The organism is Rhodobacter sp. P1_C2, assembly GCF_056406375.1.
This window is the reverse complement of sequence record NZ_JBFUAG010000006.1, coordinates 224634-281566: the sequence shown is the minus strand read 5'-3', so window position 1 is coordinate 281566 and position 56933 is coordinate 224634. Positions and strand designations below refer to the sequence as shown.

The following is a 56933-nucleotide window of genomic DNA, read 5'->3' as shown; positions in this document are numbered from 1 at the left end:
CACATAAAGCGCATCGGTGAAAAGCCGGGCATAGCCGGTCAGGTTCAGGATCGGGTTCTCACCGCCAAAGCCGAAGGGCGGGGCGGTGGGGGTGCGGGTGGCAAAGCTCATCCCGATCACGATCAGGAAGGGGATCAGGAAGAAGATCAAAAGCCAGGCATAGGGCAGCGAAATCACGATGTCCGACCAGCCGCGACGGTTGAACCAGCGGGAAAGCATCGCCTACTCCGTCAACAGGATGGCGGAAGAGGGCGCGAAGCTCAGCCAGACCTCGTCGTACCAGTCGGCGAGACGCTCGTCCTCGGCCCCGCGATTGGCGTTGACGGCATGGACCGAGATCAGCGCACCCGAGGGCAGGGTGATGCGGTAGAGGCTGTCCTTGCCGAAATAGGCCAGGTCCTTGACCTCGCCCGCGATCACATTGGCGCCTTGCAGGGGTTGGCGGCTGATGCTGATCTTTTCCGGCCGGAGCGCAAGCGAGACCGTCTGACCGACCTGCAGCCCCGGCACCGCGCGGGCCTGGACCTGCTGGCCCAGGGTCGGCACATCGACCGTGATCAGATCGCCAACCGAGACCACCTTTGCCTCCCAAGCATTGATCGAGCCAAGGAAATTCGCCACGAAACGCGAGTTCGGGAATTCGTAAACCGACCCCGGTGCGCCGACCTGCTTGACCTCGCCCTTGTCCATCACGGCGATGCGGTCCGAGAGGGTCATAGCCTCTTCCTGATCATGGGTGACCACGATGAAGGTGACGCCGGTGCGTTCCTGGATCGACATCAGCTCGAACTGGGTATGTTCGCGCAGTTTCTTGTCGAGCGCTGCGAGGGGTTCATCCAGCAACAGCAGCTTCGGCTGCCGGGCCAGCGCGCGGGCCAGGGCCACGCGCTGCCTTTGCCCGCCGGAAATCTGGTGCGGCTTGCGGGTGGCGAACGGGGTCAGCTGCACCAGATCCAGCATCGCGCGGACCCGGTCCTGCCGTTCCCGGGCGCTCATCGCCTCGTGCTTCAGCCCATAGCCCACGTTTTTCTCCACCGACATATGCGGAAACAGGGCGTAGCTCTGGAACATCATATGCACCGGGCGGTCCCAGGGCGGGACCGCGGCCATATCCACCCCGTCGATGAAGATACGGCCCGCCGTCGGGGCCTCGAACCCCGCAAGCATCCGCAACAGCGTGGTTTTCCCGCAGCCGGAACCGCCGAGCAACGAAAAGATCTCACCCTTGGCAACCTCAAGGCTGACATCCTTCACCGCCTGGAACGTGCCGAAAGACTTCGACACGCCCTCGATGCGGACGAGGGTCTCGCTCACCTCAGCCTGCCTTGATCTCTGCCCAGGCGCGGGTCAGGTCGCGGTCCTGCTCTTCGGTTTGCGGCTTGGGCGTGTACATCCGCTTCAGGGTTTCGGCATCGGGATAGATCGCGGGGTCCGCGGAAATCTTGGGGTCAACCAGCGCGGTGGCGGCCTTGTTGGCATTGGCATAGCCGGTGTAGTCGGTGCATTTCGCAATGACCTCGGGCCGCAGCATGTAGTCGAGGAAGGTATAGGCGTTGTCGACGCTCTTGGCGTCCACCGGGATGCACCAGAGGTCGATCCAGGCCGGAACCCCGGTTTTCGGCACGAAATATTCCAGGTCGATCTTCACCCCGGCCTCGGCGGCGCGCGACTTGGCCACGCCGTAATCGCCCGACCAGGTGTTGGCCACGCACAGCTCCTTGTTGGGCAGCGCAGTCAGGTAGTTGGAATTGTCGAAGGTGGTGATGTATTTGCGGATCGGCTTGAAGGCCTCGACCATCTTCTTGTAATCGTCCGGACCCGCGGTGGAAGGGTCGATGCCCAGCGAGGAGAGGACCATGAAGCCGATATCCGTCGGGCTGTCGAGGATCGAGATGCCGCAATCGGCCAGCTTGGCCGCGTTCTCGGGCTTGAAGATCACATCCATCGAGGACAGATCGACCCCCGGCAGCCGTTCCTTCACCATGTCCATGTTGTAGGTGAATCCGACCGATCCCCACATATAGGGGACGCCATAGGCATTGCCGGGGTCGAAACCTTCCAGGATCTTCAGGATGGCGGGGTCGAGGTTGGACCAGTTCTTCAGGCGGCCGTGGTCCATCTTCTGATAGATCCCGGCCTTGATCTCTTGCGGCAGGGCCAGGCCGGACTGGATCACCAGATCGTAGCCGGTGGAACCCGCCAGCATCTTGGCCTGCATCTCCTCGGCGCTGGCATAAAGGTCGTAGACCACGTTGATGCCGGTCTCGGTCTGAAAATCCTCGATCGTGGTTTCGCCGATGTAATCGGACCAGTTGTAGACATTGAGCGTGCCGCCGGCGGCAAAGGAGGGGCGGACCCAGGGGCTGGCAAGGCTGACGCCCAGACCTGCCCCGGCACCCGTCAAGAGATTGCGACGCGAAATTTTCATTCTGGTCTCCCCGTTGATGGCCTTTGGCCTGTTTGTTTGATCAAATCTGCGCCAATGTTGCGGATGTGCCAAGCATTTCCGCATTGATCACAGCGATTTCATCTTCTTTCGGCGCGGCTGGCAGCCGCATCACCGGCATGAGGCGGCGCAAGGCGTCGTGATGGCGGCGCACGCCATATTCCAGATCGGACAGATGGAAACCCTCGAAAGCAGAGGATTTCATCGACTCGTTCGACCAGATCGACAGCTGCTGATCCTCGGCCGAGGTTTCGCGGTCGATCCGGTAGGCGAGGTACCGCGCGAGCCTTTGTTCACGCGTCTCGTTCGGGCGGCGGTAAAGCCGCCCCGTCACCCGCGTCTCGGTGGGCGAGATCGGGATTTCCTGATAGAACTGGATCGCCTCCGGCGTGAAGGCAAAGACGGCATTCGGCCAGAGCCCATAGTAGCTCCACGCCTTTTGCAGATGCGGCGGCAGGTGCGGGGCCTCGGGCGAAATCCTGACGTAGTTCTTGACCGACCAGAGCCGCCCAGGCGCATCGCCGTAATAGCCGAGCGAGACGGCAAGCCCGTCTTCCAGCGTGTGATCGCGGTAGGTGCGGCCATAGAGATCCTGCAAGCCGGGATGCGCCATGGCGACATGGTACCCCTCGTTGTCCACATCGCGCACCGATTTCCAGTTGACCGGCAGGGTGGTGCCCCAATCGGGCAGGTTCACCGGCAGGATGTTCTCCAGATCATAGGCCGCGAAATCGGCGGCATAGGGCTTCAGCATCTCCTTGACCGCAGGCTGCGGCCCGGGGTGAAAGCGGAGGAACAGGAAGCCGTGGAAAATCTCCAGCTCCACCGGTTTCAGGCCGAACTGGCTGCGGTCCATCGCGCCAAAGCTGGTGGGCACGGCGGCGCCGCGCAGGGTGCCGTCGGTGTTATAGACCCAGCCGTGAAAGGGGCAGACCATCGCCCCCTTGCAATGGCCCTCTGTCCCATCGACCACCCGCGCGCCGCGATGGCGGCAGAGGTTGTGAAAGGCGCGCACCACGCCGTCCTGACCGCGCATGACAAGGCCGCGTTCGCCCAGCATGTCGAAGCTCAACCAGTCGCCGGGGGCGGGAAGGTCCGAGACATGGCCCGCAACCTGCCAGTGCGTCAGGAACAGCTCCTGTCGCTCCAGGGCGAACATCGCGTCGGAATGATAGGTCCAGGCGGGCAGGCCACCCCGGTCCCAGTCATTGGGAACCGGCACGATATCGAAGGGCAGGTCGCTCATGAGGCCTCCATCTCTTGTCTGATCCAGCGGTGAAACCGGTGGATGTCATATTCCTGCGGCATCAGCCGCCCCGCCGTGAAGGCGGGCGAGGCGAGGCCGCGCTGGTTCATCTCTGTCGCATCACCGTCCTGATCCAGCACCAGCTGGGCAAAGGCTGCGATCTTGGCGGGTTCAAACTCGGGCTGGGCGAGGGTTTCGGGGCTGAAATACCATTCCGCCACCAGCCGGGTCCGGGTCGCGCTGACCGGCTCCAGCCGCACGGCGCGGACATGGTCGACATGCGCCACGATATAGGCCGTGGGCCAAAGCGTGACGAAATTCGCCCCCGCGAGCCGCTGACTTTCGCTGAGGTCGGGGAAGACCGGGCCACAGGGCGCACCGCTTGGCGTCCAGCTTTGCGCGCCCGCTTTCAGCCGCGTGCCGGAAAAGGTCGGGTTCGCGACCTCTTCCCGCGCCATGATGCCTTGGGCATAGACCGGCACCCTGTCGCAAAGCTCGGGGTGAATGCCGGGGCAGTGCAGGCATTCGTTGTAATTCTCCCAGAAGACTTTCCAGTTGCAATCGAGCAGGCGCTCGCTGCGGTGGCCGGTGACAAGGCCTGCCATCGGCCAGGCCTCCAGCGCGCCCAGCCCCAGATCGGGCTGAAGCGGCCCGGTGCCCGAAAGGTTCAGGAAAAGGAACCCGTTCCACTCCTGGTGGCGCACCGGCAGCAGGCCGTGGTTTTCCCTTTGGAAATCCTGCGTTGGCGTCGCAGGGCCGACCGAGACCAGCCGCCCGTCCGCCGCCGCATAGGCCCAGGCGTGATAGGGACAGGTTACAAGCTTGCCCATCTCGCGCTCGCCCCTGCACAATTCGGCCCCGCGGTGGCGGCAGGTGTTGTGGAAGGCGGAGATCTGGCCCGCCGCGTCACGGCAGACCAGCACCGGCGCGCCTGCAACGGTCACGGCCCGCATCCGCCCGAACGGCAGATCGGCAAGCCGCCCGACCATCACCCAATTCCTGCCCCAGAGCGTTGCCTGTTCCTGCGCAAACCAGTCTGCAGCGACATAGGCCGCACGCGGCAGCCCCTCGGGGCAGTGGTTCAACAAGGGCGAGACGGGGCGCGGATCGGACATCAGAACCTCCCAGGCGGTGTCGCGCGGCGGCGGGGCGGGTTGTAGAAGGGCCGCTCGACCACGGTGACGGGCAGCATCAGCTTGGCATATTTCAGTTCGCGTTCGGCGTAGATTTCAACCCAGACATCGGCGCCCTTGGCGTGGCGCGCCTCGACCTCGGCCAGGGCGATCGAGCGTTTGGTGATCGGCGACCAGGCGGCAGAGGTGATCTGGCCGATCTCGCGCTTCTTGCCGTGGTAGAGGATGGACCCTTCGGCGGCGACATTGCCCGGAATGTCCAGACCCACCCGCGCCCATTTCGAGCCCGCCTCTGCCTCGGCCCGCAGCGCCCGGCGGCCGGTGAAGGGGCCCTTGTCGAAATCCACCATCCAGCCCAGGCCGAGTTCAAAGGGCGACCGGGTGCGATCTTCGCGCAAGGCGTGGTGGGCGGGGATGAAATCCACCGTGGCGATCAGAAACCCTGCCTCGATCCGGGCAAGGTTCAGCGCATCGCTGCCCGCCGGACGCAAGCCATAGGCCGCACCCACCTCCATCAGCCGGTCCCACAGCTTCAGGGCCAGATCCGGCGTCACCCAAAGCTCATAGCCCAGATCGCCGGTAAATCCGGTGCGGGAGATCATCACCTTGCCAGCCGCAAAGGCCAGATCGGTCAGCCGAAAGGGTTTGAGGCCGCTGACATCAAACCCCGCCGCCGCCAGAATGGTCGCGGAAATCGGCCCCTGCAGCGACAGGCCAGCAAGATCCGCCGTCTGATCGCCGACCGTGACGTCAAAGCCCTGGCCTGAGTCCAGAAGCCAGGGCAGGTGGCGTTCCTGACAGCACAGCATGAACTCCTGCGGCCCAAGGCGGAACAGCGTGCCATCATCCAGCACCTTGCCCGCATCATCGCACCAGGCGGTGTAGTGGACGGCGCCGACGGACAGTTTGCTGACATCGCGCAGGGTCAGGCGTTGCAGATAATCCACCGCCTCGGCGCCAATGATGCGATATTTCGTCATCGGGCAAAGGTCATAGAGCATCGCGGTGTTGCGGATGGCGGCATATTCCATCTCCGCATCGCCGTAGCACAGGGCCGTCCGATAGCCCGCCCAGGCCCCGAACCGCTTGAGAAGGTTGAGGTCTTCGCTGCGCGGTGCAAAGGCGGTCGGCAACAGCGGGGTGAGGTCGAAGCGCAGGGTCACGGTGCGGCCTCCATCGCAAGGGCGGCGTTCCAGCCCGCGGCGCCGGTGATGCCGCCGCCGGGATGGGTGCCGGCCCCGGCGAGCCAAAGCCCCTCCACCGGGGTGCGGTACTGCGCCAGATCATGCAGCGGGCGCAGGAACAGCATCTGTTCGACGGCAAGCTCGGCATGATGCCAGTTGCCGCCCGGATTGCCGTAAAGGGCCGCCACATCCTGCGGCATCAAAAGTTCGGCATGAAGGATCTGGCCGCGCAGGCCGGGCAGATGCGCCTCCAGCACGGTCAGGGTGTTTTCCAGCATCTCGGCCCGGGCAGCGTCAAGCCCTGCCACCGGGTCATGCGGGGCGAACTGGACATTGGCGGTCAGGATATGCTGGCCGTCGGGGCGCGGGTCATGGGCGGTGGGGAACAACAGGTCCATCACCGGGGCCTTGGGCACCTCGCCATATTTCACCGGGTTGAAGGCCTGCTCCACCGCATGGACCGAAGGCGCGATGATCATCCGGTTGGAAGGATTGTCCATCTGCGGCAAGGATTTGAGCGCGAGGGTCAGCCGCGCCGTGCCGCCCCGGCTGTGGATATGCCCGGCCCGGGTGTAAAGCCCCGCGTCCAGCGCCCTTGGCCCCACCAGACCGCGCAGGGTCAGGCCGGGATGCAGGGTGGAGACGATGGTGCCAGCTTTCAACTCCTCCTCCGAGGCGAGGCGCAGGCCGGTGACACGCGCCCCTTCCGTCAGGATGCGGGTCACTTTGGCGGCAGAGCGGATCTTCACGCCCGCCGCCTCGGCGGATCTGGTCATGGCGGACGCAACCGCCGCCATGCCGCCTTTGGGCAGCAGCGGGTCTGGCCCGATGGCAAGGTGATCAAGAAGCAGGATCAAGGTATTGGGTGAACGCGGTCCGGCCCAGACGCCCAAGGTCGCCTCGAAGGCGAGCCAGGCCTGCAGGCGGGGATCGGTCAGCTCATCCTCGGCCACATCGGCGGCGTTGATCAGGATCATCCGCAGAAACGCGCGGAACTCGGCCCGGCCAAGGGCGCGGATGACAAGGCCAAGCCGGGCGAGGGTCAGCCAGTTGTTACCCTTGCCCAGCCGCGGTGCTTGCAGCTGGCGGAAGGGGGCGAGGACGCGGGCGAAATGGGTGAGCCGGTCGTAAAGCTTAGCGAAGTCAGGATGCTGCCCGCTGGTCTTGCCGCGCTGCAGGGTGATCGGATCGGGGCCGAGCAGCGTGGTGGACAGGGCAGGGTGAAAGCGCAGGCCATGGCGGGCGAGGTCCATGCCCTGCGCCACGCGGGCGTCGATGCCGCGGGTCATATGGGCCAGGCTGGTCTGGAAGCCGGGCGCAAAGTCCCGCGGGGCAGCACCGCCGCCCGGCATTGGCAAAGCCTCCAGCACCGTGACAGACGCGCCTTTTTGGGCCAGCCTCGTGGCACAGGCGAGGCCGTTCGGACCCGCGCCGATGACGATGACCTCAGAGGACGGCATAGGCATCGCTCATCCCCCCTTTCAGCTTGGCATCCAGAAGGATTTCCGCCGCCGCATTGCGCCCCGGGGCACCCATGACACCGCCGCCGGGATGGGTGGAGGAACCGCACATCCAAAGCCCCGGGATCGGGCTTTTGTACTGGGCATAGCCGGGAACCGGACGATTGAAGAGCAGCTGGTCAAAGGTCAGCTCGCCCTGAAAGATATTGCCCTCGGTCAGGCCAACTTCGGATTCCAGCTCGCGCGGGGTGCGCACCTCGACATGCAGGACTTTGGATTTGAAACCGGGGGAATAGGCCTCGATCTGGTTCAGACAGGTGTCGCGCAGGGCGTCGCGGTCGGCATCGGTCCAGTCGCGGCCGGCGATCTTCGGCGGGGCGTATTGGACGAAACAGGACATGAAATGCTTGCCCAGGGGCACCATGGTCGGGTCGATCATGGTCGGGATCATCACATCCTGAAACGGATCGCGCGAAAACTGGCCGGATTTCCAGTCGTCATAGCCGCGCTCCATCCTTGCGATGCTGTCGGTGAAGTGCAGATCGCCCTTCAGGTTCGGCGCGCCTTCTGGCAGGGCGGGAAACATCGGGGCGGCATCCAGCGCGATGTTCAGCTTGGCCGAAGAGCCGCGGGTCTTGAATTTCTTCACCGAGGCCACGAAGGCGTCCGGCAGGTCGGTCTCTTTCACCGTCTTCAGAAAGGTCCGCTTGGCATCCATGTTGGAGATGACGCGGGCGGCCCGGATTTCCTCGCCGCCTTCCAGAACGACGCCGATGGCCTTGCCATTCTTGACGAGGATTTCGCTGACCGGCGCCTCGGTCCGCACCTCGCCCCCGGAAGCGCGCAAGGAGGCGGTCAGCGCCTTGGTGATCGACCCCATCCCGCCGCGCGCAAAGCCCCAGGCGCCGATGTTGCCGTCCACATCGCCCATGTAGTGATGCAACAGGACATAGGCCGAACCGGGGCTCATCGGGCCAAGTGCCGTGCCGATGATGGCGGAGACGGCGAGATAGCCCTTGATCACCGGGCTTTCGAAATACTCGTCGAGAAAGTCAGAGATCGACATGGTCCAGAAGCGCACCATCTCGGCCCGCTGCCGCTCGGACAGGGCGCCGATCTGACGGCCGAGCCACAGCAGTTCCATCATGTCACGCGGCCTGAAAGACGAGGGGTCGGGCGGGGTGCGCAGCAGCATCGGCCGGATGAAGCGGCAATAGCGCTGGATGTCGCGGGAATAGAGGTCATAGGCCTCGGCATCCCGCGCCGAATGGCGGGCGAATTCGCGGCGGTTGGCGTCGTGATCGCGGAACATGCCAAGATAGCCGCCGTTCTGGGTGAAAACCGCGCCGCCCTCATAGGGCAGGATCTGCAGGCCGTGACGCGGCAGGTCCAGATCGCGCATGATTTCAGGGCGAAACAGGCTGCTGACATAGGAACAGTTGGAATAGGTGAAGCCCGGGTAAAGCTCGCGGCTGACGGCAGCGCCACCGATCCAGTCGTTCTTTTCGACCACCAGCACCTTCATTCCCGCCTTGGCGAGGTAGCAGGCGGTGACAAGGCCATTGTGCCCGGCCCCGATGATCAGGGCGTCGAGACCTTGGGATTGGTTCGGGCTTTGGCTCGGCATGGCGGTCTCCTCATCTCAAATCGTCGCAGGATTCTGACTGGGTTGTCAATCAGAATGATTTCTGGCAGTCTGATGCCCGAAATTCCGCTGTCTGAACGCCGCCGGATTGAGTAGCCTTGCGCATTGAGCGGAGCACACATGACCGACATCCCGATGTTTGAAGCCAATGACCCCGCGGCCCCGACCGGGGCTGCGAAACCGGAAGCCCCGCCGCGCAAGATGAGCCGTGAGACGCGGCGCGGGCAGCTGATCGAATCGACGATCGAGACCTTGGCGACGCGCGGCTATGCCCGCACCACCCTGACCGAGGTGGCGCGGACGGCGGGGCTGAGCCATGGGCTGGTGAATTTTCACTTCGAGACCAAGGAAAAGCTCCTCTCGGAAACCCTGGCCTATCTGGCCGAGGAATACCGGCTGAACTGGCTGTCCTATCTGGACAAGGCCGGCCCCGACCCCGCCGCACAGCTCGCCGCCCTGCTTGTGGCCGATTTCAACCCTGCGATCTGCACGCCGGCCCGCCTGTCGGCCTGGTGCAGCTTTTGGGGCGAGGCGCAGAGCCGACCGCTTTATCAAGTGCAATGCGGTTCGAACGACGATGCCTATAACGACCGGATGGAGGCGATCTGTGCCCGGCTCCTCGCGGAGGGCGGCTATCCCGGCACGCCGGCCCGCGTGGCGCGCGTGTTGCGCGTGGCGGTGGAGGGGGTCTGGCTGGACATGATGACGATGAGTGCGCCCTATCCGGTGGAAGAGGCGCAAGCGACGGTACACACCTGCGCTGCCGCCTTTTTCCCACGCCATTTCACCGACAAGGGGCTGATTGGCTGAGCCGACGCTGCGACCCTGTCGTCAAAGGCGCGGCTTTCACGACCTAGCCTGCTCACCCCAGCGCGGGAAGGGGTCGGGCAGAATGGTCCAAGCCTGCGGGGTGAAGTCCGCCGCCGTCACCAGCGCCATATCCGAGAGGCTTTTGCCCTTTTCATAGCGGAAATCGGCCCCCTCGCGGATCAGATCGGCGTCGATGTTCACCCCGGACATGTCACTGGCGATGACCGCGACACGGCGGCCGTCGCGGTTGTTAAACCCATGGTTCAGCAGCGTGGTCTTTCCGGCGCCCAGAAAGCCGGAGAGGACGGTGAGGCAGGCGGGGGGCTTGTGGGTGGGAGGTCATAGCCTTCCACGTTATGTTATATTATCACTGTTGGCGTAAATCGAATCGCGCAGGTCTGAAATGTCGTTCTTTCTCCTCCGGCGGGTTGGGCGGGGGCAACCGGTCCGCTGCCGCTCCGATGCGCGGATGTCGGTGAAAGCCTTGCTCATTGCCGCCTGCCTGGCGCCCACGATGGCGGCGGCGCATCCGCATGTGTTTCTCGACACGATGCTGGTCCTGAGCTTCGATGCGCAGCAGAGGCTGGCGTCGATCCGTGTGGCCTGGCTTTACGACGAATATTTCTCGATGTCGGTCTTTGCCGACATGGGGGTTGATACCGATCTGGACGGCAAGCTGACCGAGGACGAGTTGGCCAAGCTGCAGGGGTTCAACCTGAACTGGCCGCCGGGGTTTGTGGGCGATCTTTATGTCGAAAGCGACGGCGTGGATCAGCCCCTTGCAGGTCCGACCGATACCTCGGTCCGGGTCGAGGACGGGCGCATCCTTTCCTTCATGTCGCGAGACCTGGTGACACCCGTGCAGATAGGCACGAAGGGGCTGACGATCCGCAACTACGATCCCTATTATTACGACGAATTCACCATCACCGCCCCGCCGATACTCAAAAACGCCCCGCCCGGATGTGCGGCCCGTATCGTGGAGCCCGACCTTTCTGCAGCCGATCAGGCGCTGAAGACCGCGTTGCTGAAGATCCCGCCCGGGCAGAGCATCGAGGGCGATTATCCGCAGGTGGGCAAGCTTTACGCGCAGGCTGTGCAACTCACCTGCGCGGGGGGATGACCGATGCGCCTGGCCCTCGCCCTCATCTGGTTTTTGCCTGCGATGGCAAGCGCCCATCCCCATATGTTCATCCAGACCGCCGTTGCGGTCCTGTTCAACGATGCCGGCCTTGCGACGGGCATCCGCGTCACCTGGACCTATGACAGTTTCACCAGCCTTCAGGTCCTGACCGACCACGGCATCTCGGAAGACGCCAACGGGCAGATCTCGGCGGCGGATCTGGCGACGCTGAACGGCTTCGACATGACGTGGCAGCCGGGCTATCAGGGGGACAGCTATGCGCGGCTGGATCAGCAGGCGCTGACCCTGTCGGGGCCGCAGGACTGGACGCTGTCCTATTCCGATGGCGTGATCTCCACGACGCACCGGCGCGATTTTGCCCAAGCGTTGGACCTGCGCGACCATGTCCTTGGCGTGGCGACCTATGACCCGAGCTATTATGTGCTTTACGATCTTTCGCCGAGCATCGCGCTGGTGAACCCGCCGCCCGCGGGGCGATGCCGGGCGATCTACAAGCCCGCCGATACGGCCAAGGCAAAACTGGACCTGGAGGCGAAGCTGCGCGCCCTGCAGGGCGATCCGGAACTGGCATTTCCCGCAGTGGGCAAGCAATTCGCAGCAGAGGCATGGATCTTATGCGCGTCAGGATCGTAAGTCTGGGCTTGGGGATCGCGGCGCTTGTGCTGGCGGTCTGGCTTCTGGGAGGGGTGGCGCTGCTGGAAGCCTGGGCGATCGAGGCGCAGCGCCAGATGCAATCCGCGCTGGCCGATGCGATCCGCCACATCAAGCGGCAAGACCCCGGTGCCATGGCGGGGCTGATGGGCCTGTGCTTCACCTATGGCGTGCTGCATGCGGTGGGGCCGGGCCATGGCAAGGTGCTGATCGGGGGCTATGCGCTTGGCCACCGCGTGCCTTGGCTCAAGCTTTCGGTGCTGGCGCTCTTGGCGAGCCTGGCGCAGGCGGCGACGGCGGTGGTGCTCGTCTTCGTGCTGGTGGGGATATTGGGCTGGAAGCGCGACCCGTCGCAGGCCATCGGCAACCAGATCCTTTCGCCCGTGGGGGCGGTGGTGATCGGCGCGCTGGGGCTGTGGCTGGTCTGGCGCGGGGGGAGGCGGGCGCTGGGGCCCTTGGCCGGGGCTCATCACGGGCATGACCATCATCACCACGATCACGAACATGACCACGACCATCACCACCACGCCCATGCCCCCAGCCTGCAGGATATGGAGCAGCTGCATGGCCTGCGCGACGCGGTGTTTCTGATCCTCGGGATCGCGCTGCGTCCCTGCACCGGGGCGCTTCTGCTCTTGATCCTGACCTGGCAACTGGGGATCGCCGCGGCAGGCATCGCGGGGGCCTTCACCATGGGCCTTGGGACGGCCGTCATCACCGTGACCGTGGCCTTCCTCGCCATCTGGGCGCGCGAGGGGGCGCTGGCGAGCCTGCCCGGACAAGTCGCCGCCCGGACCCTGCCGTGGATCGAGATGCTGGCCGGGGTTCTCGTCGTGCTGATCGCCTTCGGCCTTTACGCCGCCCCGCCGTGACCTCAAATCGCCACGGTCTGGATGGCCGCCACAGTCAAGGGCAGGGCGCGGGAGGGGTCATTCCCGTCATTGCCCGCCACAAATCGGAAGCGGACGCGCCGGGCCGGGAGGGTGGTCCTTGGCATAGCGGGCGATGACCGGGCCGAGGCTTTCATCCGGCCAATAGCGCGGGGTGCCGATGGATTTGAGGCAGGGGGCGTTCCAATAGGTGCCCGCCTGCGCCTGGCCTTTCGCGACCGCCTTGGCGACGGCGGCGATGTCGGCGGCCTCGGGATAGATGTAGAGCGTGGTCGGATTGGACCGGACCATCGCGAAGATCTCATCGGCATCCGAGGGCGCCCAGCTGGTGCAGCCATTGCTGCGCCCGCCCGCGTAATCGACCAGATCCCCCAGCGGGACATAGCCCTGATCATCGGCATAGGGGCTTTCGGGGTCCTTCATCAGGCAGGCATTGCGCACCAGGGCGGCGGGATGGCCGCCGATGGCGCGTTGCCTGGCGTTGCCCGTCTCTCCCACACCCTCGAACTGCACGAAAGACCGCAAGAGCGGCGCCATCGCCTTGCCCGCCGTCCGATAATAGCCCTTGAACGAGGTCACCGTCTCGCCCGTCACATAGCTGCCCCCCGTCGTCAGGCTGGACCCCAGCGCATTGCCGAAATTCTGCGCGCATTGCCGGTCGTTCGAGAAATCCACGACCCCCTTCAGGTTCCGCCCGCCGCCATGGCCAGAGGAGATCGCGCGGAAGGTCCGGCTGTCCTCGCAGATCATGTAGAAACGCCGCCCCGGCGTGCCGTCGTCCAGAACATTGGGCCGCGTCGCATCCATGGCGAAGTAGCACGGGTTGCTGACCCGCCCCTGCGCCATGTCCTGCGCATGAAAGGCGCGGGCCCGTTGCAGCACCACGGGGGCGATCTGGCCCTCCTTCGTTCCCAGATGCGGGCGAAGCCAGGCCGGGATATCCGAAGACGCCCCCTCGGCAAAGGCTGCAGAGGCCAGTACCCAGGCGACGGCCGGAAGGATTGCCCAGAGCCAGCATATCCTGCGCGCCCGGCTGTTCAGGTCGTGGAAATGTCTCAGGTGTTTCATGATCACGGACAGGGTGGCGGTTGAATTTGGACCCTCTCGCCGCAGTTTGCCGCGATTGAGGGCGTGGTCAATGGCCAAGGGGGTAGGGCGCCCGGCAGGACATGCCCGCGCAGGGGTCTTGGGCGGGCTTCTGCCAGAACGATAGCGGTCACGTGATCCCTTGGGCAACGGCATGAAGCGTCGAACGGGCTTGCGACTGAATCATGAGCCCGCACTCTGGTGCCATCCAAAGTCGCGCCAAAGTTCAGACCCTTGGCCACGGCAAGGACAGCCAGATCGATAGGTGGCTCCACCAGCACCACGGTCATGTAGGCAAGGCCGAAGGAAGCCACCTTGGCAAGGTTCTCCGCCCTGATAGGCCAGGGACAATTTGGCGATATGCGAACGGTGCATGCAAACCGCCATCTAATCCGTTGAAGTTACTCGTTTGTCGCAGGTGAAGATAGAATGCGCAAAGGATCACCGAGGCCCTCAGCCACAACGCCATGATGCTGGGCGTGGTCCATCGTCAGCGCTATTCCTGCCGCCAACTGCTTGCCCTTCTCGAGGCGCCAAGCAGCCGTGTGGACAGCGTGATCGAAAAGACGCTCGACGTCTTGCGGAGCGAAGATGACATCTATCTGCGACTCGTCCCTGAGGCTGAGCGGCGCTTCCCGGAATTCGAGCAGAAGCTTGAAAACGAATTCCTCGAAAAACTTGAAGCCGCAAACCGCGCCAAGCATGCCGAAAAGGTCCGAGCACCCGGCAAGGAAGACGAAAGGGCCCTGTGATGAGCCAACCCATCCTGAGAAGGATCCGGGCCAGACTGGCCAAAACGCTAGGCCAGTCTGGCCCATGGCCCGGGCCACGCTGGCCGGCAATTTGCCAAGCTATTGATTTTGCTTTATATATCCATCCTCCAGTTGCGGATGCTCGAAATCGGCGTTTTGCGAGTCTTTTCAATGCTTTGCGCCCTGCCAGCAGCCCGCTGCGTCAGGTGTGTGGGACTTCGGAGCCAAACGGCGACAAACAGGGAAAACGGGACTTCATCCAAGGGTTTGAACGAGCGACATAATTTGTAAGGGTGCCAGCCAAAGCGGCGCCTGAGCGACGACATCGAGCCGCAACCCCACGCATCCTGGGGATTGCCCCGGGCACTGCATGGGAAACCTGCAAAGCGAGATGTCGCTCAGGCGTCACGCTGATGCCCGTCGAGGCGCGCTCCGTGGCCTTCGGGGACCTGGCGCGGGCCTGCACCACGGCCCGGCGGCTGATCTGCAAGCCTTCGACCTTGGCCTCCTTCGAGACGAGCCTGAACACTCAGCTCCTCCCGGCCTTTGGGGACAAGCGCGTCGATCAGATCAGCCGGGCCACGGTCGCCCGCTGGTTCCATGACTATTCCAAGACGAGCCCCGGCGGCGCCAACATGGCGTTGGCGGCCTTCACCACAGTGCTGATCTGGGCCAAGGCCAATGGCAGGCTGCCCAAGACCCAGCCCAACCCGGCTGCGCCAATCCGCAAGAATCGACGCCCTCCGCGCGGTCGCATGCTGTCCAGTGCCCAGGTGCTTGAACTCCGTCGCCTCCTCATGGCGAAGCAGGGGGAAAGCCAAGCCATCGATGTGACCCATCTCCTTCTTCTGACCGGCTGACGCTTCGGCGAGATCGCGGGCCTGACCTGGGACGAAGTCCTGCCGGATCGGCTCCGCCTTAAGGATGGCAAGACCGGCCCGCGCGATGTCTTCTTGTCCAGGCCTGCCCGCGACATACTCCAACGGCTCAAAGAGGGGGCAGGGCAGACCCCCCATGTCTTCCCTTCACGGGTTTCCGCCACGGGCCACATCGGCCCCTTTCCGGGAACGTGGGCTCAACTCCGCAAACGTGCGCGGCAGGGCAGTTCATCCCATTGGGTCAAGCCCTCGTCACTGGCCGCCGTCACTGGCCCCAGTCATTGGCCCGGCCCTGTGCGGGTCGGCGTCTTCAACCTATGGCGCGCGGTCTTCCGCGCCGGCCGGGCGGCAGGGCCAGGCGCCGCTGCTGACCTGCCCCTGCAACACTTCGAGCACGATGTCACGAACAGCGCTGATCGCGCGGCTGGATGGCGCATCCTTGCGCTCGCAAAGATAGAGCGTGCGCGAAATCTGCGGGTCGACCAGCCGCCGGCCCATCAACCCGCGACCGGCCAGCAGTCGGCGTGAATAGAGCGTCGTTGCGATCATGCAGCCGTGCCCCGCAACGGCAAATTGCACCGCCGTGTCGACATTGTCTGTATACATGCGGGCATGCGCCTCCAGCAGACGCTGATTTTCCGGATTGTCGGTGATCGCCCGGCCATGCGCGCCCTTGCGCTGCAGGATATAGCGCATCGCAAGAAAGTCGTGCAGCGGCAGGTCCGTCTCCGACTCGCCCAGAATTTCAGGCCTGCCGATCGCAACGGAATCCTCTTCAAGCAGCGCGGTCAACCGCAGCTTGGCGTCCTGGCTCGGGTTGTAGGCCACGGCAAGGTCGATGCCGCCGCCGGCGATCTGATCAAAGGTCGCGCCCGAGACACTCGACACGATATCGAGTGCTATGCGGGGATGGCGGTTGATCACGGCCTGCAGCAGGCCCGGGCCGATCGCGTGTTGCGCCGAATAGGCGAGGCTGAGAACAACCTTGCCGGATATTTCCGTGCGGGCGTCACGAAGGTCGTGCTCGGCAAGGTTCACCGCGCGCAGGATGTCGCGGGCGTGACTGTAGAGGCGGCGTCCCAATTCGGTCGGCTCTACCCCGCGTGAACGGCGCTCGAACAGCGGATTGCCGGCGCGGGCCTCGAGATTTCCCAGATGATGCGCCAGAACCGATGGCGCCGAGCGCAGCACTTCCGCCGCGCCGACAATGCTGCCGGCATCGAAGATCGCCACGAAGACCTGTAACTGGCGGAAATCCATATGATATCCAATTTATAGAGATCAAGGTGACAAACAATATAATATATTGATAGATCGAACAAGCCTATGCAGGGGTCCGAGGAGGACCACCATGCAAGATCAATTTGCGCCGCTCGCCGGCATCCGCGTCGTCGAAATGAGTCATATGATCATGGGACCGTCTTGCGGGATGTTCCTGAGTTACCTTGGGGCAGAGGTGATCAAGGTCGAGCCGCCACAGGGTGACAAGACCCGCCGTCTGACCGGAATGGGCAAGCCGATGTTCCCGCTGTTCAACCGGGGAAAGAAGTCGATAACGCTGGACGTGACGGTGGAGGAGGGGCGCGCCGCTCTGCGCAAATTGCTCGCCACGGCCGATGTCTTTCTCGAGAACTTTCGGGATTCGGCGCTGGACAAGGCCGGCATCAGCTCCGAGGTGCTGCGCCGCGATTTTCCACGGCTGATCATCACCCATTGCAAGGGCTTTCTGTCGGGGCCCTATGAGAACCGCACCGCGCTGGATGAGGTGGTTCAGATGATGACAGGTCTGGCCTACATGACGGGCCCGACCGGTCAGCCGCTGCGGGTGGGTGCCTCGGCCAATGACATCATGGGCGGCCTTTTCGGGGCCTATTCGGTGCTTGCGGCGCTGATGGAGCGGGACCGCAGCGGCACCGGCCACGAGCTGCGCGTCGGGCTGTTCGAAAACTGTCTGTTGCTGGTCGCACAGCACATGGTCCAGTTTGAACTGGAAGGCAAGAACCCGCCGCCGATGCCGGAACGGGAATTCTCCTGGCCCGTCTATGATATTTTCCTCGATGCGGAGGGCCGGCAGTTCTTTGTGGGCGCGGTGACCGAGGGGCAATGGGCCACGATCTGCCGGCTGCTGGGGCTGGAGGAGCTGCTGGAGGATGCGCGGCTTCAGACCCGCATGGACCAGATCGAGGCGCGCAGCTGGACGATTCCGCTTATCGCCCGGAAAATCGCACAATGGCGTATCGAAGATCTTGCGGTAAAGCTGGAAGCGGCGGGGCTGCCCTTCTCTCCCATCGCCAAACCTTCCGACATGTATAACGATCCGCATGTCATGCGGCCCGGCGGTCTGGCCGCGTCGCGCTATGGCGACCGGAGCTTCCGTGCCCCGAGTCTGCCCTTTGAGGTGGACGGCGAGATGCTGCCGGGCGGCGGGGATGTGCCGGAGGCGGGGCGTGACTCCGCTGCGGTGCTGGCCGCGCTGGGGCTTTCGCCGGAACAGATCCTCCGCGCGGGCGGCGCAGGAAAGGGCGCCACATGACGGGGGTGGAGCGTCTTTATCCGAGGGGCCAGGTGGTCCTGCGCGAAGTGGGCCTGCGCGACGGGCTACAGCAGGTGAAGAGCTGGCCCGCGACGGCGCAGAAGCGCGAATGGCTGGCGTGCGAGCATCGCGCCGGAGTGCGGCATTTCGAGGTCGGTTCCTTTCTGCCCGCCAGCCGCTTTCCGCAATTCGCCGACCTGGGCGAAGTCATCGCGGCGGTTGCCGGGCTGGGCGGCGCCTTTTCCGCCGCGCTGACCCTGAACGAGCGTGGCGTGGTCGATGCCCTTGCGACGCCGGTTGACGAGATCATGTTCGTCGTATCGGCAACCGAGGCGCACAGCCAGGCCAACACGCGGCGCAGCCGGGACGAAGCCCTGGCGATGGCGCGCCGGATCGACGCGCAGCGCCGCGAAGGGCGCGATGATCCGCCGGTTCTGGCCGTGGGCATTTCGATGGCCTTCGGCTGCACCCTTGCCGGAGAGGTCGATCCAAAGGAGGTGCTGCGCATGGTCGAGGGCGCGGCGGAAGCCGGTGCCGATGTGATCGCGCTGGCCGATACGGTCGGCTGGGCCGGCCCGGCACAGGTTACGCATCTGGTGCGCGAAGCCCGCAGGGTCGTCGGGGACCTGCCGTTGTCGGTGCATTTTCACGACACTCGTGGTCTTGCCCTGGCTAATGCTGCAGCGGCGCTGAACGAGGGGGTCACGATCCTTGACGCCTCGCTCGCGGGGCTGGGCGGTTGCCCCTTTGCCCCCGGCGCCACCGGCAACGCGGTTTTCGAGGATCTGGCGTTTTTGTGCCGGACCATGGGGTTCAACACGGGTGTCGATGTTGCCGCGCTGGGAGAAGCACGTGCCGTGCTTGCGGCGGCGATGCCCGATGAAGCGCGCCACGGCATGATCGCGCGCGCCGGATTGCCGAAGGTGCTGGCAGCCCGCTGATACGAAATTACAGAAGTCAACAGATGGAGGAGACTGAAATGACCATTCTGAAAAGCCTTATCGGGTCGGCGGTGATCGCGCTCATGGGTACGTCATGCATGGCGGAGACCTATATCATGCGCCTCAGCCACCAATTCCCGCCATCGCATCCCTCGGCAATCCGCCTCGAGCAATTTGCCAAGGATGTCGCCGCAGACACCAACGGCCAGGTGGAGGTCCAGCTGTTCGGCGGCGGCCAGCTCTACGATCCCAAACAGCATCTGGCCGCCGTCGCCTCGGGCGAGATTGAAAGTGCGGTGATCCTGAACCTTCAATGGGGCGGCACCTTGCCCGAGATGTCGGTGGCACTGATCCCCTATCTGATCTCGTCGCCGAAAGATCAGAAGGCCTTCATCGCCTCGGACGCGGCCAAGTTCCTTGACGAGAAGATGCTGCAGAAGGGCATCAAGAACATCGGCTGGATGGTCGACACCAATGACGTGATCTTTACCTCGAACGGTCATCCGCTTGAAAAACCAGATGATTTCAAGGGAGTGAAGATCCGCGGCCTGACGCCGATCTTCGATGCCGGGCTGACGGCGATGGGCGCGACCACGGTGGTCATGCCGGGGTCGGAGACCTACCAGAGCTTGCAGACCGGGGTGATCGACGCGGGCGTGACTGGCGTCGCCGCCGCCTATACGCGCAAATTCTACGAAGTGCAGAAATACGGTCGCGCCACGCCGATGTTCGTGGCCTTTGACAACATCGTGGTGAACCCGGCCTGGTTCAACGGACTGCCGGCGGATGTGCAGCAGGGAATTGAAAAGGCCGCCGCCGCCGCCGTTGCGGATTCCATCACCCCCACCGACACGATCGACCCGCAGAAGATCAAGGACCTGACCGGGGTCGGCATGGATACCCGTGTGCTGACGCCGGAGGAAATGGCCGCGTTCAAGACGGCCATGCAGCCGGCGGTGGAAAAGGCCTTTCTGAAGGAGACCGGCGAGGAGGGCAGCAAGCTGCTCGACCTGATCGGCAAGATGTGATCGCGATGATGCAGGAGCTGACTGGTTCGCCCGCCGGGCGTTCACGTGGATTGCGCGCTTTCGAGCGCGTAGTCCGGACCATCGCGGATCTGTGCCTCGCGGGGGCGATCCTGATGATCCTCATGGATTTCTGTTTGGTCGGAATCGGGGTCGTGATGCGCTATGTCTTTGCCCACTCGCTCGACTGGACGGATGAACTTGTGTCGCTGTCGCTCTCGGCCATGGCGATGCTGGCGGCCCCCCGTGTCTTGCTGAACAATGGCCACGTCGAGGTGGACATCCTGACGGGCAAACTGAAGGGCAAGGCGCAACTCGCAGCACGGATCTGGTCCGGCGTTGCCGTGCTTGCCGTGGCGGCCTTGCTGATCGTCAACGGCTGGAACACGGCGATGCTGTCGAGGATGATTGGCCAGGTCACGGACGGCGCACTGGAACTGCCGCTCTGGCTGTTGCAACTGCTGCTGCCCTTCGGCGGGGCAATTCTGGCCCTTTGCGCCATCGCCCAGACATGGGCCGCCATTGAAGACTGGGCCGTGACTGAAAATGGGGGCAATTCAAAATGATTGTCGTCTTCCTTCTGATCGCGCTCATGCTGGTACTTACCACCGGCGTTCCGATCTTCGCCGGTCTCACGATCTTCGGCTCTGCGCTGCTCTACTACTTTCAGGGCAGCGTCGGGGCGATCTCGGGGGTGATCTTCAACGAGGTGAACCGCTATCTTCTCGTCTCGATCCCGCTTTTCGCCTTCATGGCCCATATCATGATCAAGGGAAAGATCGTCGACGACATCTATGACACAGCCTATACCTTTACCCGGCATCTGCCCGGTGGCCTTGCCATAGCGACGATCATTGCCTGTACCATTTTCGCCGCGATTTCCGGTTCGAGCGTCGCAACCGCCCTGACCATCGGCGCGGTGGCCATCCCGCAGATGATCCGCTTCGGCTATGATGAAAAGCTGGCTTATGGTGTCGTGGCCGCTGGCGGTACGCTGGGCATCCTGATTCCGCCGTCGGGTCCCATGATCCTCTATGGTGTCTCGACCGATACGTCGATCGGCAAGCTTTTCCTCGCCGGCATGATTCCGGGGCTCTTCATGGCCCTGATCTTCATGTTGTGGGCGGCGCTGCACGCCTCCCTGTCGGGCAACATGCGGCGTGAAAAAATGGCGAGCCTCGCCGAGATGGCCCAGGCCGCCCGCAAGTCGCTCTGGGCCGGGGTGCTGCCGGTCTTCGTGCTTGGCGGGATGTATCTTGGCGTCTTCACGGCCACCGAAGCGGCCGCAGCCGGAGCTTGGCTCGCGTTGGTCATCACGGTGTTCGTCTACCGGACGGTGGGCTGGCGCGATATCTGGGACTCCGCCGCCGAAGCCGCGCGGATGTCGGGCCTCTTGCTGATGATCCTAGCCGGGGCCACCGTCTTCTCGCATGTGCTGACCAAGTTGCGGATCCCGCAGCAGATTGTCGAGCAACTGGTTGCGGCGAACGTCGGGCCCACAGCCTTTGTGCTGCTGATGATGGCGATGATTGTGGTGTTGGGCATGTTCCTTGAAAGCATCGCCATCATCCTGGTCACCGCACCGATCGCCATGCCTGCCCTGCACCAGCTGGGGATCGACCCGGTCTGGTATGGCGTGTTGCTGGTGGTCAATCTGGAGGTCGCCCTGATCACGCCACCCGTCGGGATGAATCTGTTCACGATCAAGGCGATCACCAAGGCCCCGATGGGAACGATCATCCGCGGCGCCGGGCCCTATGTCGCCCTCATGCTGCTGGTGCTCTTGCTGTTCATCATGGTGCCGTCGATCATCACCTGGCTGCCAAACAAGGTCATGTAGCTTCAGATCGGCAGCTCGGTCGTGTCCTTGATCACCTCGAGAATGACCGAGCTGTGCATTTCCCTGACCCCGGGCAAGAAGACCAGCTTGCCCTGCAAAAGGCGATGATAATGCTGGATGTCTTCCACGACGATGCGCAGGTAGAAATCGAAATCGCCCAGCACGAGCAGGGCAATCTGGATTTCGGGGATCGTCCTGACGGCCTTCTTGAAGGCCTCCAGCGTTCCGGCCTCATGGCCCTGCAACTTGATGCGGACGATCACGAACGAGCTGAAGCCGAGTTTCTTGGGGTCCAGCATCGTCCGTTTGCCGCAGATGATGCCGTCGCCTTGCAACTGCGCAATCCTGCGCGAGCATGGTGATTGCGAAATGCCCACACGGTCAGCGATCTCAGAGACCGTCAGGCTTCCATCGCTTTGCATCGCCCGCAGAATCCGCAGATCCGTTTCGTCCAAGGTGCGCATGGCTCATCCATAAATTGCTGAATGCTTGGCTGAAATATGCGAACTTTTGGATAGAAGCAAGAGTAATGGCGATAAAACTTGTCAAGAGTAGTCTAATATAACCTGACTGAAGATTTGGGGAGAAGATCATGAGAGACGTTGCGATTCTGGCGGCGCGGCGCACGGCGATCGGCGGGTTTCAGGGGGCCCTTTCGGCCCTCGGTGCCCCTGAGCTTGCAGCAAGGGCGATCAGCGCGGCCGTAGAAGATGCCGGGATTTCCGGCGCGCGGATGGACGAGGCGGCCATCGGCTTGGTGCTGAGCGCGGGCGTCGGTCAGGCCCCGGCGCGGCAGGCGGCCCTGGGGGCGGGGTTGCCGCAATCGGTGCCCTGCACGGCGGTCAGCAAGGTCTGCGGCTCGGGCATGAAAGCCATCATCGACGAGGCGGCCCGCATCCGGGCCGGTGAGGTGCAACTTGCCATCGCGGGCGGCATGGAGAGCATGTCCAACGCCCCGCATTTCATTCCCAGCTCGCGCCGGGGACAGCGGCTCGGGCATGGGCAGCTCGTGGATCACATGTTTTTCGATGGTCTGGAAGACGCCTATGACAAGGGAACTTCCATGGGTCAGTTCGCGGAAAACTGCGCGGACAAATATGCCTTCAGCCGCGAGGCGCAGGATGCCTATGCCATCCGCTCGCTCACCCGCGCACTGGAGGCGCAGAAACGGGGGGCATTCGGCCGGGAAATCACCCCGGTGACCGTTCAGACGCGCAACGCGGCCGTGATCGTCGCAGAGGACGAACAGCCCTCTGCTGCGCGTCCTGACAAGATCCCGACCCTCCGGCCGGCCTTTCGGGCGGGTGGAACGATCACTGCGGCCAGCTCTTCCTCGATTTCCGACGGGGCGGCTGCGCTAGTGCTGGCCTCGGGCGCCGTGGTCGCGGCGGAGGGGCTGTCGCCCCGCGCCTGGATCGTCGGGTCTGCCAGTCACGCGCAGGAACCTGGCTGGTTCACCACGGCTCCTGTCGCCGCTACTCGCAAGCTTCTGGACAAGCTCGGCTGGCAGGCGTCTGAGGTCGACCTTTGGGAGGTGAACGAAGCCTTCGCCGTGGTCGCGATGGCCTTCATCCAGGATCTGGGCCTGTCCGACGACCGCGTGAACGTCAACGGCGGCGCCTGTGCACTGGGCCATCCGATCGGCGCCTCTGGCGCGCGGATCGTGGTTACCCTCTTGCACGCCATGGAAGAGCGCGGCCTGAAACGCGGCATCGCCTCGATCTGTATCGGGGGCGGCGAGGCGCTTTCCATAGCAATCGAGAGGGAATGACATGGGGCTGATTCTGACTGATGAACAGGCGATGATCCGGCAAACGGCCCGCGATTTTGCCCAGGCTCGTCTTGCCCCGGGCGCCGCAGCGCGCGAGGCAGCGGGCCGGATCGAGGCTCCAGTCATCACGGAAATGGGGGCCTTGGGTTTTCTCGGCATGACCGTGCCCGAGGCGCAGGATGGCATCGGCGCGGATTACGTTTCCTATGCGCTGGCCCTGATGGAAATCGCGGCTGGCGATGGCGCTGTATCCACGATGATGTCAGTTCACAATGCGCCGTTCTGCGCCATTCTCAGCCGTTTTGCCTCGACCGAGCAGCAAAAGCGTTGGCTGACCCCGGCTGCGGCCGGGACCTTTATCGGCGCCTTCGCGCTGACTGAACCTCATGCCGGCAGCGACGCAGGCGCCATCAGCACGACGGCCGTCCGCGTGCCGGGGGGCTATGTCCTGAACGGCACCAAGCAGTTCATCACTTCGGCGCGTATTGCCGGCGGCGTGGTGGCCTTCGCCGTCACCGACCCTGCGGCGGGCAAGAAGGGCATCAGCGCCTTCTACCTTGAACCGGACATGCCGGGGTTCTCGGTTTCTGAACCGGAGCGGAAGATGGGCCAGAAGGCCTCGGACACCTGCTCGATTCACCTGGAAGGGCTGACGGTGGCGGAAAGTCACAGGATCGGCGAAGAGGGGCAGGGCCTGTCGATTGCGCTGTCCGCGCTGGAGGTGGGTCGTATCGGCATTGCCGCGCAATCGGTCGGCATGGCGCAGGCGGCACTGGCGGTCGCTGTGGCATATGCGCAGGAGCGCGTGACCTTCGGAAAACCGATTGCGCAGCATCAGGCGGTTGCGTTCCGCTTGGCCGATATGGATGTCGGAATCGAGGCGGGGCGGCAATTGGTGTTGAACGCGGCGCGGCTGAAGGATGCCGGGCGCCCCTGCCTGCGCGAGGCCTCGATCGCCAAACTCTTCGCCACCCAGATGGCTGAGCGGGTTGTTTCAGACGCGATCCAGACCCTCGGCGGATATGGCTATCTGGCGGACTTCCCGCTGGAGCGGATCTATCGCGACGTTCGGGTGTGCCAGATTTACGAAGGCACCTCCGACGTGCAGCGCATCAATATTTCCCGTGAACTCTTGAAGGGGCACAGCGCATGAAACTTTCCTCTGACATTGCCGCCGTCGTGACGGGCGGGGCCTCCGGCCTCGGCCTGGCCGTGACTGAGGCGCTGGCCGCAAGGGGCGTCCGCGTCGGCATACTCGACATGAATGAAGCGCAAGGCACCTCGGCCGCGGCAGCATTTGGCGGCACTTTCGCGCGTTGCGATGTCTCTGATCCAACCTCGGTCGCGGCGGCATTGGCGGTGCTGCGCGCGGCGCAGGGCCAGGAGCGGATTTGTGTGAATTGCGCGGGCATCGCGCCCGTCGAACGCACGGTCTCCAAGGCCGGCGCGCATGACCCGGCGCTGTTTGCGAAGGTCTGCGCGATCAACCTGATGGGCACCTTCAATGTGGCGACGCAATCTGCGGCGGGCATGGTCGCCGCCGACGCCCTCGGTGAAGATCAAGAGCGTGGCGTCATCGTCAACACCGCATCCATCGCGGCCTATGACGGGCAGATCGGCCAATTGGCCTATGCCACGTCGAAGGCCGGCGTCGCAGGCATGACCTTGCCGATGGCCCGCGACCTCGCCCGTTCGGGCATTCGGGTGCTGGCCGTTGCGCCGGGTGTTTTTGCAACCGCCATGGTCAGCGCCTTTCCGCAGGAGGTGCAGAACGCATTGGCGCAGCACGCGCAATTTCCGCCCCGTCTTGGCAAGCCCGAGGAATTTGCCGCTCTGGTGCTTCATATGGCCGAAAACACCATGCTGAACGGCGAGGTGATCCGGTTGGACGCCGCAACGCGGATGCCCGCGAAATGACCGGCGTGAAACTCAGCTATCCGCACCCGCCTGCCCGCCCGGATCAGTCGCCGGATTTTTCCGCCATTGTGGTGCCGCCCGCAGGCAGCCTGCCGGTGCCGCCCGCCGATCTCACCGCAGCGCAGTCCCGTGATTTTGCGGTTGGCATGATCCGGGTGCTGGACGAACAGAACCGGGCTGTCGGACCCTGGGCCGATTATCTGGGGTCCGTTCCCGCCGAGACCCTGCGGCAGGGTCTGCGCGACATGCTGAAGATGCGCGCCGTGGACCGCCGGATGCAGAACGCGCAGCGCCAGGGCAAGACCTCGTTCTACCTGCAATGCACCGGGGAAGAGGCGATCGGCTGCGGCTTCCAGCGCCAGTTGGACGCAGGCGACATGAACTTTCCGACCTACCGGCAGCAATCCCTCCTGATCGCGGCGGATTATCCGCTGGAGATGCTGATGGGGCAGCTTTATTCGAACGATCTTGATCCGCTGCAGGGACGCCAGCTGCCCATCATGCATTCGGCGCGCGACCATGGATTTTTCTCGATCTCGGGCAACCTTGGCACGCAATTCGTGCAGGCCGTCGGTTGGGCGATGGCCTGCGCCCTGAGCCGCAACGACAAGATCGCCGCGGGCTGGATCGGCGACGGCGCGACCGCGTCAAACGATTTCCACAGCGCGCTCTTGTCGGCTTCGGTCTATCAGCCGCCGGTCGTTCTGAACGTCGTCAACAACCAATGGGCGATCTCGACCTACACCGGCGTTGCTGCCGGCAAGAGCGAGACCTATGCCGCCCGGGCGCTTGGCTATGGCATTCCGGCGCTGCGGGTCGATGGCAACGACTATCTGGCCGTCATCGCCGTGTCGCGTTGGGCTGTTGAGCGGGCGCGCAAGGGCTTCGGCCCGGTGCTGATCGAATGGTTCACCTATCGCGCGGCGGCCCATTCAACCTCGGACGACCCGAGTGCCTATCGCCCGAAGGACGAGGCCAGGGCCTGGCCTCTGGGCGACCCGGTGGCGCGGCTGAAGGCGCATCTGATCGAACGGCAGGAATGGTCCGAGGAACGCCATGTGCAGGCCGAGGCCGAAATCCTGGACGAGGTGACCGAGGTGCAGAAACGGGTTGAGGCGCATGGCACTTTCGTGAACCCGCAACCGACCTCGCCCGCGGAAATCTTCCGCGGCGTTTATGCGGAGATGCCGGAGCATCTCCGGCGGCAGCGGCAGGAAATGGGGTATTGAAATGGCGCGGATGACAATGATCGAAGCGCTGCGCAGCGCGATGGATGTCAAGCTGGCGCAGGACCCCGCCGTCGTCGTCTTCGGCGAGGACATCGGCTATTTTGGCGGCGTCTTCCGCTGCACGGCAGGCCTTCAGGCCAAATTCGGCGAAGAGCGGGTCTTTGATACGCCGATCAACGAAAGCGCGATCGTGGGGCTGGCGGTTGGCATGGCGGCGCAGGGGATGCGCCCCTGTGTGGAGATCCAGTTCGCCGACTACGTCTATCCCGCCTATGACCAGATCACCCAGGAGGCGGCACGCCTGCGCCACCGCTCCAACGGGCAGTTCAGTTGCCCGATGGTGGTGCGGATGCCCACCGGCGGCGGAATCTTCGGCGGACAGACCCACAGCCAAAGTCCCGAAGCCCTGTTCACCCATGTTGCGGGCCTGAAAGTGGTGATCCCTTCGACGCCTTACGACGCCAAGGGCCTGTTGATCGCCGCGATCGAAGACCCGGATCCGGTGATTTTTCTCGAACCCAAACGCCTCTACAACGGCCCGTTCTACGGGGACCATGCCGGCAAATCCGTGCCCTGGTCGTCGCATCCGGCGGGCGAGGTGCCCGAGGGGCATTACACGCTGCCACTCGGCAAGGCCGAGATACGCCGCGCCGGGGCTGCGGTGACCGTGGTGGCCTATGGCACGATGGTCTATGTCGCCGAAGCCGCCGTGCAGGCTTCGGGTATCGATGCCGAGATTGTGGATCTGCGCACGCTGTTGCCGCTGGATCTGGAGACGATCCGCACATCGGTTGCAAAGACCGGGCGCTGTGTCGTCGTGCATGAAGCGACGCGGACCAGCGGTTTTGGCGCCGAACTGGTCGCGGAAGTGCAGGAGGCTTGTTTCTGGCACCTGCGCGCACCGCTTCTGCGTGTTGCGGGCTGGGACGCGCCCTATCCCCATGCCCAGGAATGGGATTACTTCCCCGGCCCCGACCGGATCGCGCGGGCGCTTCACAAGGTCATGGAGGACTGACATGGGTATCAGCACGATCAAGGTTCCGGATGTCGGCGAAGGTGTGGCCGAGGTTGAACTGGTGGAATGGCATGTGAAGCCGGGCGATCAGGTGCGCGAGGATGACGTTCTGGCCGCCGTGATGACCGACAAGGCGACGGTGGAGATCCCGAGCCTTTACACCGGCACCGTGGTTTCTCTGGGGGCAGAGATCGGCGGCACGATCCTCGTTGGCGCGGTCCTGGTCAGCATCGAACATGAAGGTGCGGGCAAAGACGAGGCCGCCGATCCGCCCCGGACCGGGGCCGCTCCGCTGGAAGCCCGGCCCGAACCCGATGTGGCGCAATCCCCTGCCGAGACAGGCAAGGCCGAACCTCGGGCGGCGGCGCCACAACGCGCCGCCGTCTCTGGCCAGCCCGCACGCGCCCCCCGCCCGGAGGGGGAGGCGCCGCTTGCCTCTCCCGCGGTGCGGGACCGGGCGCGCAAGGCCGGCATTGACCTGCGTCAGGTGGCCGGCAGTGGTCCGGCCGGGCGGATCACCGATGCCGATCTCGATGCGGTCTTTGCCGCCGGGACCGGCGCGCCCGCGCCGCGCAGCGCCAGTATCCGCCGCGAGGGCAGCGAAGAGATCCGCGTCATCGGCCTGCGCCGCAAGATCGCCGATCGGATGTCGCTGGCCAATACGCGGATACCGCATATCACCGTGGTCGAGGAAATCGACGTCACCGCGCTGGAGGATCTGCGCGCCGCGATGAACGCCGACCGGGGGACGAAACCGAAACTGACCATGTTGCCCTTCATCACCGCGGCGCTGTGCCGTGCCCTGGTCGATCACCCCGAGATGAACGCCCATTTCGACGATGACGCCGGCATCATCCGGCGGCACGCGCCAGTGCATATCGGCATTGCCACCATGACCGACAACGGGCTGGTGGTTCCGGTGCTGCGTCATGCCGAAGCGCTCGGCCCCTTCGCGACGGCCGCCGAGATCGCCCGCCTTGCCGAGGCCGCGCGCGTCAACAAGGCTACTCGTGAAGAGCTGACCGGGTCCACCATCACCATCACCTCACTCGGCCCGCTTGGCGCCATCGCAACCACCCCGATCATCAACCACCCCGAGGTGGCGATCCTTGGCGTCAACAAGATGGCGATACGCCCGATGTGGGATGGCGGCCAGTTTGTCCCGCGCAAGATGATGAACATCTCGGCCAGCTTCGACCACCGGGTGATCGATGGCTGGGATGCGGCGACCTTTGTCGCGCTGATCAAGAAACTGCTGGAAAACCCGGCACTGATTTTCATGGAGGCCGGAGCGTGAAACGGGAAAGCTGCAAAGTCCTGATCCTCGGGGCGGGTCCGGGCGGTTATGTCGCCGCCATAAGGGCGGGTCAGATGGGGCTGGATACCATCGTGGTGGAGGCCGGGGCCCCCGGCGGCACCTGTCTCAACGTCGGCTGCATTCCCTCCAAGGCGCTGATCCATGCCGCAGAGGAATTCGCCATCGCACGCCATCTGGCCGGCGGGAATGCCCTTGGGATCCGCACCGCGGCGCCGCAGATCGATCTGGCACAGACGATTGCCTGGAAAGACGGCATCGTCAAACGCCTGACCGGCGGGGTTGCGGGGCTGATGAAGAAGGCCCGGGTCCGGGTGATCCATGGTCATGGGCGCATTCTCGACGGCAAGACGGTCGAGGTGGAGACCGCCGAAGGGCCGGTGCAGGTTCGCACCGAAGCCCTGGTGATCGCCACCGGGTCGCGGCCCCAGAATATCGGCGCGCTTCCCTTTGGCGGCGCCATCCTGTCGTCGACCGAGATCCTGTCGCTGACGGAAGTGCCCCGGCGCCTCGCCGTGGTCGGCGGCGGCTATATCGGGCTGGAGATCGGCACCGCCATGGCCAAGCTGGGGGCAGAGGTCACCGTGGTCGAGGCCGCACCGCAGATCCTGCCGCAATATGATGCCGATCTGACGAAGCCCGTGGCGCGGCGGCTCGCGGCCCTGGGGGTGACGGTTCTGACCCATGCGAAGGCCAGCGGCTTTGCCGATGGCTTGGTGACGGTCGAGACCGCCGAGGGCAGCCGCACGCTTCCGGCGGACAAGGTTCTGGTCACCGTCGGGCGGGCGCCCGTCACCGATGACTTCGGGCTTGAAGGGCTGGGGCTGACCATGCAGGGTCGTTTCATCGCGGTCGACGACCGTTGCCAGACCTCGATGCGGGGGGTTTACGCCATCGGCGATGTGACCGGCGATCCGATGCTGGCGCATCGCGCCATGGCGCAGGGCACGCTCGTGGCAGAAGTCATCGCCGGTCATGCCCTGTCATGGGACAAGCGGGCTATTCCCGCCGTGTGCTTCACCGATCCGGAGATCGTGACCGTCGGGAGCTTGCCCAAGGTCCGGCCGGAGGCTGCTGTGGCGGTGTTTCCCTTCGTGGGCAACGGCCGGTCGATGACGCTTGAGCGCGACGACGGCTTCGTGCGGATCGTGCATGACCGCGACTCTGGCCTGATCCATGGCATACAGGCCGTTGGAGCGGGCGTGGCTGAAATGGCGGGGCAGTTCTCGCTGGCGCTGGAGATGGCGGCGACGCTGACAGATATTGCCGACACCATCCACGCGCATCCCACGCTCGGCGAGACCATTCAGGAGGCCGCCATGAAGGGGCTGGGGCGCGCCCTGCATCTTTGACATCAGCCCGGGGTGAGGCGCTCTTTGCCAGTTGCTGAGGCCCGATTCCGGGCCATGGGGCGATGACGGGCGGACCCCTCGCCACTCCGGTTGAGACCGGCACTCGGTCAGACCGACTTCGCCCCGATGGGGGCCCGGTTCGCGATGGCACGGGGCGGGGCCGTCGCCCCGTGCAGAAGGGCGGCCTGGAGCGAGACCGTAAAGCAAAACTTGGCAATTCCCGGCTTTTCTTGGCATCTCGCGGACAAGTCTGCCGGTATTGTCATGCCAAGAGCAATCAATCGGGGGGCGGATCCCATGAAGGTCCTGGTGCCTGTCAAACGGGTGATCGACTACAACGTGAAGGTCCGTGTCAGGGCGGATGGCTCGGGTGTCGATCTGGCTAACGTGAAGATGTCGATGAACCCCTTCGACGAGATTGCCGTCGAAGCGGCCATTCGGCTGAAAGAGAATGGCACTGCGACGGAGATCGTCGTGGTTTCCATCGGCGTCAGGCAGTGCCAGGAGACGTTGCGGACAGCCCTGGCCATGGGTGCGGACCGGGCCATCCTGATCGAAGCCGCCACAGATGTTCATGCCGATCTCGAGCCGCTCGCCGTCGCCAAGTTGCTGGCGGCCCTGGTTCGCGAAGAAGCGCCCGGGTTGGTTCTGTGCGGCAAGCAGGCGATCGACAATGACATGAATGCGACCGGCCAGATGCTGGCCGCATTGCTGGGCTGGGCGCAGGGCACCTTCATTTCGCAGCTGTCGATTTCCGACGGGAAGGCCGTCGTGACGCGCGAAGTGGACGGCGGGTTGCAGACGATCGCGCTGGCGCTCCCGGCGGTCCTCACCGTCGATTTGCGGCTGAACGAGCCGCGCTATGCCTCCCTGCCCAATATCATGAAGGCCAAGGCGAAACCCCTGACCACCAGGACCCCTGCAGAGCTTGGCGTGGAGGTTTCGCCCCGGTTGACCGTCCTCAAGACGGTCGAGCCTGCGGGCCGCAAGGCCGGGATCAAGGTCGGCTCCGTCGATGAGCTGATCGCCAAACTCAAAGAAGAAGCCGGGGTGATCTGATGTCCGTTCTGTTGATTGCGGATCTGAATGACGGCGCGCTTGCCGCCGATCAGGTGGCAAAGGCTTTGACGGCCGTGGCCGCGCTGGGTGACGTGCATGTTCTGGTCGCCGGGCACGGGGTCGCGACTGCGGCAACAGAAGCGGCAGGCCTGTTTGGGGTCACCAGGGTGCTTCTGGCCGACAATCCGGCCTATGCGCACGCAATGGCGGAGCCCGTGGCCGCCCTGGTCGCCGCTCTGGCCTCTGGTTACAGCCATATCTGCGGGGCCTCGACGGCCGCCAACAAGAACATCCTGCCGCGGGTGGCGGCGCTTCTGGATGTCATGGTCCTGTCGGATGTCACGGCGGTGATCGCCGCCGATATCTTTGAACGCCCCATCTATGCGGGCAATGCCATCCAGACCGTTCAAACCTGCGACGTCACAAAGGTCTTCACGGTCCGCACCGCGAGTTTTGCCGCTGCGGGCCGCGGCTCGCCCAGCCCGGTGGACCCGGTGCAGGGTCCGGTCGATGCCGGTTTGTCTGCCTGGGTCGAAGACCGGGTCGCGGCCAGCGACCGGCCGGATCTGACCAGCGCTAAAGTGGTGGTTTCCGGTGGGCGCGGCCTCGGATCCCGGGAGAATTTCGCCCTGATCGAGCACCTGGCCGACAAGCTTGGGGCCGCCGTTGGGGCGTCGCGCGCCGCGGTAGACAGCGGCTTTGCCCCGAATGACTGGCAGGTCGGTCAGACGGGCAAAGTGGTGGCGCCGGAGCTTTACATCGCCATCGGCATCTCGGGCGCCATCCAACATCTGGCGGGGATGAAGGACAGCAAGGTCATCGTGGCGATCAACAAGGACGAAGAGGCGCCGATCTTTCAGATCGCCGACTACGGTCTGGTCGCAGATCTTTTCACCGCCGTCCCCGAGCTTGCAGCAAAGACCTGATCCGCGCCGATCAGGCCCCCGAGCGAAACCGGCGCGTGCCGCCCCGAGACGAAAGTTGCGACATGTCAGAGATGCTGAAGAACTTTATCGGTGGTCAGTGGGTCCCCGCGACGGGCACGGCCGAGAACCGCAATCCGGCCAACCCTGACGATCTGATCGGTGTCTATGCCCGCGGCGGAGACGGCGATGTTCAGGCGGCGGTTGCTGCGGCCACGGCGGCGGCTCCGGCCTGGGCGTCAGGCTCGCCGCAGTTGCGCGCGGATGTGCTGCGCCGGGCCGGCGACCTTCTTCTGGCCAGCAATGACGAACTTGGGCGCGTTCTGGCGCGCGAGGAGGGCAAGACCCTCGTCGAGGCGAAGGGAGAGGCGCTGCGGGCGGCGCAATTGTTTCACTTCTACGCCGGCGAGGCCCTGCGCGCGCCGGGCGAAAAGCTGAACTCGATCCGCGACGGGGTCGAGGTGGACGTGATGCGCGAACCCCTCGGTGTCGTGGGTCTGATCACGCCGTGGAATTTCCCGATCGCAATACCGGCGTGGAAGGCGGCGCCTGCGCTGGCAGCCGGCAATGCCGTGGTGATGAAACCTGCCGATCTGACGCCGGCCTGCGCCCATATCCTGGCCCAGGTTCTGGAGGCAGCGGGCTGTCCGGCGGGGGTGTTCAACCTGGTGATGGGGCGCGGATCGGAAATCGGGGCTGCGCTGGTGAACCACCCGGATGTCGCGGCAATTTCCTTTACAGGGTCAGAGCGTGTCGGGCGCGGCATCGCGGCGGGTTGTGCCGCCGGGATGAAGAAGGTCCAGCTGGAAATGGGCGGCAAGAACCCGATGGTGGTCATGGCGGATGCCGATCTCGACCTGGCGGTGAACGCCTGTCTGAATGGCGCGTTCTATTCGACCGGGCAGCGCTGCACCGCATCATCGCGGCTGATCGTCGAAGCGGCGATCCATGATGAATTCGTGGACCGGCTGAGCGTTGCGATGGGCGCGCTGCGCCTCGGCGACCCGCTGGATGCAGGCACCCAGATCGGCCCGGTCGTTTCCGAAGGCCAGCTTGCGGGCAACCTCGACTATGTCCGCCTTGCCGCGAGCGAAGGATGCGAGGTGATCGGCGGCCAGCGACTGAACCGGCCCGGCAGTTTTCAGGCGCCCGCGCTGTTTCTTGGCGCAACCAACCAGATGCGGGTCAGCCGGGAGGAGATTTTCGGCCCCTGTGCCAGCGTCATTAAGGTCGCGAGCTTCGATGAGGCGTTGGCGGTTGCCAATGACACGCCCTTCGGCCTGTCTTCGGGTATCTGCACCCGGTCCTTGAAACACGCGACGGCGTTCCGCCGGGGGTCCAAGGCGGGCATGGTGATGGTGAACCTGCCCACGGCCGGGGTGGATTATCATGTGCCCTTCGGCGGGCGGGGCGCGTCCAGTCTGGGCGGGCGCGAACAGGGACGGATGGCGATGGATTTCTATACCTCTGTCAAGACCGCCTATGTCTTTGCGGGATGACCCAGATGCTGGATGCAACGCTGCGCCGGATCCTTGGCACGAAAGGCTGGATAACTTCGGCTGACGCCCGGCCCTGGTCGCGCGACTGGCTCGACCGCTATGGCGAACCGCCGCTGGGCGTGGCCAGGCCAGCCTCGACGGAAGAAGTGTCGCGCGTGATCGCGGCCTGCCTTGCGGCAAAGGTGGCCGTTGTGCCGCAGGGTGGCAATACCGGTCTTTGCGGCGCGGCGGTGGCCGGGCAGGCGGGTGCGGTGATCTTGTCGCTGTCGCGGATGGCGGCGATGGAGCCCCCCGACGTGACCGGCGGGACGATCACGGTTCAGGCCGGGGCGGTGCTGTCATCGCTTCATGCCGCACTTGACGGCTCCGGACTGATGTTCCCGCTGCATCTGGGGGCCGAAGGCAGCGCGCAGATCGGCGGTTTGATCGGCACCAATGCCGGCGGCAGCCACGCCTTCCGCTTCGGCATGATGGCGGATCTTGTGCTGGGGCTGGAGGTGGTGCTGCCTGACGGCACCATCTGGAACGGTTTGCGTTCGGTGCAGAAGGACAATGCCGGATATGCCCTTCGCAAGCTCTTTTGCGGGGCGGAAGGCACGCTTGGCGTCGTCACGCGTGCCGTCCTGCGCCTGTCGCCGCAGCCGGACCATCGGCAAACCGCGCTTCTGGCGCTGCCCGATGCCGGGGCGCTGGTGGCTTTTGGCAGCCGCCTGCGGGCCGATGCGGGCGAGTTTCTGACCGGTCTGGAGTTCTTTCCCGACCTCGGCCTGTCGCTGGCCCTGCACCATGTGCCCGGGCTGGTCTATCCGCTGGAAAGCCGGGCGGCCTGGTACCTTCTGGTCGAAGTGGCCAGTACCTCGGCCCGCGTGCCGCTTGATGACATTCTGCAGGACGTTCTGGAATGGGGCATGGCGGAGGGCCTGGTCACCGACGGCGCCCTTGCCGCCTCCGAGGCGCAGCGCGCCGCCTTCTGGCGTCTGCGCGAAGAGCAGCCCGAAGGGCAGCGGCTGGAAGGCCCGCAATTGAAGCACGACATTTCGGTCCCGCCCGGGCACATTGCCACATTCCTGGCCGAGGGGGCGAGGATCTGCGAGGCGCTGTTGCCGGGAACGCGGATCAACCCTTTCGGCCATCTGGCGGACGGAAACATCCACTACAACCTGTCTCCGCCAAGCGGGCAGGCCGATTTTGCCGGACTCTCCCCTGATTTCGCCATGGCGCTTTCCCGGCTGGCCGATGGCATGGGCGGCAGCTTTGCGGCGGAACACGGGCTTGGGCGCGCCAAGATCGCACTGGCGGATGCCCTGCGCGATCCAGTGGAACGGGGTCTGATGGCGCGGATCAAACGGGCCGTCGATGGCGATGGCATCATGAACCCCGGCGTGATCATTGCCGGTGATTGACAAGAATTACTTGTCTATTTCCCGCAATTCTTGATTTCGGCACGGGTCGAAAGTGGTCAGGATGACCTGAAATTGGCATTGGGAAGAACGTAATGCGTAACGGCGGTCAACTCTTGGTCGAAAGCCTTGTGGCACTTGGGGCAAGCAAGGGGTTCGGGGTTCCGGGCGAAAGCTATCTGGCGGTGCTCGACGCGCTGCACGACACGCAGGGCAAGCTTGATTTCGTGCTGTGCCGCAACGAAGGGGGCGCGGCCTTCATGGCCGCCGCCTATGGCAAGCTGACGGGTCAGCCCGGCCTGTGCTTTGTCACACGCGGGCCGGGGGTGACCAACGCCTCGATCGGCATCCATACCGCGATGCAGGACAGTGCCCCGATGATCATCTTCGTTGGCCAGGTCGGCACCGACATGAAGGGCCGCGAGGCGTTTCAGGAAATCGACTACCGCGCCGTCTTTGGCACCATGGCGAAATGGGCGGTCGAGATCGACGATGTGGACCGCATTCCGGAAATCCTCGCGCGGGCCTGGACGACCGCCTCCACCGGGCGGCCGGGGCCGGTGGTCATAGCCCTCCCCGAGGACATGCTGACCAGCCTGACCGCGGTGGCCCCGCTGACCGGGGCCGCCCGCATTGCCGAGGCGGCGCCCGAACCCGCGGCATTGGATGCAGCGCTCGCCCTGATGGGCAAGGCCGCCCGTCCGCTGATCCTGATGGGCGGGTGCAACTGGACCGAGGCCGGGACCAAGGCCCTGCAAGGCTTCGCCGAAGCCTCCGACATTCCGGTGATCGCCGCCTTCCGCTATCAGGACCAGTTCGACAACCACTCGCCGGTCTATGCCGGCGAGGCCGGGGTCGGCATGCCTGCCCATGTGAAACGCCTGATCCGTGAAGCCGATGTGATCCTGGCCATCAATGTCCGCTTTGGCGAGATGACGACCGATGGCTATACGCTCCTGTCGGTGCCGGTTCCGGCGCAAAAGCTGATCCATGTGCATGGGTCCGACCGCGAAATCGGAAAGATCTATCAGCCGGCGATCGGGATCCACGCCGGGCCGAATGCCTTTGCCGGCGCTTTGCCTCCGCTGTCTGGCCCTTGGGCGGCGTGGCGTTTGCAGGCGCGGGCCGAGTGGGAGTCGGGCTTCGATCTGCCGCCGCAGCCCTCGCCGGTCGACATGGGCCTGGCCACGGCCCATCTGCGCGACGTTCTGCCAGAAGATGTGATCCTGACCAATGGGGCGGGAAACTTCACCGTCTGGCCGAACAAGTTCTTCAAATTCGGGCCAAAAGCGCGACTCCTGGCCCCTCAGTCGGGAGCCATGGGTTACGGTGTGCCCGCCGCGGTGGCGGCGAAAGTCGCCTACCCGGACCGGACGGTCGTCTGCTTTGCCGGCGATGGCGATTTCCAGATGAATTGCCAGGAGCTGGGCACCGCCATGCAGGTGGAGGCGCAGCCGATCATCCTGATCCTCAACAACGGTATCTACGGCACCATCCGGGCGCATCAGGAACGCCATTACCCGGCCCGGGTGTCCGGCACCACGTTGAAAAACCCCGATTTCGTGATGCTGGCCAAATCCTACGGCTACCACGCCGAACGGGTGGAGCGGACCGAGGATTTCCCCGCCGCCTTTGCCCGGGCCTTGGCGTCGCGCACCGGCGCGGTTCTGGACCTGAACATCAGCCCCGAGGCACTGACCCCGCGCCAGACGCTCTCCCAGATGCGCGAAGCAGCGCTTGCGGCAAAGGACAAGAAATGACTGCTCAGATCCGTCGGCAGATCCGTTTGGGCGCCGATATCGGTGGCACCTTCACCGACATCGCGCTTGAAACACCGCATGCCATGCATTCCACCAAGGTGTTGACGAATTACACCGCCCCCGAGCAGGCCATCCTGGATGGCATTGACATCGTGCTGGCCGAAGCGGGGCTGGGTTATGGCGATCTTGAGATCGTGATCCACGGCACGACGCTGGCCACCAATGCCCTGATCGAAAGGCGCGGCGCGCGGACGGCCCTTGTGACGACCGAGGGTTTTCGCGACGTGATCGAGATGCGGACCGAAAGTCGGTTTGACCAGTATGACCTGAACATGCGCCTGCCTGCGCCGCTGGTTCCGCGTGAGGACCGCTTCACCGTCGCCGGCCGGATCGGCGCGCAGGGGCAGGAACTGGCGCCCTTGGACGAGGGTGCATTGCAGGCGCTGGCCGACCGGATCGCCACAGGCGGCTTTGGGGCTGTCGCCATCGGCTTCATCCACTCCTACATGAACCCCGCGCATGAAGAGCGTGCGCGGGCCATCATCGCGGCCCGCGTGGACTTGCCGATCTCGATTTCCTCCGAAGTCTCGCCGCAGATGCGCGAGTTCGAACGCTTCAACACGGTATGCGCCAACGCCTATGTGCGCCCGCAGATGGCCGCCTATCTGGGCCGGTTGCAGGTGCGGCTCAAAGAGAAGGGCGCAAACTGCCCGGTGTTCATGATCCACTCGGGGGGCGGGCTGATCAGCGTTGAAACTGCCGCCGAATTCCCGGTGCGGCTGGTGGAAAGCGGCCCGGCGGGCGGCGCGATCTTCGCCGCCGACGTGGCAGAGCGGTTCGGGCTAAGCAAGGTCGTCAGCTTTGACATGGGCGGCACCACGGCCAAGATCTGCCTGATCGAGGATTTTGCCCCCAAGACCGCCCGCACCTTCGAGGTGGCGCGCAGCACCCGCTTTGCCAAGGGATCGGGCATGCCGATCTCGATTCCGGTGATCGAGATGATCGAGATCGGGGCAGGGGGCGGCTCGATCGCCTGGGTCGATGCGATGGGACGCATCCAGACGGGGCCGGAATCCGCGGCCTCGGAACCCGGTCCTGCCTGCTACCAGCGCGGGGGGCTGCGCCCGGCCATTACAGATGCCGATCTGGTGCTGGGCAAGATCGACCCGGCCAATTTCGCCGGCGGCGCGATCCAGCTGTCTACCGCAGCTGCCGAGGCCGCGATCCTGCGCGATGTGGGCGACAGGCTCAACCTTTCCGCCACCCCCGCCGCTTTCGGCATCTGCGAGGTGGTGGATGAAAACATGGCCAACGCCGCCCGCGTGCATGCGGTCGAAAACGGCAAGAACATCTCCGACAACATCATGGTGGCCTTCGGCGGTGCCGCCCCGCTTCATGCCGCCCGGCTTTGCGAAAAGCTGGGCATCGACCAGTGCCTGATCCCGGCGGGCGCCGGCGTGGGCTCGGCCATCGGTTTTCTCAAGGCCCCCTTCGGCTATGAGGCGCTCGCCTCGAAGATCACGCGGCTGTCGGGCTTTGTGCCATCCGACGTCAATGTCTTGCTGGAGGGTCTGAAAGCCACCGCCGAGCGTTTCGTGCGCGCCGGCACCGATGGGGCGATCAGGCGGGAAATCACCGCCTTTATGCGCTATGTCGGGCAGGGCTGGGAAATTCCGGTGGCGCTGCCTGACAGGCCCTTTACAGCGGCCGATATCGAGATACTGCGCCAGAGTTTCCAGACCAGCTACGCCCGCTTCTTCGGCCGTGCCATCGACGGTCTGGATGGGCTGGAGATCGAGATCGTGACCTTCTCGGTCAAGGCGCAGGACAGCCGCCCGGCGCCGGTCCGCCACGCGCTGACCCTGGGCCGGACGGTGGCCACCGCGTCTGTCCTTCGCCCGGTGTTTGACCCGGCTGGGGGTAAAGCCCATCCGACCGCCATTGTGGAACGCTCCAGCCTGGCCCCGGGCGCGCGGCTCTCCGGCCCGGCGGTGGTGGTGGAACGCGAAACCTCGACGGTCGTCACCTCACCCTTCGATGTGGTGATGCAAGACGACGGAAGTCTTCTTCTGGTCCGCAAAGGAGTAAAGGCATGACGGATGCAACTTTCGAAATCCGCATGCAGGTCATGTGGAACCGGCTGATCTCGGTCGTCGAAGAACAGGCGATGACGCTGCTGCGCACCGCCTTCTCGACCAGCGTGCGCGAGGCGGGTGACCTTTCGGCGGGTGTCTTCGATCCCCAGGGCCGGATGCTGGCGCAGGCGGTGACCGGCACACCCGGTCATGTCAACACCATGGCCGAGGCCGTCCTGCATTTCATCGCGGAAATCGGCCGTGAGAACATGTTCCCCGGTGATACCTATGTGACCAATGACCCGTGGAAGGGCACGGGCCACCTGCATGACATCACCATGGTGTCGCCCAGCTTCAAGGGCGACGAACTGGTCGGCTTTTTCGCCTGCACCGCGCATGTGGTGGATGTCGGCGGGCGCGGCTTCGGGGCGGACGGCAAGTCGGTCTACGAGGAAGGCATCCAGATCCCGATCATGAAATTTGCAGAACGCGGCCGCGTGAATGCGGACCTGATCCGCATCCTGCGCGCCAATGTGCGGGAGGCGAACCAGGTGGTGGGCGATTTCTATTCGCTGGCCGCCTGCAACGATGTCGGCCACCAGCGGCTGATCGCCATGATGGATGAAATCGGGCTGGCCAATCTGGACACGCTTGGCGATTTCATTTTCTCGCGCACGCGTGCCGCCACGCTGGACCGGATCGATGCCTTGCCAAAAGGGGTCTGGACCAATGATCTGTCGACCGATGGCTATGACCGCACGGTCAAGCTGGCCTGCGCGGTCGAGATTGGCACAGGGTCGGTGAATGTCGATTTCGCCGGCACCGACGGGATGAGCCGGCACGGCATCAACGTGCCGATCATCTACACCAAAGCCTATGCCTGCTATGCGCTGAAATGTGTGATCGCCCCGGATATCCCGAACAACTGGGCATCGCTTGAAGCCTTCACCATTTCTTCGCCCACCAACATCCTGAACGCAGAACGCCCGGCGCCAGTATCGGTGCGCCATGTCATCGGCCATCTGGTCCCCGATCTGGTTCTGGGCGCGCTTGCAAAAGCGCTGCCGGGGCAGGTCCTGGCCGAGGGCGCCGCAGCCCTTTGGAATATCCACATGTCGGTGCGTCCCGTGGCCGGCGGGTCGGGGCGCAGGGCAGAGATTCTGATGTTCAATTCGGGTGGCATGGGCGCGCGCCCCGGGCTCGACGGGCTTTCGGCCACCGCGTTCCCCTCGGGCGTGATGACCATGCCGATCGAGGCAACCGAACAGACTGGCCCCGTGGTTGTCTGGCGCAAGGAACTGCGGCCCGACTCCGGCGGCGACGGGCAATATCGCGGAGGACTTGGGCAGGTGATCGAGATCGAGCCGCTGCCGGGGCACGAGTTTGATTTCTCGGCCATGTTCGACCGGATCCATCACGCCGCAAAGGGCCGCGACGGTGGCGAAGCCGGCGCCGCCGGCAAGGCCGCGCTGGACGACGGCACGGTGCTGAAGCCGAAAGGCTGGCAGCATGTGCCCGCCGGGCGGCGGCTGGTGCTGCATCTGCCGGGCGGCGGCGGGTTGGGTGACCCGGGCCTGCGCGATCCGGCGGAACGTGCGAATGATCTGGCCAAGGGATATGTCACGGAGACGGCGAAATGAGCTATGTCGCAACCCGCCTGGCGGCGGTCAAACCCTCGGCCTCGATGGCAGCCTCGATGGCGGCCAAGGCGCTGCGCGCAACCGGCGTCGATGTGATCGACCTCGGCTTGGGCGAGCCGGATTTCCCGACCCCCGCCCATGTGGCCGAGGCGGCGCACAGGGCGGCCCTTGCAGGCGAGACGCTTTATACCCCGGCGGCGGGGACGCTGGCCCTGCGCAAGGCGGTGGCAGAAAAGTTCCGCCGCGAGAACGGCCTCGACTTTGGCCCGGATGAGGTCGTCGTGGCCAACGGTGCCAAGCAGATCATTTTCAACGCGCTGATGGCAACGCTGAATGACGGGGATGAAGCGATCCTTCCCGCGCCCTATTTCGTCAGCTATCCGGAAATGGTGAAGCTTTTGGGCGGTGTGCCGGTCACGCCGGTCTGCGGCGCAGACAGAGGCTTTCGCCTCACGCCCGCAGTTCTGGAAGCGGCGATCACGGCCCGCACCAAATGGTTGTTCCTGAACATGCCCGGCAACCCCTCGGGCGCTGTCTATTCGGATTCCGAATTGCGGGCCTTGGGCGCGGTGCTGATGCGGCACCCTCAGGTCCTGATCCTGTCGGACGAGATCTATGAGCACATCCTGTTTGACGGCCGCGCATTCGTCAGTTTCGGTTCGGCCTGCCCGGAGTTGCGCGACCGGACGCTGATCGTGAACGGGGTCGCCAAGGCCTATGCGATGACGGGATGGCGGGTTGGCTATGCGGCGGGGCCCGCGCCCCTGCTGAAGGCGATGAACACGGTACAAAGCCAGTCGGTGACCTCGGTTGCCGCCCCGATGCAGGCCGCGGCACTGGCAGCACTCACCGGACCGCAGGATTGCATCGGCACATTCCGCGACGCCTTCGAACGCCGCCGGAATCTTGTGGTGGCCGCTGTCGCGACGATTCCCGGCCTGACTCTGTCGCCACCTGAAGGGGCCTTTTACGCCTATATCGGCTGCGCGGACCTGATCGGGCGCTCCACCCCGAAGGGCGAGGTACTGACCGATGACTCGGCAGTGGTCGCCTATCTTCTGAACGAGGGGCATGTGGGCGCTGTTCCCGGTGCCGCTTACGGTCTGTCGCCCTTCTTCCGCATCTCGACCGCCACCTCCGATGCCACCCTGACCGAGGCGATGGCCCGCATTGGCCGCGCCGTGGCGGCCCTCTCACCCGCAAAGGCCGCATGATGTCTCAACCGCGCTTCAACCGTATCCTGCTGACGGGCGCTGCCGGGCGGCTTGGCACGCATCTGCGCCGTGGCCTCGCGCCGCTCTGCACGCATCTGCGTGTGGCAGACATGGCGGAGATCAAGGACGTTCGGCCCAACGAGGAGGCCTTGCAATTTGACCTGGCCGATATGGATGCCACGCTGCGCGCCACCGAAGGGGTCGATGCCATCGTTCATTTCGGCGGGGTGCCGCTGGAGCGGTCCTGGGACAGCATCCTGAACGGCAATATCCGCGGCAGCTATCACATCTACGAAGGCGCGCGGAAGAACGGGGTTGGCCGCGTGGTCTATTCCAGTTCGGTGCACGCGATCGGCTACCACCAGGTCGAAGACCAGATCGACGCGAGTGCCCCGCACCGGCCCGACGGGCTTTACGGCCTGTCGAAATGTTTTGTCGAGGACCTTGGCCGCCTTTACTGGGACAAGTTCGGGATCGAGACGGTTGCCTTGCGCATCTTCTCCAGTTTCCCCGAATTCACCGACCGCCGGATGTTGTGGTCGATGCTGACCTTCGACGATTGCATCCGTCTGGTCGAGGCCAGCCTGACCGCCCCCCGCGCGGCCTTCTCCATCGTGTTTGGCACCTCTGCCAACCGACACCGCATGGTGGACAACCGTCTGGCCGCGCATATCGGCTACGTTCCGCAAGACAGTACCGAAGAGTTCCGCGCCGCGGTTGAGGCACGGCTGGCGCCCTCCGATCCGCATGCCGCTGCGGTGCGGCATCTGGGCGGATGGTTCGTCGATCTTGGCCACCCCGATGATGAGACCCCGAAATGAAGCAAAGCTATGATGTCGTGATCGTGGGCGGAGCCGTTATCGGCTCGGCCGTGGCGTATTTCCTGACGGCGAACCCGGATTTCAAAGGCTCGGTCCTGGTCGTGGAACGGGACCCGACCTATGCCAAGGCCGCCACCTCGCTGTCGTCTTCGTCGATCCGGACGCAGTTTTCGAACCCGATCAATGTGAAGATCAGCCAGTATGGCAGCGCCTTCATCAAGGGCTTCGGCGACGCCATGCAGGTGGCTGGCGAAGCGAGGCCCGACCTCAACTTCCATCAGGGCGGCTATCTGTTTCTGGCGAACACCCCGGAACAGGAACAGACCCTGCGCGAGAACCACGCGGTCCAGCGGGCCTGCGGGGCCGATGTGGTGCTGTGGGGTCAGGAGGATCTGGCGCGCGCCTTCCCGCATCTGCGGGTTGATGACATCCGGCTCGCCTCCTATGGCCGTTCCGGCGAAGGGTGGTTCTCCAACACCGGTTTGATGAACGGCTTCAAGGCCAAGGCCCGCGCGCAGGGGGCCGAGTATGTAACGGATGACGTCGTGGCCATCGGCCGCGACGGGGCGCTGGTCACCTCGGTCACGCTGAAATCCGGCGCCGTGGTACGCGCAGGGACCGTGGTCAACGCGTCCGGGCCGCGCGCGGCCTTGACCGCCCGGATGGCCGGTCTGGACGTGCCGGTGGAGCCGCGCAAGCGCACATTGTTCGTCTTCGATTGCGCCCAGACCCCAGAGGGCAGCGCGACGGTCAATCAGGGAAGGCTGCCCCTGATGATCGACCCAACCGGGGTTTTCTGCCGCCCCGAGGGGCGGTTCTTCCTGACGGGCGCGTCGCCTGTCGAGGACCCTGCCGCGGACTGGGACGATTTCGAGCCGCGCTATGAGGAATTCGAAGACATCATCTGGCCCGCCCTCGCCGAACGTTCGCCGGGATTCGAGGCGATCAAGGTGGTGAACCAATGGGCCGGGCATTATGATTTCAACACGCTCGACCACAATCTGATCGTGGGACGGCACCCTGAAGTCGCAAATTTCGTCTTTGCCAACGGCTTTTCCGGCCACGGGCTGCAACAGGGCCCCGCCGCCGGGCGCGGGGTGTCGGAACTCATCATCTACGGCGGGTTCCGGACGCTCGATTTGACCGAAGTCGGCTATGAGCGCATTGCCGAAGGCAGACCGTTCCTTGAGAAGGCTGTAATCTGACCGGAGTCGCAGATGGAACGCTTGGCATGAACAACCCACACGGCCGGCTGCCGCCCCTGAACGCGCTGCGCGTGTTCCACATCGTTGTGCGGCACCGGTCTTTCCGCAGTGCGGCCGATGAGCTGAGCGTTAGCCCGCAGGCCGTCAGCCAGCAGATCAAGCTTCTGGAAGATACACTGGGGGCGGAGCTGTTCGAACGCAAGGGACGTGCCATCGAGCCGAATGAAAAGGCGATCCTGCTCGCCCATTTCGTGCAGGCGGGGTTTGACGAGCTGTCGGAGGGCGTCCGGCGGGTGGCAAAATCCGACACGCGCAACCGGATCAACGTCAATGCCAGCCCCTACTTCGCCACGCGCTACCTTCTGGACCGGATCAACCGCTTCCGCGCCATTGCCCCGGATGCCGATCTGCGGCTGACGACGATGGTCGATCTGCCTGACTTCGTGGCCGATGACGTGGATGTCGCGATCCAGTGGGGTTTCGGCACCTGGAAGGGGCATGAGGCCACGCGGCTTTTGCATGACTACAAGGTGATCTGCTGTACGCCCGACATCGCGCGTCGCCTGTCCGGGCCGCAAGACCTGCTTGCCATGCCGCTCCTGCATCCGGTTCTGTCGGCCGAGCTCTGGCCGAACGTGCTGCGCCACCTTGGGGTCAGCCATCGCTCCAACAAGAATGACATCCAGCTTCAGGATGCCGCCACAATGCGGCGCGCGACACTCGCCGGTCTCGGGATCGGGCTCATCTCGACGATCGACGCCGCCGAAGACCTGAAACTCGGCAAACTCGTCGCGCCCTTTGGCCAGGATGTGATGCACAAGATGTCGGAGGTCCAGGTGCCGGGCTTTTACCTTGTCGTCCCGAAGGCGCATCGCCGCGTGAAGACAATTGCGACCTTCTGCCGTTGGATCGAGACGGAGAATTGGCTTGCGAATGACGACAAGGAATTTCGGATGCTGACCGACCAGGTGGAGTTCGGACGTGGCAAGTAATTCTTGTCATTCCGATGAATTTCTTGATTTGGGCCGGCGCCTTTATGGTGCAGCTTTTGTAAAACGGATGGAGCGAAGATGGCACGGGCATTGGTGACAGGGGCAACAAGTGGGATCGGGCTGGCCCTTGCCCTTGCCCTGCATTCCGCCGGATATCGGGTGATGGCGATCGGCCGCGACAAAGCGGCGCTTGACCGCCTCGCGGATCTTGGCCTTATTCCGGTTGCGCTGGATCTCGGTCAGACGGCTGGCCTGACGGAAAGCCTGGCTGCGGTTCTCGCTGATCATGCGCCCGATGTGCTTGTCAACAACGCGGGAATGGTCGCCCCTCCGGGCAATTTCTGCGACATGGCCGAGGCGGACATCCATCGGTCGATTGCAACCAACCTGACACAGGCCCTGCTGGTGACGCATGCCGTCGCACCGGGGATGCGGGCGCGGGGCAGGGGGCACATCTTCTTCACCGGCTCGATCGCCGCGCACACGCCCTACCCGAATATGGCGGTCTATGCCGCGACCAAGGCCGCACTGGGTGGTTTTGCCCAAAGCCTGCGCCTGGACCTGTCGCCCTCGGGCGTGCGGGTGACCGAGATTGTCGCCGGCCGGGTGGAAAGCCCGCTTTACAAGGACGTGCTGTCGCCCGAGGCCCGGGCCGCGATGTATGCCGGCCAAACCGCCGTCCAACCCGAGGACGTGGCGGCGATGGTGTTGGCGGTGCTGAATTTGCCGCCGCATGTGGATGTGGCGCGGTTCGACATTCTGCCAACCCGCTCGCCTGTCGCCCCGCAAGTGCAATCCGAAAAGGAAAAGAAATGAGAGGCCTTTGTGTTGTGATCGTCGGCGGGGGCGCTGGTCTTGGCGCGCTGCTGGTCCGCATGGCCGTGGCGGAAGGTGCCGCTGGTCTTGGCATCATCGACCTGAATGGCAAAGCCGCGGAGGCAGCACTTGCCCCGGCCCGTTCTGCCGGAATCCCGGCCAGTTTCGCCGCCTGCGACATTCGCACAGCACCCGCCGCACATGAGGCCTTTTCCCGCGTCGCAGCCGAACTCGGCCGTGTCGACACCCTGATCAACTCTGCCGCGATCTATCCCCGCAAACCGATCCTCGAGATCACCGACGCCGATTGGGACGCGTCAAATGCGATCAACGTGAAGGGCACCTACCACATGATGGTGGCCGCCATCGGGCATATGCAGGCCCAGGAGGTGAAGGACCGGGTGCGCGGGCGCATTGTCAACATCACCTCGGTAGATGCCTTCAAGGCGCATCCGCAAAACGCGCATTATGCCGCGACCAAGGCCGCTGTCGTCAGCCTCACGAAAAGCATGGCGCATGCCGTGGCCCCCGATGGCATCCTGGTCAACTCGGTCGCGCCTGCGGGCATGGCCACCGAAAGGGCGCGTGAGTTGGGCTTTTTGGGGGAATTGGCCAAGGCAAGTCCCCTTGGTCGTGGCGGTGAGCCCGAAGAAATGGCCGAATGGGTGCTGATGGCCGGAGGGCCGAGGAACACCTACATGACCGGTGAGAACATCATCGTGTCAGGCGGTTACATCTACGCCTGACGATATCTGAAAACCCTGAAATTACAGGGAAATAACTCCGACCGGCAGCGCAGGCCCGGTCGGTGAAAGTCAAATATTGCCTGCACCGGAAGCCAACATGGGAGTGGCACGAATGAACTGGTTGAAGACGACGACCCTCGCGTTCGGGGCACTGGCCCTGACGCCGCTGGCGGCACTGGCCGACAATGGCGACACGCTGAAGACCGTAAAGGCCCGCGGCACCCTCAATTGCCCCGGCGACATCGGGTCCTATCTTGGCTTTGCCGAGGTGGATTCCAAGGGCGTCTGGAAAGGCATCGACATCGAGTTGTGCCGGGCAATGACCGTGGCAATCTTCGGCGATCCGTCGAAGGCCAATATCATCCCGATCGACTGGGCGCAGCGCTGGCCCTCGCTGCAATCGGGTGACATCGACATCGTGATCAAGGCCTCGGGCGGCACGCTGTCGCGCGACACCGATCTGGGGTTCCAATTCTCGAACTCCTATTACCTTGGCACCACCAAGGTCATGGCGCACAAGGAACTGAACCTGAAGAGCCTGAAAGATGCTGAAGGCGGCACGATCTGCGTGCCTGCCGCCACCTCGACCGAAGCTCAGGTCAGTGCCTATCTGGCGGCCAAGGGCATCAAGATGGAGATCGTGGCCATCGAGAAGAATGAAGAGGTGGAGGCCGCCTATTTCTCGGGTCGCTGCGATACCTATGCCCAATGGGGGCCGGTCCTGGCCATCGCCGCGTCGCAATCCAAAAATCCGGATGCCCATGTCCTGCTGCCCGACGTTCTGGCAGTTGAACCCGAAGTGATGATCATGCGGCAGGGCGATGACAACTGGGTCGATATCGCCAACTGGACGCTGTCGGTGTTGCTCTTCGCAGAGCAGGAAGGGATCACCTCGGCCAATGTCGACGAGATCAGGGCCAAACCGCCGACCCCCGCCATCGGCAAGTTGCTGGGGGTGAATCCCGGCATGGGCAAGGGCCTGGGCCTCTCCGATGACTGGGCCTACAATGTGATCAAGAAGGTCGGAAACTATTCCGAGATCTTCGAGCGCAGCCTCGGGCAGGGCTCGCCCTACAAGATGCCGCGCGACCTGACGGCACTGTGGAACGCGGGCGGGGTGCTTTACCCCTTCGTGATCGACTGATCGACCGACCCGAAGGGGCCGCGTCGGACTCTCCGGCGCGGCTCCCCATTTTCCAGATTTCACAGGTCAGCCATGTCTTCAGGATCCCTCTGGCACAGCAGATCGGCGCGCAGATTTGCTGTGCAGGCCGCGTTTCTGTCTGGGCTCTGCCTCACAGTTCTTGGCGCAATCTGGACGGCCCATGCCAATCTGTCTGCGCAAGGCATGTCCTCCGGTTTTGATTTCCTGTGGAAAAGCACGGGCTGGGAGATGAACTTCACCCTGTTGCCCGCCGCGCCCGAAGATCCCTATTGGTGGTTTCTGGTGCTGGGATTGTTGAACACGCTGGCCATGGGGCTGCTGGGGCTTGGCGGAGCAACGGTGATCGGGCTTGGCGTTGGTCTGATGCGATCCGGGCAAAATCCGGCCGCGCGCCTTCTGGCCACCGTCTATATCGAGATCTTCCGCAACCTTCCGCTGATCTTGCAGCTCTTCTTTTGGTATGCGTTGGCAAACGCCCTGCCCAGCCCGCGCGAAGCCTTGTCGCTCGGCCCTGCTCTCCTCAGTGCGCGCGGGCTTTATCTGCCGGGTCTTGCCATTCCCTACGGGTCAGCCATGGCCTGCGGCGCGATCCTGTTGGTGGGAGCGGGGCTTGCGATGTGGATCTCTCTGTCGGGCAGGCTGAAACGGATGGAGCGTGGGCCACGCCGCGGGCTTGCGCTGGCGATGCTGGCCCTGACGCTGCTTGGCGCGGCCACTGTCGTGCTGCTGACGCATTCCTATGGCGCGCCATGGCTTTCATTGCCCCAGAAACAGGGGTTGCGGATGGAAGGGGGCATCCGCATCCAGCCGGAATTCGCCTGCCTCGCCATCGCCATCATGACCTATGGCGGGGCCTATGTCGGCGAGATCGTCCGCGGGGGGTTCAAGGCCGTTGGCCGTGGCCAGGTCGAGGCCGCCCGCGCTCTTGGTCTTTCGCCCTGGCAGGTTTTCTCGCGGGTCCGGCTGCCACTTGCCTTCCGGGCGATGCTGCCCATCCTGATCAACCAGTATGTCTGGCTGATCAAGGCGACCACCCTGGGAATTGCAGTGGGCTTTTCGGATTTCTTCATGGTCATTGCCAGTTCGATCACCCATTCGGGGCAAACGCTTGAACTGATCGGCATCCTCATGGGCGGGTTCCTCGCGATCAACTTCACCCTTGCGGCGGTTCTGAACCGGGTCAACCGTGCCATCACCCTGAAGGGTCACAACATGGGCGGTGCGGCATGACCCCCACTTTGCAACGCCCTCCGAAAACCTTCTGGAAACGCCTCCGCAAGGATTATTTCGGATCGATCCCCTCGATCCTGATGACAGCCGCGAGCCTTGCCATCCTGATATTCCTTGCGGTCCGGATCGGAAACTGGGCGGTGTTTGACGCCACGTTCTCGGCCACGGCCGGGCAGGCGGAATGTGCTGCCCGCGGCGGGGCCTGCTGGTCTGTCATCGCGGTGCGCTGGCGGGTCATCCTGTTCGGAATATACCCCTATGACGACCAATGGCGCCCCGCCCTGGCCTGCGTTGTCGTCGCCGTGGTGATTGTGCTGTCCTGCCTGCCGCGCATGTGGGGCTTTGGCCGTCTCGCCCTGACATGGGGCCTGGGTACACTTGTGTTCTACCTGTTGATGCGCGGCGGGGTTCTCGGGCTGAACCTTGTCAACGAACAACAATGGGGGGGCTTGCCGCTGACGCTCTTCGTCTTTGTCGCCACCGGCGTCATCGGCATGCCTTTGGCCATCGTCCTGGCCCTGATGCGCCGGTCCGACTTGCCGGTCGTGGCACGGGTCACCGGCTGGATCATCGATACCGTACGGTCGCTTCCGCTCCTCTCGATTCTCTTCACCGCCGCCATCGTGCTGCCCTTCATGCTTCCCGGCTTCCTGATCGGCGAAAAACTGTACCGGGTCATTTTCGGCGCGGCCCTTTTCTTCGCGGCCTACCAGGCCGAGATCATCAGGGGGGGGCTGCAAGGCATTCCGCGCGGTCAGGAAGAAGCCGCCAAGGCCCTGGGCCTCACCTATTGGAGCCGGATGTCGCGGGTTGTGTTGCCACAGGCGTTCCGCCTCGCCTTGCCCGCCACGATCAACCAGTTCGTCGTGGCCTTCATGGAAACCTCGCTGATCGTGGTGGTCGGCTTCATCGAACTTCTGGCCGCCGGCAACACCGCCTACAAGACCGGCGAATGGAAGTTCGCCTATGCCGAGGTCTACGCCTTTGTCGCCGCCATCTACTTCGTCTTCGTCTTCGGCCTGTCGCGCTATGGCGCGTTCCTCGAGGCCCGGATGAACACCGGACATCGCAAGGAATGACACAATGGACCTGAACGCCCCCGCCATCGACATCCGCGATCTGAACAAGTTCTACGGTACATTCCAGGCCCTGCGCGGTATTTCGCTGACCGTGCGCAAGGGTGAACGCGTCGTGGTCTGCGGCCCCTCCGGATCGGGCAAGTCAACCATGATCCGCTGCATCAACCAGCTGGAAGAACACGATAGCGGCGACATCCGCGTCTTCGGCACGCTGCTGGACGACAACCTTGCCTCGATCGACGAGATCCGCCGCGAAGTGGGCATGGTGTTTCAGCATTTCAATCTGTTCCCACACATGACGGTGCTGGAAAACTGCACCCTGGCCCCCATGCTGGTGCGCAAGTCGCCGCGCGCCGATGCCGAGGCTCTGGCGCTGAAGTATCTCGCAAAGGTGCGCATTCTGGATCAGGCGGCCAAATATCCCGGCCAACTTTCGGGGGGTCAGCAGCAGCGCGTTGCAATCGCCCGCGCGCTTTGCATGCAACCCGGCATCCTGTTGTTCGACGAGCCCACCTCGGCGCTCGATCCGGAAATGATTGCCGAGGTTCTGGACGTGATGGTGGCCCTTGCTACCGAGGGGATGACGATGGTCTGTGTCACCCACGAAATGGGTTTTGCCCGCAAGGTGGCAGATCGGGTCATCTTCATGGACAAAGGGGAAATCGTCGAGGAGGCGTCCCCCGACATCTTCTTCAATTCGCCCCGGAACGATCGAACCAAGCTGTTTCTCTCTCAGGTCCTAGGGCACTAGCGTCATGACCCATTGATCTTGGGTCTGAGGCGCGATTCAGCCGCCGTTTGGAGACTGAACGCGCTACCCCATATGCGACTTTGGTTTGGTGGAGAGTTTGGCCTTTCGATGCCCGCGTCCGAGGACATTGGCGCGAAACACTTCGGCAGGGTGCAGAAGCCGAGTCACTTTCGTGGAGTTTCGTTCAGGGCCGCACAGAGCTGGCGGAGGTCCTCTTGGGAGAGGCTCCCGGGGTCGGTGTCGCGCGGCAACCAGCGCCGCAGACGCTTGTTGGCATGTTCGATGGCGCCCTTTTGCCACGGTGCTTGCGGGTCGCAGAACCATGTCTGCGCGCCGGTCCGGGCCTGAAGATGCGGCCAATCCACGAACTCTGACCCGCGGTCGAAGGTGACGGAGCGGCGGGCTTTCTGGGGCAGGGGGCCAAGAGCCTTGGCGATCTGCGCCATGATCGGCTTCGTTCGCTTCTCGGGGTTCTTCAGGACCACAAGAAACCGGCTCATCCGTTCAATCAGCGTCGTGATATTGGCGGCGCCAAACTTCTGGCGAAAGAGGACCAGGTCACCTTCCCAATGCCCAAACTCCTGGCGGTGGGCAACTACATCGGGACGGAACAGGATACTGAGTTCCGGAGCGAATTTCGGCGGCGGGCGCTTGCGCAGGCGGTATCCACGGCGACGGCGACGGCCGGATGGAAGGTGCCGCCAGAGCTGCGAACTCCGGCCTTCGTCGGAATAGATGTGGCGGTAGATCGTCTCCTGACAGACCCGCTCCGGCGCGCCCTCATAGCGCATCCGGCCCGCGATCTGTTCGGGCGTCCAACCGCAGTTCAGGCAGTGTTCAACGCGCTCACGCAACTTGGCCGCACGCAGGAGTTTACGCCGTCTCAACCTGCGCCCATCGGCCTTTCCTTGGGCAATCAGCCCCCAATAGCCGTTCAGATCCGGCAGTTCCGCATCGACGAAGCGATTCCGCCGGAGCTCTCGGAAGATGGTGGACCGATGCCGCCCGAGCCTGCGCGCCATTTCATCGGGGGAGAGTTTCGCCTGTCGCCAGCGCTCGATCTTGCGCCGCTCAGAAATGGAAAGATGCGAAAAGCGGGTCTTCATTCTCAGCTCCTTTCTCGGTCCCAAACCTCAGGGAACCATGAAAAGTCGCATTCCAGAATAGCGCGTACCCCGCTTACACAGGATCATCCGATAATAAAGATTATGTATACTTGATAGACGAAAGTGGCGACAGGCTGATGGTTGGCTCGCCAAAGAACTCGGCTTAACCCTCGACGAACATCTTCAGGCATCCCGAGAGCTTGACCTCCGCTTGATCCGGGCGGGGTCGCAGGTCAAGTTGGTTGCCGCCCATGTCAATGCGGGCAAGGACCCGGAAGGGACATGCAGGATGGGTTGTCCAATGGACTGCCCCGAAGGATATGCATCTGCGGAGGATAGCGGAGCAGACCCCGTGTTGGGGCCGAGTTCCTGTCGGTCGGACTGTCCTACAGGTGAAAGGACCGGAACGCGGCGGCAGCCTCCTTCGCTCTCATCGAAGCGATGGGCGAAACGCCGTCATTCGTTTGCTGTTTTCCTGCCTACGAGCCTCGCCAAGAAACATGAACTGGCGTGGTGAGTTGCCTTTTGCGCCACCCCAAACCCAATTCGTTCATGCCAGTTTTGCAATCTTACAGAGATACTTTCCGGCCTTCCAGCATCCAGACGGATGCGGGCCAGGCGACGGGCAGCAGGATGCCCTGTGCCATCAGCGCCGTGCCGCTCAGGCGCAGCGCGCCGGTTGCCAGGGCGCAGCGCGCGCGCGATTGCGGTGGGGCGTCCTCCGGGTTGAGCAGGCGGATCTCGTACAACGCTGTCGGGTCAAGCCCGGTCAGGCGCAGGGTTTTCGGCAGGATCTGCCGGCTGCACTCCATCTGGGCGGAAGCCAGAACAAAGCGCGCCCCGTCCTCGGCGATCTGCAGTTCGGCGATCACGGCGGGGTCAGCACTGTCAAGCCGCAGGGTCGCGGCCTGCATCAGCCAATCGCGGTTGGCCTTCCACCAGGTGGTGACGCGGCCCAGGATCTGCGCCTCCTCCGCATCCAGCGCGCGCAGGTCCATCTCGAAGCCGAAGTGACGGGTGGCGGCCACCCAGGCGCGCAGCGACATCGGATGCACGCGGCCCGTGGTATGGGACTTGCGGGCCCCCACATGGCTGCCGACCAGGCAAGACGGCAGGAACAGCGCCGCGTCGTGCTGGATGCGCAACCGCTCGATCGGATCGAGGCAATCGGACAGCCAGACGCGATGGGTATGGGCGAGGATCCCCGCGTCGATCCGCCCGCCGCCCGAGGCGCAGCTTTCCAGCTCGACCCGCGGATGGGCGGCGCGCAGACGGGCCATCAGGGCATAGATGCCCCTGCCCTGTGCGGCATCCACCACCGGCAGAAGCCGGTTGTGATCCCATTTCAGGTAGTCGATCGGATATTCGCGCAGCAGTGCGTACAGCACGCCGAAAAGGTGGTCCTGCACCGCCTGCAGCCCGAGGTTCAGCACCAGCTGGTTGCGCCCTGTGGTCTGATCGGCGCGCCCCAGGATCCAGTCGGGATGCGCGCGGTAAAGCTCGCTGTCGGCGTTGATCATCTCGGGTTCGACCCAGAGGCCGAAGGTCATGCCGAGGTCCTGGACGTGGCGGATCAGCGGATGCAGACCCTGCGGCCATTTGCGGCGATCCACCGTCCAGTCGCCGAGGCTGGAGGTGTCATTGTCGCGCCGCCCGAACCAGCCATCGTCCAGCACGAAACGCTCGGCGCCAAGGCGGGCGGCCCGCGTCGCGATATCGGACAGGGTGGCGAGGTCGTGATCGAAATAGACCGCCTCCCAGCAGTTGTAATGCACCGGGCGCGGCCGGGCCGGGTCGGGCCAGTGGACCACACGGTTGCGCATGTCGCGCTGGAAGACGCGGGCTGCGCCGTTCAGCCCGCTGTCCGACACGACCGCCAGCAGCTCGGCAGAGCGAAAGCTTGTGCCGGTTTCAAGCTCGGCGCCCCAGGCGTGGCCGAACTGCACCTGGCGCCGCCCGTCCGGCAGTTCCTCGGCCACCATGCGATGCCCGCCCGACCAGGCGTAGTGCAGCATGCGCAGGGTGCCGGCGGTGTTGGTGCAGCCGGGTTCGGGGAACAGCGCATAGGGCGGATGTTCCTGGCCCGAGCGCCCGGTGCGCGCCTCGCGCAGGCGGGCCCCGACGGACCAGGGCTGGCGCTGCAGCTGAAACTCGCCCAGCCATTTGCCCGCGACGTCGATCATCTCGGAGCCCAAGGCGGGGATGGGCAGCACCGGCGCTGCCAGCCATTGCAAACGCACCGGGCGATCCGCGTGAAGGGCGGTCGACATGGCCAGCATGCCACTGGCATGGGCGGTGAAGTGGTGGCTGAGGCGCAGGCCCTCGGCCGTGCTGTGCAGGGTCAGCCTGTCAGGTGCCACCTCGGCCCCCTCGAACCGGAAGCGCGGGGTGATCTGGCGACCGTCCACCTCGGAGATCACCATGCCGGGCTGGCCCTGCCAGTCCGACCCCGGCAGCGGGCAGAGCGACAGATCGGGCAAACGGTCCAGCATCCCCCCGGTCAGATCGGAGACCTGCGACAGCGCGAGGGCCTCCAGATCTTCGGAGGCGGGCAGCGGCGTGCCCCAATAGACCAACTGGGGCAAGGCCCCCGTGCTGGCCAGAACAAGGGTTTGGTGGCTGGTGTCCAGACGCCATTGCGGCATGGCTCAGACCTCTTTCGGTTGGGGTGTGGCCCTCGCCACGGTGACGCTGTGGGGCGAAAGGTCAGGGCTGCCCAGCAGGCAGTCAAAGCCTTCGGGCAGGGTCCAGGAAGCGGGGCCGTAATTGGTGAAGAACCACAGATCACCGCGCCGGCGCAGGCGGATCTGTTCGGGCAGCGCCATGGTCTGCAGGCCTGCGGCGATGCAAAGCAGATCCATCACCCCGCCGAGCAGCGCCTCATCCGGCCAGCACAGAAGGTGCAGGATGTTGTCCTGCCGGGTCAGCGCGGGGCCGCCATCGTCAAAGCGGGCCAGCACCTCTGCCGCACTCTCGGCATGGTCGCGCCAGCGGATGGCATGGCCCTGCACCGCACCCTCGACCCTTTGCTGCAGGCCGGGGCGCAGCGAGGCGACCTCGATCACGCGGTTCCGGGTCAGGGCCTGCAGCGGACCGGGCGGCAGGTCGCCCGGCACGGCAAACCTGCGATCGCGCGAGCCGCTGCGCGGGCCGATCAGCACGATTCCCTGCGCCGCCTCCAGTGCCGCCAGCGCGGCATCGGTCACATGGATCATCGTCGGCACGATCACCGCCGCATAGCCGTCCAAGGCCGCACCGGGGCGGACCACATCGACATCGAGGCCGCGGCGGCGCAGGGCCTCGTACCAGCGGAAGGCGAGCTCCTCATACCGGAAATCGCGGCCCTGGGGCTGGACCATCGTCGCCCAGTAGCTGGCATAGTCGAAGACGATGGCCACCGGGGCCTGCTGCACGGCGGGCAGCGGGCCAAGCTCTGCGATGTCGCGCGCGACCTGGCCTGCCTCAAGCCCGCCGGGCGACAATCGGTCCGCCCCCGGCAGGTTGAGGCCGGCGTGGTACTGTTCCTGGGCAAAGGGGGCCTGACGCCAGCGGAAATAGCTGACCACCTCCGCCCCATGCGCCAAGGCTTCCCATGTCCAGAGCCGCACCATGCCGGGCTTGGGCACCGGGTTCCAGGCGGCCCAGTTGACCGGGCCGGGCTGTTGCTCCATCACCCAGAACCGCCCACGCCCGACACCGCGGTAGAGGTCGTGGTGCCAGGGCGCGATGTCGGGATGCGAGGTTTCGGCCCAGCGGTTGCGCTCGGCTTCCGAGAACGGAAATTTCTCCACAAAGCCGATCGGGTAGCTGTCCCACGAGGCCAGATCCAGGTGATCCCCCACCGCAAAATGGTCGAAATCCGAGACGAAGCCCATGAAATTGTGGGTGATCCAGCGGCCTGGCGAATGGGCGCGGATGATGTCGCATTGCATCTGGTCATAGGCTGCGACCTGATCGGAGTGGAACCGCCAGAAATCCATCCGATGCGCCGGGTTGGCTTCGGTCACGGTCAGGTTCGGCAGCGAGACCTGCGCGAAATCGGTAACCTCCATCGACCAGAACACCGCGCCCCAGGCCTCGTTCAGCTGATCGCAGGATTGATAGCGCCGGCGCAGCCAGTCCTGGAAGGCGCGCAGATCCTCGGGGCCCCAGGACAGGGTGGTGTCGTGGCAGCCATATTCATTGTCGGTCTGCCAGCCGACCAGACCGGGATGATCGCCATAGCGCTTCGCCATCGCCGTGACGATCCGCGCGCTTTCCCGCCACCAGGTCTTTGACGACATCGTGTAATGCCGGCGCGAGCCGAAGCCGCGCAGCCGCCCCTGTTCGTCGTAGGGCAGAATGTCCGGGCATTCGTCGACCAGCCATTTCGGCGGTGTGGCGGTGGGTGTGCCAAGGACGATCTTCAGCCCGGCTTCGTGCAGCACATCCATCGCGCGGTCCAGCCAGTCGAAATGGAACTGGTCGCGCTGCGGCTCGATCCGCGACCAGGCAAATTCGCCGATCCGGACGTAAGAGATGCCAAGTTCGCGCATCCGGCGCGCATCCGTGGCCCAGCGGCCCTCGTCCCAGTGTTCGGGGTAATAGCAAACTCCCAGCATCAGCGCGTCAGATCCCCGTTCAGCACGGCATTGCCGTGGGCGTCAAACAAATGGCAGGCCCGGGCCGGAACGCCGATCTGCATGCTGTCGCCGGGCCGTTCGGGGGCCAGCCCCCCGGCCTTCACGGCCATCTCGCTGCCATCGGCGAGGCCGGCGAAAAACAGGGTTTCCGACCCCAGATGTTCGGCCAGATGCACCTTTGCCGACAGGACGGTATCGCCCACGCCATTGGCATCGGCATGTTCGGGGCGCAGGCCCAAGGTCATCGGGCCCGCGGTGGCGAGGGTCCCCTCCAGCTGCAACTCCGCGCCGCCGGGCAGGGTCACCAGGATGCCGCCGCCTGCGGGGCGGGCGTCCACCGGAATGAAGTTCATCTTCGGGCTGCCGATGAAACCCGCAACGAAGAGGTTCTTCGGACGGTGATAAAGTTCCAGGGGGCTGCCGACCTGCTCGATCCGGCCCGCCGACAGCACGACGATCTTGTCGGCCATCGTCATCGCCTCGACCTGATCATGGGTGACATAGATCATCGTCGCGCCAAGATCCTGATGCAGCCGCGAGATCTCGCCCCGCATCTGCACCCGCAGG

The 56933-nt window shown here is 64.4% G+C and carries 49 protein-coding genes and 3 pseudogenes (2 of these 52 cut by a window edge); 35 read left to right on the top strand and 17 right to left on the bottom strand.

Annotated features, from left to right (window positions below; translation table 11 throughout):
• The 8 genes in view from AC1DZT_RS12160 to AC1DZT_RS12125 are tightly spaced (at most 40 nt apart) and all read right to left on the bottom strand, a layout consistent with a single transcriptional unit that may run on beyond the window.
• On the bottom strand, positions 1–219 hold the 5' end (the start) of the coding sequence (locus AC1DZT_RS12160; protein ID WP_478006900.1) for an ABC transporter permease. The gene continues 693 nt to the left of window position 1, outside the view; only the first 219 of its 912 coding nucleotides appear in the window; it begins with the start codon at positions 217–219; the stop codon falls past the left edge of the window.
• 3 nt (positions 220–222) lie between these two features.
• A complete protein-coding gene (locus AC1DZT_RS12155; protein WP_478006899.1) occupies positions 223–1314 on the bottom strand; it encodes an ABC transporter ATP-binding protein in 1092 nt (363 codons plus the stop codon).
• 1 nt (position 1315) lies between these two features.
• A complete protein-coding gene (locus tag AC1DZT_RS12150; protein WP_478006898.1) occupies positions 1316–2428 on the bottom strand; it encodes a polyamine ABC transporter substrate-binding protein in 1113 nt (370 codons plus the stop codon).
• Between the two features lie 40 nt (positions 2429–2468).
• On the bottom strand, positions 2469–3692 hold the full coding sequence (locus tag AC1DZT_RS12145) for an aromatic ring-hydroxylating oxygenase subunit alpha (RefSeq protein ID WP_478006897.1): 1224 nt from the start codon (positions 3690–3692) through the stop codon (positions 2469–2471).
• Entirely contained in the window at positions 3689–4807 is a 1119-nt protein-coding gene (locus AC1DZT_RS12140; protein WP_478006896.1) for an aromatic ring-hydroxylating oxygenase subunit alpha, read from the bottom strand. The genes AC1DZT_RS12145 and AC1DZT_RS12140 overlap by 4 nt, the downstream gene beginning before the upstream one ends.
• On the bottom strand, positions 4807–5988 hold the full coding sequence (locus AC1DZT_RS12135; protein ID WP_478006895.1) for an aminomethyl transferase family protein: 1182 nt from the start codon (positions 5986–5988) through the stop codon (positions 4807–4809). Before AC1DZT_RS12135 ends, AC1DZT_RS12140 begins: the two co-directional genes overlap by 1 nt.
• Positions 5985–7469, bottom strand: coding sequence for a phytoene desaturase family protein (locus AC1DZT_RS12130; protein WP_478006894.1), 1485 nt, complete (start codon positions 7467–7469; stop codon positions 5985–5987). Before AC1DZT_RS12130 ends, AC1DZT_RS12135 begins: the two co-directional genes overlap by 4 nt.
• Positions 7456–9096, bottom strand: a complete 1641-nt coding sequence (locus AC1DZT_RS12125) for a phytoene desaturase family protein (protein WP_478006893.1) — start codon at positions 9094–9096, stop codon at positions 7456–7458. Before AC1DZT_RS12125 ends, AC1DZT_RS12130 begins: the two co-directional genes overlap by 14 nt.
• A gap of 138 nt (positions 9097–9234) precedes the next feature.
• Here AC1DZT_RS12125 and AC1DZT_RS12120 point away from each other — a divergent pair, with 138 nt between their 5' ends.
• Complete coding sequence (locus AC1DZT_RS12120) at positions 9235–9924, top strand: TetR/AcrR family transcriptional regulator (protein ID WP_478006892.1); 690 nt, start codon at positions 9235–9237, stop codon at positions 9922–9924.
• 141 nt (positions 9925–10065) lie between these two features.
• Here AC1DZT_RS12120 and AC1DZT_RS12115 read toward each other — a convergent pair.
• Positions 10066–10215 (bottom strand): annotated as a pseudogene (locus tag AC1DZT_RS12115) (GTP-binding protein); the annotation flags it as partial.
• A 184-nt stretch (positions 10216–10399) separates the two neighbouring features.
• Here AC1DZT_RS12115 and AC1DZT_RS12110 point away from each other — a divergent pair.
• The 3 genes from AC1DZT_RS12110 to AC1DZT_RS12100 are packed head-to-tail and all read left to right on the top strand — an operon-like array spanning position 10400 to position 12591.
• Positions 10400–11047 carry a DUF1007 family protein gene (locus AC1DZT_RS12110; protein ID WP_478006891.1) on the top strand — a complete coding sequence of 216 codons (648 nt, stop codon included), beginning with the start codon at positions 10400–10402 and terminating at the stop codon, positions 11045–11047.
• Positions 11048–11050: 3 nt separating this feature from the next.
• Complete coding sequence (locus AC1DZT_RS12105) at positions 11051–11701, top strand: DUF1007 family protein (RefSeq protein WP_478006890.1); 651 nt, start codon at positions 11051–11053, stop codon at positions 11699–11701.
• Positions 11674–12591, top strand: a complete 918-nt coding sequence (locus AC1DZT_RS12100) for a nickel/cobalt transporter (protein ID WP_478006889.1) — start codon at positions 11674–11676, stop codon at positions 12589–12591. Before AC1DZT_RS12105 ends, AC1DZT_RS12100 begins: the two co-directional genes overlap by 28 nt.
• A 66-nt stretch (positions 12592–12657) precedes the next feature.
• On the opposite strand, the gene AC1DZT_RS12095 is transcribed toward AC1DZT_RS12100, so the two are convergent.
• On the bottom strand, positions 12658–13677 hold the full coding sequence (locus AC1DZT_RS12095; RefSeq protein WP_478006888.1) for a hypothetical protein: 1020 nt from the start codon (positions 13675–13677) through the stop codon (positions 12658–12660).
• 245 nt (positions 13678–13922) lie between these two features.
• Positions 13923–14033, bottom strand: a pseudogene (locus AC1DZT_RS12090) (energy-coupling factor ABC transporter permease); the annotation flags it as partial.
• A 129-nt stretch (positions 14034–14162) separates the two neighbouring features.
• Between AC1DZT_RS12090 and AC1DZT_RS12085 the strand changes: the two are divergent.
• Together AC1DZT_RS12085 and AC1DZT_RS12080 are read left to right on the top strand one after the other, a co-directional pair.
• Positions 14163–14447, top strand: a complete 285-nt coding sequence (locus AC1DZT_RS12085; RefSeq protein ID WP_478006887.1) for a hypothetical protein — start codon at positions 14163–14165, stop codon at positions 14445–14447.
• A 413-nt stretch (positions 14448–14860) separates the two neighbouring features.
• Positions 14861–15307 (top strand): phage integrase central domain-containing protein, encoded by a 447-nt coding sequence (locus tag AC1DZT_RS12080; protein WP_478006886.1) that lies wholly within the window; start codon positions 14861–14863, stop codon positions 15305–15307.
• Positions 15308–15640: 333 nt separating this feature from the next.
• Here the strand turns inward: AC1DZT_RS12080 and AC1DZT_RS12075 are convergent, their stop codons facing one another.
• Positions 15641–16585, bottom strand: coding sequence for a LysR family transcriptional regulator (locus tag AC1DZT_RS12075; RefSeq protein WP_478006885.1), 945 nt, complete (start codon positions 16583–16585; stop codon positions 15641–15643).
• Between the two features lie 91 nt (positions 16586–16676).
• On the opposite strand from AC1DZT_RS12075, the gene AC1DZT_RS12070 reads away from it, so the two are divergent.
• Genes AC1DZT_RS12070 through AC1DZT_RS12050 form a run of 5 tightly spaced genes read left to right on the top strand, consistent with a single transcriptional unit; the run spans position 16677 to position 21664 of the window.
• On the top strand, positions 16677–17858 hold the full coding sequence (locus AC1DZT_RS12070; protein WP_478006884.1) for a CaiB/BaiF CoA transferase family protein: 1182 nt from the start codon (positions 16677–16679) through the stop codon (positions 17856–17858).
• On the top strand, positions 17855–18799 hold the full coding sequence (locus tag AC1DZT_RS12065) for a beta/alpha barrel domain-containing protein (RefSeq protein WP_478006883.1): 945 nt from the start codon (positions 17855–17857) through the stop codon (positions 18797–18799). Before AC1DZT_RS12070 ends, AC1DZT_RS12065 begins: the two co-directional genes overlap by 4 nt.
• A gap of 38 nt (positions 18800–18837) precedes the next feature.
• Entirely contained in the window at positions 18838–19827 is a 990-nt protein-coding gene (gene dctP / locus AC1DZT_RS12060; protein ID WP_478006882.1) for a TRAP transporter substrate-binding protein DctP, read from the top strand.
• 5 nt (positions 19828–19832) lie between these two features.
• Entirely contained in the window at positions 19833–20390 is a 558-nt protein-coding gene (locus AC1DZT_RS12055; RefSeq protein WP_478006881.1) for a TRAP transporter small permease, read from the top strand.
• Positions 20387–21664 (top strand): TRAP transporter large permease, encoded by a 1278-nt coding sequence (locus AC1DZT_RS12050; protein WP_478006880.1) that lies wholly within the window; start codon positions 20387–20389, stop codon positions 21662–21664. The genes AC1DZT_RS12055 and AC1DZT_RS12050 overlap by 4 nt, the downstream gene beginning before the upstream one ends.
• A 2-nt stretch (positions 21665–21666) precedes the next feature.
• Here AC1DZT_RS12050 and AC1DZT_RS12045 read toward each other — a convergent pair whose 3' ends face one another.
• Positions 21667–22128, bottom strand: a complete 462-nt coding sequence (locus tag AC1DZT_RS12045) for an Lrp/AsnC family transcriptional regulator (protein WP_478006879.1) — start codon at positions 22126–22128, stop codon at positions 21667–21669.
• Positions 22129–22256: 128 nt separating this feature from the next.
• On the opposite strand from AC1DZT_RS12045, the gene AC1DZT_RS12040 reads away from it, so the two are divergent.
• From AC1DZT_RS12040 to AC1DZT_RS11925, 24 genes are all read left to right on the top strand, one after another.
• Positions 22257–23435 (top strand): thiolase family protein, encoded by a 1179-nt coding sequence (locus AC1DZT_RS12040; RefSeq protein ID WP_478006878.1) that lies wholly within the window; start codon positions 22257–22259, stop codon positions 23433–23435.
• Position 23436: 1 nt separating this feature from the next.
• A complete protein-coding gene (locus AC1DZT_RS12035) occupies positions 23437–24588 on the top strand; it encodes an acyl-CoA dehydrogenase family protein (protein ID WP_478006877.1) in 1152 nt (383 codons plus the stop codon).
• Entirely contained in the window at positions 24585–25352 is a 768-nt protein-coding gene (locus AC1DZT_RS12030; protein ID WP_478006876.1) for an SDR family NAD(P)-dependent oxidoreductase, read from the top strand. The genes AC1DZT_RS12035 and AC1DZT_RS12030 overlap by 4 nt, the downstream gene beginning before the upstream one ends.
• A complete protein-coding gene (locus AC1DZT_RS12025) occupies positions 25349–26581 on the top strand; it encodes a thiamine pyrophosphate-dependent dehydrogenase E1 component subunit alpha (protein WP_478006875.1) in 1233 nt (410 codons plus the stop codon). Before AC1DZT_RS12030 ends, AC1DZT_RS12025 begins: the two co-directional genes overlap by 4 nt.
• A gap of 1 nt (position 26582) precedes the next feature.
• Entirely contained in the window at positions 26583–27596 is a 1014-nt protein-coding gene (locus AC1DZT_RS12020) for an alpha-ketoacid dehydrogenase subunit beta (protein ID WP_478006874.1), read from the top strand.
• A gap of 1 nt (position 27597) precedes the next feature.
• Entirely contained in the window at positions 27598–28893 is a 1296-nt protein-coding gene (locus AC1DZT_RS12015; RefSeq protein WP_478006873.1) for a dihydrolipoamide acetyltransferase family protein, read from the top strand.
• A complete protein-coding gene (gene lpdA, locus AC1DZT_RS12010; protein WP_478006872.1) occupies positions 28890–30263 on the top strand; it encodes a dihydrolipoyl dehydrogenase in 1374 nt (457 codons plus the stop codon). The genes AC1DZT_RS12015 and lpdA overlap by 4 nt, the downstream gene beginning before the upstream one ends.
• 297 nt (positions 30264–30560) lie before the next feature.
• Positions 30561–31322, top strand: a complete 762-nt coding sequence (locus AC1DZT_RS12005) for an electron transfer flavoprotein subunit beta/FixA family protein (RefSeq protein ID WP_478006871.1) — start codon at positions 30561–30563, stop codon at positions 31320–31322.
• Positions 31322–32248 carry an electron transfer flavoprotein subunit alpha/FixB family protein gene (locus AC1DZT_RS12000; RefSeq protein ID WP_478006870.1) on the top strand — a complete coding sequence of 309 codons (927 nt, stop codon included), beginning with the start codon at positions 31322–31324 and terminating at the stop codon, positions 32246–32248. The genes AC1DZT_RS12005 and AC1DZT_RS12000 overlap by 1 nt, the downstream gene beginning before the upstream one ends.
• Before the next feature lie 62 nt (positions 32249–32310).
• A complete protein-coding gene (locus tag AC1DZT_RS11995; protein WP_478006869.1) occupies positions 32311–33744 on the top strand; it encodes an aldehyde dehydrogenase family protein in 1434 nt (477 codons plus the stop codon).
• Between the two features lie 5 nt (positions 33745–33749).
• Positions 33750–35147: an FAD-binding oxidoreductase gene (locus AC1DZT_RS11990; protein WP_478006868.1), complete on the top strand. Its 1398-nt coding sequence runs from the start codon at positions 33750–33752 to the stop codon at positions 35145–35147.
• 92 nt (positions 35148–35239) lie between these two features.
• Positions 35240–36904 (top strand): thiamine pyrophosphate-dependent enzyme, encoded by a 1665-nt coding sequence (locus tag AC1DZT_RS11985; protein WP_478006867.1) that lies wholly within the window; start codon positions 35240–35242, stop codon positions 36902–36904.
• Complete coding sequence (locus AC1DZT_RS11980; RefSeq protein WP_478006866.1) at positions 36901–39000, top strand: hydantoinase/oxoprolinase family protein; 2100 nt, start codon at positions 36901–36903, stop codon at positions 38998–39000. The genes AC1DZT_RS11985 and AC1DZT_RS11980 overlap by 4 nt, the downstream gene beginning before the upstream one ends.
• On the top strand, positions 38997–40619 hold the full coding sequence (locus AC1DZT_RS11975; protein ID WP_478006865.1) for a hydantoinase B/oxoprolinase family protein: 1623 nt from the start codon (positions 38997–38999) through the stop codon (positions 40617–40619). Before AC1DZT_RS11980 ends, AC1DZT_RS11975 begins: the two co-directional genes overlap by 4 nt.
• Positions 40616–41833 (top strand): pyridoxal phosphate-dependent aminotransferase, encoded by a 1218-nt coding sequence (locus AC1DZT_RS11970; protein WP_478006864.1) that lies wholly within the window; start codon positions 40616–40618, stop codon positions 41831–41833. Before AC1DZT_RS11975 ends, AC1DZT_RS11970 begins: the two co-directional genes overlap by 4 nt.
• The gene (locus AC1DZT_RS11965; protein ID WP_478006863.1) at positions 41833–42654 is read left to right on the top strand and encodes an NAD-dependent epimerase/dehydratase family protein; all 822 of its coding nucleotides are present in this window, start codon (positions 41833–41835) and stop codon (positions 42652–42654) included. Before AC1DZT_RS11970 ends, AC1DZT_RS11965 begins: the two co-directional genes overlap by 1 nt.
• Positions 42651–43859, top strand: a complete 1209-nt coding sequence (locus tag AC1DZT_RS11960) for an NAD(P)/FAD-dependent oxidoreductase (RefSeq protein ID WP_478006862.1) — start codon at positions 42651–42653, stop codon at positions 43857–43859. The genes AC1DZT_RS11965 and AC1DZT_RS11960 overlap by 4 nt, the downstream gene beginning before the upstream one ends.
• A 26-nt stretch (positions 43860–43885) precedes the next feature.
• Positions 43886–44851, top strand: coding sequence for a LysR substrate-binding domain-containing protein (locus tag AC1DZT_RS11955; protein WP_478006861.1), 966 nt, complete (start codon positions 43886–43888; stop codon positions 44849–44851).
• Between the two features lie 78 nt (positions 44852–44929).
• Complete coding sequence (locus tag AC1DZT_RS11950) at positions 44930–45667, top strand: SDR family oxidoreductase (protein ID WP_478006860.1); 738 nt, start codon at positions 44930–44932, stop codon at positions 45665–45667.
• Positions 45664–46413 carry an SDR family NAD(P)-dependent oxidoreductase gene (locus tag AC1DZT_RS11945; protein WP_478006859.1) on the top strand — a complete coding sequence of 250 codons (750 nt, stop codon included), beginning with the start codon at positions 45664–45666 and terminating at the stop codon, positions 46411–46413. The genes AC1DZT_RS11950 and AC1DZT_RS11945 overlap by 4 nt, the downstream gene beginning before the upstream one ends.
• A 112-nt stretch (positions 46414–46525) precedes the next feature.
• Positions 46526–47557, top strand: coding sequence for an amino acid ABC transporter substrate-binding protein (locus tag AC1DZT_RS11940; RefSeq protein ID WP_478006858.1), 1032 nt, complete (start codon positions 46526–46528; stop codon positions 47555–47557).
• Between the two features lie 204 nt (positions 47558–47761).
• Positions 47762–48808 carry an ABC transporter permease subunit gene (locus tag AC1DZT_RS11935; protein WP_478006857.1) on the top strand — a complete coding sequence of 349 codons (1047 nt, stop codon included), beginning with the start codon at positions 47762–47764 and terminating at the stop codon, positions 48806–48808.
• Positions 48805–49887: an amino acid ABC transporter permease gene (locus tag AC1DZT_RS11930; protein WP_478006856.1), complete on the top strand. Its 1083-nt coding sequence runs from the start codon at positions 48805–48807 to the stop codon at positions 49885–49887. The genes AC1DZT_RS11935 and AC1DZT_RS11930 overlap by 4 nt, the downstream gene beginning before the upstream one ends.
• Positions 49888–49891: 4 nt before the next feature.
• Positions 49892–50638 (top strand): amino acid ABC transporter ATP-binding protein, encoded by a 747-nt coding sequence (locus tag AC1DZT_RS11925; RefSeq protein ID WP_478006855.1) that lies wholly within the window; start codon positions 49892–49894, stop codon positions 50636–50638.
• A 63-nt stretch (positions 50639–50701) separates the two neighbouring features.
• Here the strand turns inward: AC1DZT_RS11925 and AC1DZT_RS11920 are convergent.
• The 4 genes and pseudogenes from AC1DZT_RS11920 to AC1DZT_RS11905 form a co-directional block, all read right to left on the bottom strand.
• Positions 50702–51744, bottom strand: a pseudogene (locus AC1DZT_RS11920) (IS30 family transposase).
• Positions 51745–52313: 569 nt separating this feature from the next.
• Positions 52314–54389 (bottom strand): alpha-galactosidase, encoded by a 2076-nt coding sequence (locus AC1DZT_RS11915; RefSeq protein ID WP_478006854.1) that lies wholly within the window; start codon positions 54387–54389, stop codon positions 52314–52316.
• 3 nt (positions 54390–54392) lie between these two features.
• Positions 54393–56345 carry a beta-galactosidase gene (locus AC1DZT_RS11910; protein ID WP_478006853.1) on the bottom strand — a complete coding sequence of 651 codons (1953 nt, stop codon included), beginning with the start codon at positions 56343–56345 and terminating at the stop codon, positions 54393–54395.
• Positions 56345–56933, bottom strand: the 3' portion of a protein-coding gene (locus AC1DZT_RS11905; RefSeq protein ID WP_478006852.1) for an ABC transporter ATP-binding protein. 500 nt of this gene lie beyond the right edge of the window; the window shows 589 of its 1089 coding nt (coding positions 501–1089); its start codon lies off the right edge, out of view; it ends in the stop codon at positions 56345–56347. The genes AC1DZT_RS11910 and AC1DZT_RS11905 overlap by 1 nt, the downstream gene beginning before the upstream one ends.

Bases quoted from the DNA above. Each gene is read 5' to 3' on its own strand.
- AC1DZT_RS12145 (WP_478006897.1), bottom strand. From the start codon at position 3,692: ATGAGCGACCTGCCCTTCGATATCGTGCCGGTTCCCAATGACTGGGAC.
- AC1DZT_RS12040 (WP_478006878.1), top strand. From the start codon at position 22,257: ATGAGAGACGTTGCGATTCTGGCGGCGCGGCGCACGGCGATCGGCGGG.
- AC1DZT_RS12070 (WP_478006884.1), top strand. From the start codon at position 16,677: ATGCAAGATCAATTTGCGCCGCTCGCCGGCATCCGCGTCGTCGAAATG.
- AC1DZT_RS12130 (WP_478006894.1), bottom strand. From the start codon at position 7,469: ATGCCGTCCTCTGAGGTCATCGTCATCGGCGCGGGTCCGAACGGCCTC.
- AC1DZT_RS12055 (WP_478006881.1), top strand. From the start codon at position 19,833: ATGATGCAGGAGCTGACTGGTTCGCCCGCCGGGCGTTCACGTGGATTG.
- AC1DZT_RS11915 (WP_478006854.1), bottom strand. From the start codon at position 54,389: ATGCCGCAATGGCGTCTGGACACCAGCCACCAAACCCTTGTTCTGGCC.
- AC1DZT_RS12105 (WP_478006890.1), top strand. From the start codon at position 11,051: ATGCGCCTGGCCCTCGCCCTCATCTGGTTTTTGCCTGCGATGGCAAGC.
- AC1DZT_RS11980 (WP_478006866.1), top strand. From the start codon at position 36,901: ATGACTGCTCAGATCCGTCGGCAGATCCGTTTGGGCGCCGATATCGGT.
- AC1DZT_RS11970 (WP_478006864.1), top strand. From the start codon at position 40,616: ATGAGCTATGTCGCAACCCGCCTGGCGGCGGTCAAACCCTCGGCCTCG.
- AC1DZT_RS11940 (WP_478006858.1), top strand. From the start codon at position 46,526: ATGAACTGGTTGAAGACGACGACCCTCGCGTTCGGGGCACTGGCCCTG.
- AC1DZT_RS12065 (WP_478006883.1), top strand. From the start codon at position 17,855: ATGACGGGGGTGGAGCGTCTTTATCCGAGGGGCCAGGTGGTCCTGCGC.
- AC1DZT_RS12005 (WP_478006871.1), top strand. From the start codon at position 30,561: ATGAAGGTCCTGGTGCCTGTCAAACGGGTGATCGACTACAACGTGAAG.
- AC1DZT_RS12125 (WP_478006893.1), bottom strand. From the start codon at position 9,096: ATGCCGAGCCAAAGCCCGAACCAATCCCAAGGTCTCGACGCCCTGATC.
- AC1DZT_RS12075 (WP_478006885.1), bottom strand. From the start codon at position 16,585: ATGGATTTCCGCCAGTTACAGGTCTTCGTGGCGATCTTCGATGCCGGC.
- AC1DZT_RS11965 (WP_478006863.1), top strand. From the start codon at position 41,833: ATGTCTCAACCGCGCTTCAACCGTATCCTGCTGACGGGCGCTGCCGGG.
- AC1DZT_RS12140 (WP_478006896.1), bottom strand. From the start codon at position 4,807: ATGTCCGATCCGCGCCCCGTCTCGCCCTTGTTGAACCACTGCCCCGAG.
- AC1DZT_RS11960 (WP_478006862.1), top strand. From the start codon at position 42,651: ATGAAGCAAAGCTATGATGTCGTGATCGTGGGCGGAGCCGTTATCGGC.
- AC1DZT_RS12095 (WP_478006888.1), bottom strand. From the start codon at position 13,677: ATGAAACACCTGAGACATTTCCACGACCTGAACAGCCGGGCGCGCAGG.
- AC1DZT_RS12000 (WP_478006870.1), top strand. From the start codon at position 31,322: ATGTCCGTTCTGTTGATTGCGGATCTGAATGACGGCGCGCTTGCCGCC.
- AC1DZT_RS12100 (WP_478006889.1), top strand. From the start codon at position 11,674: ATGGATCTTATGCGCGTCAGGATCGTAAGTCTGGGCTTGGGGATCGCG.
- AC1DZT_RS12030 (WP_478006876.1), top strand. From the start codon at position 24,585: ATGAAACTTTCCTCTGACATTGCCGCCGTCGTGACGGGCGGGGCCTCC.
- AC1DZT_RS11945 (WP_478006859.1), top strand. From the start codon at position 45,664: ATGAGAGGCCTTTGTGTTGTGATCGTCGGCGGGGGCGCTGGTCTTGGC.
- AC1DZT_RS11975 (WP_478006865.1), top strand. From the start codon at position 38,997: ATGACGGATGCAACTTTCGAAATCCGCATGCAGGTCATGTGGAACCGG.
- AC1DZT_RS12015 (WP_478006873.1), top strand. From the start codon at position 27,598: ATGGGTATCAGCACGATCAAGGTTCCGGATGTCGGCGAAGGTGTGGCC.
- AC1DZT_RS11955 (WP_478006861.1), top strand. From the start codon at position 43,886: ATGAACAACCCACACGGCCGGCTGCCGCCCCTGAACGCGCTGCGCGTG.
- AC1DZT_RS11925 (WP_478006855.1), top strand. From the start codon at position 49,892: ATGGACCTGAACGCCCCCGCCATCGACATCCGCGATCTGAACAAGTTC.
- AC1DZT_RS12045 (WP_478006879.1), bottom strand. From the start codon at position 22,128: ATGCGCACCTTGGACGAAACGGATCTGCGGATTCTGCGGGCGATGCAA.
- AC1DZT_RS12150 (WP_478006898.1), bottom strand. From the start codon at position 2,428: ATGAAAATTTCGCGTCGCAATCTCTTGACGGGTGCCGGGGCAGGTCTG.
- AC1DZT_RS12035 (WP_478006877.1), top strand. From the start codon at position 23,437: ATGGGGCTGATTCTGACTGATGAACAGGCGATGATCCGGCAAACGGCC.
- AC1DZT_RS12120 (WP_478006892.1), top strand. From the start codon at position 9,235: ATGACCGACATCCCGATGTTTGAAGCCAATGACCCCGCGGCCCCGACC.
- dctP (WP_478006882.1), top strand. From the start codon at position 18,838: ATGACCATTCTGAAAAGCCTTATCGGGTCGGCGGTGATCGCGCTCATG.
- AC1DZT_RS11950 (WP_478006860.1), top strand. From the start codon at position 44,930: ATGGCACGGGCATTGGTGACAGGGGCAACAAGTGGGATCGGGCTGGCC.
- AC1DZT_RS12020 (WP_478006874.1), top strand. From the start codon at position 26,583: ATGGCGCGGATGACAATGATCGAAGCGCTGCGCAGCGCGATGGATGTC.
- AC1DZT_RS12050 (WP_478006880.1), top strand. From the start codon at position 20,387: ATGATTGTCGTCTTCCTTCTGATCGCGCTCATGCTGGTACTTACCACC.
- AC1DZT_RS11910 (WP_478006853.1), bottom strand. From the start codon at position 56,345: ATGCTGGGAGTTTGCTATTACCCCGAACACTGGGACGAGGGCCGCTGG.
- AC1DZT_RS11935 (WP_478006857.1), top strand. From the start codon at position 47,762: ATGTCCTCCGGTTTTGATTTCCTGTGGAAAAGCACGGGCTGGGAGATG.
- AC1DZT_RS12085 (WP_478006887.1), top strand. From the start codon at position 14,163: ATGATGCTGGGCGTGGTCCATCGTCAGCGCTATTCCTGCCGCCAACTG.
- AC1DZT_RS11930 (WP_478006856.1), top strand. From the start codon at position 48,805: ATGACCCCCACTTTGCAACGCCCTCCGAAAACCTTCTGGAAACGCCTC.
- AC1DZT_RS12025 (WP_478006875.1), top strand. From the start codon at position 25,349: ATGACCGGCGTGAAACTCAGCTATCCGCACCCGCCTGCCCGCCCGGAT.
- AC1DZT_RS11985 (WP_478006867.1), top strand. From the start codon at position 35,240: ATGCGTAACGGCGGTCAACTCTTGGTCGAAAGCCTTGTGGCACTTGGG.
- AC1DZT_RS11990 (WP_478006868.1), top strand. From the start codon at position 33,750: ATGCTGGATGCAACGCTGCGCCGGATCCTTGGCACGAAAGGCTGGATA.
- AC1DZT_RS12080 (WP_478006886.1), top strand. From the start codon at position 14,861: ATGCCCGTCGAGGCGCGCTCCGTGGCCTTCGGGGACCTGGCGCGGGCC.
- AC1DZT_RS11995 (WP_478006869.1), top strand. From the start codon at position 32,311: ATGTCAGAGATGCTGAAGAACTTTATCGGTGGTCAGTGGGTCCCCGCG.